Source organism: Pseudomonas sp. NFX1, from assembly GCF_051123555.1.
GTDB classification, from domain to species: domain Bacteria; phylum Pseudomonadota; class Gammaproteobacteria; order Pseudomonadales; family Pseudomonadaceae; genus Aquipseudomonas; species Aquipseudomonas capeferrum.
The window spans coordinates 1,195,930-1,252,023 of record NZ_CP169366.1; the positions used below are offsets into that span (position 1 = coordinate 1,195,930).

The window sequence follows — 56,094 nt, forward strand, 5'->3', positions numbered from 1 at the left end:
GCGTATTCACTTGAGCCCTGATCAGCTCAAGGACCATCCACTGCGTATCGGCCTGTCCACGGTGGTCGAGGTCGACTTGCACGACCAGAGCGGCCCGACCCTGGCCCAGCAGCCCCCGCAACAGGCCAGCTACACCACCCAGGTGTATGACCGTCAACTGGTCGAAGCCGACCACCTGATTGCGCGGCTGATTCACGACAACAGCGCAGCCGGCAAGACGGCGCAGCGATGAGCAACCAGGCCGCCGCCCAGTTCACCCCGCCGAGCCTGTTGCTGACCACCATCGGCCTGTCGTTGGCGACGTTCATGCAAGTGCTCGACACCACCATCGCCAACGTGGCCTTGCCGACCATTTCCGGCAACCTGGGGGTGAGCTACGAGCAGGGCACCTGGGTAATCACCTCGTTCGCGGTGAGCAACGCGATCGCCTTGCCGCTGACGGGCTGGCTGAGCCGGCGCTTTGGTGAGGTGAAGCTGTTCATCTGGGCCACGTTGCTGTTCGTGCTGGCATCGTTCCTGTGCGGGATCGCCCAGTCGATGCCGGAGCTGGTGGGCTTTCGTGTGCTGCAAGGGGTGGTGGCGGGGCCGTTGTACCCGATGACCCAGACCTTGCTGATTGCCGTGTACCCTCCGGCCAAGCGGGGCATGGCCCTGGCGCTGCTGGCGATGGTCACGGTGGTGGCGCCGATTGCCGGGCCGATACTGGGCGGCTGGATCACCGACAGTTACAGCTGGCCATGGATCTTCTTCATCAACGTCCCCATCGGCCTGTTCGCCGCCGCCGTGGTACGCCAACAGATGCGCACGCGGCCGGTGGTGACCAGCCGTCAGCCGATGGACTACATCGGCCTGCTGACGCTGATCGTCGGTGTCGGTGCGTTGCAGGTGGTGCTCGACAAGGGCAATGACCTGGACTGGTTCGAGTCGTCGTTCATCATCATCGGCAGCCTGATCTCGGTGGTGTTCCTGGCGGTGTTCGTGATCTGGGAACTGACCGACCGGCACCCGGTGGTGAACCTGCGGTTGTTCGTGCACCGCAACTTCCGGGTCGGCACCATCGTCTTGGTCGGGGGGTATGCGGGGTTCTTCGGTATCAACCTGATCCTGCCGCAGTGGCTGCAGACGCAGATGGGCTATACGGCTACCTGGGCGGGGCTGGCGGTGGCGCCCATCGGGCTGTTGCCGGTGATCATGTCGCCCTTTGTCGGCAAGTACGCGCACCGGTTCGACTTGCGTCTGTTGGCGGGGCTGGCGTTTCTGGCCATTGGCACCAGCTGCTTCATGCGTGCCGGGTTTACCAGTGAGGTGGACTTCCAGCATGTGGCGTTGGTGCAGCTGTTCATGGGGATTGGCGTTGCGTTGTTCTTCATGCCGACGTTGAGCATTCTGCTTTCGGACCTTCCGCCGCATCAGATTGCCGATGGCTCGGGGCTGGCGACGTTCCTGCGTACGCTGGGGGGGAGTTTTGCGGCGTCGTTGACGACCTGGATCTGGATTCGCCGGGCTGATCAGCATCATGCCTACTTGAGCGAGAACATCAGCCAGTTTGACCCGGCGACTCGGCATGCGCTTGAGCAGCTTGGGGGGGCTAGCTCGCAGAATTATGCGCAGTTGGAGCAGATTCTGAATGCGCAGGCTTACATGATGTCGACGGTGGACTACTTCATGATGATGACGTGGGTGTTTGCTGGGTTGATCTTGTTGGTGTGGTTTGCGCGGCCGCCGTTTACGGCCAAGGCTGGGCCGGCTTCGGCTGGGCATTGATGGTCTTTGTCTGTTGGTATTGATATCTGGCGGAGTCCATTTGCGAGGGTGACGCTTAGTCACCTTTCCGCTCTTACAGCGGGTCACTTTTTGGCAAACGCCCCAAAAAGTAACCAAAAAGGGCTGCGCTCCATCATACGGCCCCTACGCTGCGCTTCGGGGTCCCCTCGCTCCTGAGTCGCTGAAGATCAAGATCAAGAGCTGGATCAAGAGCGGGGGGGTTAGCACGCTTTGCAGGGTTGATGTCATTCCCTTGAGTTGGCATTTCCCCTATTGTCGAAGCCCCACTTTCGAACACATTGGCAGACCCATGGAGAATGTCATCGTCATCACTGGCGCCAGTCGAGGTATCGGCGCCGCCACCGCGCTGCTGGCAGCACAGCAGGGTTATCGCATCTGCATCAACTATCACGCCGACGACCAGGCTGCCGAGCATATCCTCAGCCAGGTGCGGGCATTGGGCGCCGAGGCGATTGCCGTGCGCGCCGATGCCAGCGTCGAGGATGAGGTCATCCAGCTGTTTCAGCGCGTCGACCAGGAGCTGGGTCCCGTCACTGCGCTGGTCAACAATGCTGGCACCATCGGCCAGCAAAGCCGCGTCGAGGAGATGTCCGAATTTCGCCTGCTCAAGGTGATGAAGACCAATGTCGTCGGCCCCATGCTCTGCGCCAAACATGCCCTGCTGCGCATGGCACGCCGGCATGGCGGGCAGGGCGGGGCTATCGTCAACGTCTCTTCGGTGGCCGCCCGCCTGGGCTCGCCCAACGAGTATGTCGACTACGCCGCCTCCAAGGGCGCACTGGACACCTTCACCCTCGGCTTGGCCAAGGAAGTGGCGGGGGACGGTGTGCGTGTCAATGGCGTGCGCCCAGGCTACATACACACCGGCTTCCATGCGCTTTCCGGCGACCCCGACCGCGTCGCCAAACTCGAACCCGGTTTGCCCATGGGCCGTGGTGGCCGGCCTGAAGAAGTCGCCGAGGCGATCATCTGGTTGCTCTCGGACAAAGCGTCCTACTCCACTGGCAGCTTCGTCGACCTGGGGGGCGGGCGCTGAGGGCTATCAGCCTTCCAGCAACTGGCCGACCTGCTCGGCAAGCGCCTCAAGGGTAAAGGGCTTGGTCAGCACACGCATGTCCGTATCGAGGTCGCCTTGGCCAAGCGCCGTGCTCTCGTCGTAACCTGTGACGAACAGCACCTTGAGGCCGACGTAGCGTAGGCGCAGCCGGTCGGCCAACTGGCGCCCGTTGATGCCGCCCGGCAAGCCCACGTCACTGACCAGCAGGTCGGGTGGCGGCTGGTTTTCCAGGCCGGCAATCGCCATGGGGCCATCCTCGTACATCTGCACCTCATGGCCCAGGTCATGCAGCACTTCTGCAATGACCAGGCGCATCGCGCTTACATCCTCGACCACGACGATCCGCTTTGCGGCGCCGCTGCTCGGGCGCGCTGCCGGCGCCTGGGGCTTGAGCGCGGCAGGGGCAGGTTGCGCGTGGTACCTCGGCAGGTACAGCAGCACCTGTGTGCCGTGCCCAAGCGTCGATGTGATTTTCAACTGCCCGCCGGATTGCCGCACAAATCCGTAGGTCATCGACAAGCCCAGGCCTGTGCCGCGGCCAAGTGGCTTTGTGGTGAAGAAAGGGTCCACCGCGCGGCTGAGCGTGTCATCCGTCATGCCGCCACCCGTGTCTTCGACACTCAGGCACAGATAGTCGTCAGGCGCCAGTTCCAGCTCGCTGGCGTGTTCAAGCGTCAGCGAGGTATTGCACAGCGCGATATGGACCCGGCCGCCATTGGGCATGGCATCGCGGGCATTGATGCACAGGTTGAGCAGGGCACTCTCAAGCTGAGGAGGGTCGATACGTACCGCCCAGAGGGCGTCTTTGCACTGGTAGTCGATTGCGATGTGGGGGCCGGTGCTGCGGCTGATCAGGTCCAGCATGCCACTGACCAACTCGGCGACATCCGTCGGGCGAGGTTGCAAGGTTTGCTGCCTGGAGAACGCCAGTAGCCGATGCACAAGCGCTGCAGCACGTTGCGCAGCGCCGTGGGCGCTGTCGAGCAGCGGGCTGATCGTTGCTTTGCGCTGGTCGGCTGCAAGCCTGTCTCTGGCCAGTTCCAGAGCGCCGAGGATGCCGCCAAGCAGGTTGTTGAAGTCGTGCGCGATGCCCCCCGTCAACTGGCCCACGGCTTCGACCTTTTGCGCCTGGCGCAACGCTTCCTCGGCCTTCTGGCTCTGCGCCACGGCCAGTTCTACGCGCTGTTCGAGCTCTGCGTTGAGGTGTTGCAGGGCGCTTTCAGCGCGCTTGCGTGCCGTCACGTCACGAAAGATCACCGCAACCTGATGATTGTGAGCAGGCTCAATACGGATTGCCGCAAGGCCCAGGCAGCGCTCGGTGGCCAGCAGCTCGTGCTCGAAATACAGGGGTTTGCCGGTGCGCTCCACCGTACCGAAATAGTCGAGCCAGACCTCGGCCTCGTCGGGGATCACTTCACGCAGGGTGCGGCCCACCACATCGGGCAGCCCGGCATGGCGGCAGTAAGCGGGGTTGGCCATCAAGTGCACGTAATCGCTCAATGGCCCCAGAGGGCCGTCGATGAACTGGATGATGCAGAAGCCTTCTTCCATGTTCTCGAACAGGAATCGGTAACCTTCCGCCTCCTGGGTGCGCTCATGCAACCGCGATAATTCGCTGCTCAACTCGGTATTGCGCCGTTCGAGTTGATCGACCCGTTGGCGTAGAAAATTCAATTCATCGGTAGTGCTCAAGCGAGAGTCACTGGGCATCCTTTGCGCTCCATCCCTATCCAGTGGCCGTTAGTTAATCAGCAGCTGTGCGACTCTATCCGACAGTGCAGCCAGGTCGAAAGGTTTGGTCAGCACGCTGGAAGCCTCCAATGGCTGACCGTTGCTGAGTACGGCGCTTTCATCGTAACCCGTAATGAACAGCACTTTGATATGCGGGTGAAGCACGCGGCATTGCTCGGCGACTTGACGGCCATTGAGCCCGCCGGGCAGGCCGATATCCGTGATCAGCAACTGCGGGGGTTGGCAGTTGCCCAGATAGGCCAGCGCGCTGGGGCCGTTGGCGAATGTCCGCACCTCGTGGCCGAGTTCCTCCAGCACTTCACTGATGATCAGGCTCAGGGGTTGCTGATCTTCCACCAGCACGATGTGCCCGGCGCTCATGCTCTTGGGTTTTGTCGGCAGGGCAGTCGGGGAATCGTTGCTGTTCGTCGTGTGTCTATCAAGGTGGTGCGGCAGGTACAGCACGACCTGCGTACCTTCATCGAGCTTGGAAACGATGCGCAGCTGGCCGCCCGACTGGCGCACGAAACCGTAGACCATGGAAAGCCCAAGGCCAGTGCCCTGGCCCATCGGCTTGGTGGTGAAGAACGGGTCGACTGCGCGTGCCGCCACCTCCGCTGACATGCCTCGGCCATTGTCCTTGACCCGAAGGCGCAGGTAATTGCCCGCAGGCAGGTCGAGTTCTTTGGCAAGCGGCAGGTCAAGCGTCACGTTTTCGCCGTCCAGGGTGATTGCGCCCCCGGCAGGCAGCGCGTCACGGGCGTTGATGCACAAGTTGAGCAGAGCGTTTTCCAGCTGTGGCGGATCGATGAACGTTGGCCACAGGTTCGCGGGGAGGTGGCTGTGCAGCAGGATGGACGGGCCGATGCTGCCGCGAATCAGCTGTTCCATGGCGTTTACCAGATGGGTCACATCGGTGGGCTGCGGTTGCAGGGTCTGCTGGCGCGAAAATGCCAACAGGCGGTGGACCACCGCGGATGCTCGCTGCGCCGCGCCCTGGCCTGCCTCCAGCAGGCTGCCAAGCTGATCGTAACGCGCCTGCTTCAGGCGTTTTTGCATCAGCTCCTGGGCACCAAGGATGCTGCCAAGCAAGTTGTTGAAGTCATGGGCAATGCCGCCACTCAAGTGCCCCACGGCTTCCATCTTCTGGGCATGGCGCAACGCCTCCTCAGCTTTGAGCAGACGCTGTTGGGCTTCGACCCGTTCGCTGATGTCATAAGCGAACAGGTAGGCGCCCTGGATGGCGCCATCAGAGTCACGCAGGCAATTGAAGCGCAGCTCGTAATGCCGCTGTGCAGCCCCTTTGCCGAAACGCTGGGTCAAGGTGAACTGCTCGCCCGACAGCGCGCGTTGCCACAAAGGCATGACCAGGTTCAGGTCGGTGTCATCATCGCCCATCAGCGCGGGCAGGTAGTCGCCCACCTCAGGGGTGGCGCCATACAGGTAATGAAATTCGCGCTTGGCCTGCCGGTTGATCGCCAGCCAGCGCAAATTGCTGTCGATCATGTGCACGTTGGCAAGGCTGTGTTCGACCACCTCGGCTAATAGCCGGCGCTCCGCCAGCGCGGCGCTGACCCGCTGTTCGAGCTCTTCATTCAGGCGCTGAAGGGCAAGCTCCGCACGTCGGCGTTCGGTGACATCCTTGAACAGGACTGCGACCTGGCGTTTTTCGGCGGGCTCGACGCGAAAGGTGGTGACGGAAAGCACATGGCCCGTGGCAACCAGCTCCTGCTCGAAGTGCAGTGGCTCGCCGGTGCGCAGTACTGCGCCATAGCGGGCAACCCAGTCATCCGCTTCGTCGGGTACCATCTCGCGCAGCTTTTGCCCGACCACGTTGGCGATGCCGGCATGTTTCGCGTAAGCCGCATTGGCCACGACATGGACATAGTCGCTCAGTGGGCCATGCGGGCCATCGAAGAACTCGATGATGCAGAAGCCTTCGTCCATGCTGTCGAACAACGACCGGTAGAGGTTCTGATCGTTTTCCAGGTGGCACGCCAGCTGCGACTCCAGCAGAGCGTTACGTTGCTGCAGCTGTTCGATTTGCTGGCGCAGGGAATGCAGGTCGCGGGAAGGCATGCCGACGTCCGACGAAATATGAGGCCCAGACTTTAACGCGTTCACGGCGAGGGCGAAAAGCCGCTCAACGCAAATGCGCGGTAACGCCCAGCAGGCGATCGATGCGCTGCGCAAGTGCCTTGAGCTCGAACGGCTTGCAAAGCACCTCGGTGGGGCCTGCGGGCAAACTTTTGGCCATGCTGCTGGTGATGTCATAACCGGTGATCAGTATCACCGGCGCCTCACTGGCAAGGCTTCGGTAGGCCCCGGCGAGTTGCTGCCCATCGATGCCTCCGGGCAGGCCGACATCGGTGATCAGCAAGTCCGGCAACGGCCCCTCCCGCAATGCACTGAAGGCGCTAAGGCCGTCCTCGCAAACCTGGACCTCGTGCCCCAGTTCTTGCAGCACTTCGCTGAGCACCAGGCGCATGGTCGCCTGATCTTCAACCAGCATGATTCGATAAGGCCTGTGCTGCGGCTTTTCGAGCGTGTCTTCGGGCGCAGCACAGGGGGCCGGGGGCGTGATGCTTTCTTCACGAGGCAGATACAGGTGAACGGTGGTGCCTTGGCCCGGCGTGCTGTCGATGCGTAACTGGCCGCCCGACTGGCGCACAAAGCCGTAGACCATCGACAATCCAAGGCCAGTACCCTGGCCCATGGGCTTGGTGGTGAAGAAGGGATCAAGCGCACGCTGCACAATGTCCTTGCTCATGCCTATGCCGGTGTCGTCCACGCGAATGTGCAAGAACTGCCCCGGCGGCAGGTCCAGGCGGCTCGCCTGGTCCTTGTCGAGTTCGGTGTTTTCACAGCCAATGCACAATGTGCCGCCCAGGGGCATGGCGTCGCGGGCGTTGATGCACAGGTTGAGCAGGGCATTTTCCAACTGCTGAGGGTCGATGCAGATCGACCACAGTCCTGCCTGGGTCAGGTCCTGAAAGTCGATGTGCGAATCGATCGAGCTACGGATCAGGTCGTTCATGTCAGCCACCAGCAGCTGCACATCGATCGGGTGCGCCAGCAATGTCTGCTGGCGCGAAAATGGCGCTGCACCAGCGAGGCCGCGCGCAATGCGTTGTGCTTGCCGACTTCGAGCATCCTGGCCGTATCGAAGTAGCGCTGTTGGCTCAGTCGTTGTTCGGCCAGCTCCAGTGCACCAAGAATGCTTCCCAGCAGGTTGTTGAAATCATGGGCAATGCCGCCGGTCAACTGGCCGACTGCTTCCATTTTCTGCGATTGGCGCAATGCCTCTTCGGTCTGGCGCAGGCGTTCCTGTTCGGCAATCCGTTCGGTAATGTCATAGGCGAACATGTAACCGCCCTGAATGCGCTGCTGCGCATCGCGCAGCGGGGTGTAGCGGATTTCGTAATGGCGAAGGGCATCAGGTGGCCCCAGGGCAATCGTATCGATGAACGCTTCGCCCGCCAGCAGGCGTGGCCATACCGGGGCCAACCGGCCCATGATGTCGGGCTGGTTGGCAAGGAACTGCGGCACATAATCGCCGATTTTTGGCACATAGCCGCGCCAACGCTCGAAGGTTTCGCGGGCAGTGCGGTTGATGGCCAGCAGGCGCATCTTTCGGTCAGCTGCAAACACGTTGGCCAGACTGCTGTCGACCAGTTCACCGAGCAGTTTGTTGTTGGCCTGCGCGATGTCCTCGCGCTCGGTCAGCAAGGCTTCCAGTTCCGCGACGCGTGCCTGCAGCTGGTCGTAGGTGGGTTGAGTGACTGGCTGCATGCTGTCGATCCGTTGAACGGGTCGCACAACTATAGTCGCGCCACAATCCCCCAGCCATCAAAATGAACGAATGATGCGCCCCAAGGTCTCCATCGCCCGTTCGGCACCGTCATGCCAGGGGCTGCCGTAATTCAGGCGGATGCAATTGCCGAAGCGTCGAGTTGGCGAGAAGATCGGCCCCGGCGCAACGCTGATGCCTTGGGCCAAGGCCATGTGAAACAGCTTCAGTGCGTCCATCTGCTCTGGCAGTTCGAGCCACAGGAAGTAGCCGCCGGAAGGCTGGCTGACCCGCGTCTGTGCCGGAAAGTACCGGGAAATGGCTGCGAGCATGTTGGCTTGCTGGCCTTCCAGGGCGTAACGCAGCTTGCGCAGGTGGCGGTCATAGCCACCGTGCTGCAGGTAGTCGGCGATGGCTGCCTGGGCGGGCATCGAGGCGCACAGCGAGGTCATCAGCTTGAGCCGTTCGATCTTCTGGGCAAAGCGCCCGGCGGCCACCCAACCGATCCGGTAACCGGGCGCCAGGCTCTTGGCGAACGAACCGCAGTGCATCACCAGGCCCTGCTTATCGAAGGCCTTGGCTGGCTTGGGCGCCTGTTGCGCGTAATACAGTTCGGCATAGACGTCGTCTTCAATCAGCGGCACCTGGTGGCGTGCCAGCAGCTCGACCAGCGCCTGCTTCTTGGCCTCCGGCATGCTCGCACCCACCGGGTTCTGGAAGTTGGTCATGCACCATACGGCCTTGACCGGGTGCTTCTCCAGGGTCTGCGCCAGCACGCTCAGGTCCATGCCCTCGCGCGGGTGAACGGGGATTTCCACCGCTTTGAGTTTCAGCCGTTCCAGCACCTGCAGGCAGGCATAGAAGGCCGGTGCTTCGATCGCCACCAGGTCGCCGGGTTCGGTCACGGCCTGCAGGCACAGGTTGAGGGCTTCGAGTGCGCCATTGGTGATCAACAGCTCTTCCATCGGCAGCATCAGCCCGCCGACCATGTAGCGCAGGGCGATCTGCCGGCGCAACTGGGGGTTGCCGGGGGACAGGTCGGTGACCACCATGCGCGGGTCCATCGCGCGGCTGGCGCTGGCCAGCGAGCGGGACAAGCGCTGCAGCGGGAACAGTTCGGGGCTTGGGAACGCCGAGCCGAACGGCACGGTGTTGGGGTCCTTGATCGAGTCGAGGATGGAGAAGACCAACGCGCTGACGTCGACATCGGTGGACTCGCTGACCGGCTGCAACGCCTGCGGCTCACTGAACTGGCGCGGTGCATGGGCGTTGACGAAATACCCCGAGCGCGGCCGTGCGCGGATCAGCCCGCGCCGCTCAAGCAGGTAGTAGGCCTGGAACACCGTGGACGGGCTGACCCCGTGGGTCTGGCTGGCATAGCGTACCGAGGGTACGCGCTGGCCGGGGCCCAGCACACCCGAGCGGATCAGTTCGGCAATGTCGTCGGCGAATCGTTCGTAGCGTTTCATTCTGGCCTTCTGTCGAAGCCTGGCAGGCAAGGTGGACAAACAGTTTAAGGGATCAGCGGTTCATCGGCGCGACGAAGCGGCTTTGGGCAACACTGCGTACAGCAGGTTCGTCGCTGTCCTGCACCTCGAAACTCAAGGTCTGCGAGCTGCTGGTGGGTCGCTCGGCGAGCATCGCCACCGAGACAGGCAGTTCGCTCATTTCGCCGGCCGGGATGATGAACTCGGTCTTGCCCTGCAGGGTGAAGCCGTCGGCGTCCAGCAACCGCAGGTGATAGCGCTGGGTACTTTCGGTCTTGTTGATGACTTTGAGCAGGTAGATGTTCTCGATCTGGCCCAGGGCGTTTTCGCGGAACAGGCCACGGTCCTTGATCACGTCCAGCGACACCATCGGGCGCCACTGCAAGGCAAGTACCAGTGCGCCGACCATCACCACCAGCGCGGCGGCATAGCCCAGCAGGCGCGGCCGCAGCCAGTGGGTGGTGCCGCCCTGCAGGCTGTGTTCGGACTTGTAACCGATCAGGCCGCGGGCGTAACCCATCTTGTCCATGACCCCGTCGCAGGCATCGATGCAGGCCGCGCAACCGATACAGGCCATTTGCAGGCCGTCGCGGATATCGATGCCGGTGGGGCAGACTTGCACGCACATCGTGCAGTCGATGCAGTCGCCCAGGCCTTGGGCTTGGGCGTTGCTGCTTTTCTTGCGCGGGCCACGGCTTTCGCCCCGACGCGGGTCGTAGGCCACCGCCAGGGTGTCTTTGTCGAACATCACGCTCTGAAAACGGGCATACGGGCACATGTGCAGGCAGACCGCTTCGCGCAGCAGGCCGGCATTGATGTAGGTGGCAGCGGTGAAGAACAGCACCCAGAACAGCGCGACGCCGCCCAGTTGCAGGGTGAACAGCTCCGCCGCCAGGGGCTTGATCGGGGTGAAGTAGCCGACGAAGGTCAGGCCGGTGAGCAGGCCGATGGCCAGCCACAACCCGTGCTTCAGCGCGCGGCGGGCCAGCTTTTCGAGGCCCCAGGGCGCTGCGGCGAGCTTGATGCGTTGGTTGCGGTCGCCTTCGCTGGCCTTTTCACACCACATGAACAGCCAGGTCCAGGTGCTTTGCGGGCAACTGTAACCGCACCACACACGGCCGGCGTAGACAGTGATGGCGAACAGGCCGAAGGCGCAGATGATCAACAGCGCCGACAGCAGGATGAAGTCCTGCGGCCAGAAGGTGGCGCCAAAGATATGGAACTTGCTGCTGCTCAAGTCCCACAGCACGGCCTGGCGGCCGTTCCAGTCGAGCCAGACGGTGCCGAAAAACAGGAGAAACAACAGCCCGGCGAAGCCGATGCGCAGGTTGCGGTACAGCCCGGTGAAACTGCGGGTGTGAATGCCGCTGTCGACAGGGCGTTTGGCGGCGGTGACTACGGGCGCGGCAATCTCGGTAAATTGAATTCTATCGTTCATGGCTCGGTGCTCATCAGGCCTCGATCAGGCATGAGCACTATGGCCCCCGAGCTGTTATCAGCACAGGCTCAGGTTTTGCGATAAAAACCGTATCAGATGCGCAGCTAAAGGCCGCCAGGCCTCATATTACCGAGCCTGGCACGCTGGTCTTCAGATGCCTGCGGCTATCCACCGCACCCGCCACGGTCAGCGCATCGGCCTCCGCCTCGGTGATTGGTACGCGTTGCCCGGCGAGCAGCGCCACCGACATGCGCAGTTGTTCGTCGGTGATGATTTCAATGGCTGGGCCATCGCCTTCCAGATGCACATCGTCGCCGATCAGGGTGCAGCGGCGGGTGCTTTCGTCGATTTCAACCGGCATGGGAATATCCTCCTGGTGGCGGTTACAGGTTGTGACCGCAGTACACGGCAGGTTGCTGCATCGTTCCGCCGGGCGGGCGGCATCGCACTTGTCAGCGCGCAGTGGGTCAACCCTCAGAAGGGCCGCACGCCAGGCCCGTTCGAGGAGCATCACTATGAACCCCTGGTGGCACCCCATCTGGCAGGCCATACAAGCCGAGTTCGCCGACATCACCGACGAGCGCGAAGTGACCCAGGTCCTCGTGCGCCTGCTGATGGCCGCGCTGCTCGGTGCGGTACTGGGTTTCGAGCGCGAGCACAAAGGCAAGTCAGCCGGCGTGCGCACGCACATGCTGGTCTCGCTTGGCGCTGCACTGTTTGTGTTGTCACCGAGCATGGCCGGCGCTGACGAGCAGGCGCTTAGCCGGGTGATCCAGGGCATTGTCGCCGGTATCGGCTTTCTGGGCGCGGGGACCATTCTCAAGGGTAACGGCCAGGACACCAGCCACGTGAAAGGGCTGACTACCGCTGCCGGGTTGTGGATGACCGCCGCCATCGGCACGGCTGCCGGCATGGGGCGTGAGGCCACGGCATTGATCAGCACGGTGCTGGCCCTGCTGGTGCTGGGCACGATGCCTTTGCTGGTGGAGAAGGTCGAGAAAGTGGATGAGGCGAAGCAGGAGGAAGAGGAGGAGGGCAGGAAGCACTGAGGGGAGCCTAAGCTCCCCTCAAAGTGATGTTGCCTGCTCTTTTTTATTATTGAAGACTGGCCTTTTGTTGTTTTTGTAAGCCTGTCTTTGTGTTGCGAGCGACCCCCATGCGGGGTCAAGAGCAAACGTATTTTTTTGAGCGCTGACCTGCTTTCACCATGACTGGTCCGGTGCTGACTGCTGCTACCTTGAGGTAGTTTTATTGTTCTGTGTCAGACCGCGGGGCGTACCCCTGAAAAGCGTGCCTACTCCAAAAAAATCTGCTTGCTACGCCTCTGCCGTGTTGTTCTTGTTATGTCAGAGCCGTTACCTGTTGTTTTTATTGGGTGTGTCGTTTTTCTTGTTCTTGTACCAAAGATATAGCAGGGCTCGTGCCAACTTTTGCAAACCCTTTAAAATCAATCACTTAAGCGTTTATGGCAAAAACGCCGGACCTGAAATTTTGTCGATTTGTTTCCCTGTTACCCGATTTTTTGCTGTGAAACGTGGGGGAGGTAACACTCCACCCACATTCATGTGACACCCGTATGACTTACTGTGCGCTACGTGCCCGCGCCACCCGCGAGCCGTTGGTCCGGCCAAGCACCTGGCTGATGCGTTGCCCCGCAGCAATCAGGCGGTCCAGGTCGATGCCGGTCTCGATGCCCAGCCCCTGGAGCAGGTACAGCACGTCTTCGGTGGCGATATTACCGGTGGCGCCTTTGGCATAGGGGCACCCCCCCAAGCCCGCTACCGAGCTGTCGAACACGCTGATGCCTTCAAGCAGGCTGGCATACACATTGGCCAAGGCCTGGCCGTAGGTGTCGTGGAAGTGCCCGGCCAGCTGCTGGCGGGGCACCTGGGCCGAGACGATGTCGAACAGCCGACGGGTATCACCGGCGGTACCGGTACCGATGGTGTCACCCAGCGACACCTCATAGCAGCCCATTTCATGCAGGGCTCGGGCGACCGGGGCAACCTGTTCGGCGCTGACCGTGCCTTCATAGGGGCAGCCCAGCACGCAGGAGACATAGCCACGCACGCGCACGCCGTGGTTGCGCGCGGCTTCCATGATCGGCTCGAAGCGTTTGAGGCTGTCGCTGATCGAACAGTTGATGTTGCGCTGCGAGAAGGCCTCGGACGCTGCGGCGAACACCGCCACCTCCTTTACCCCTGCCGCCAAGGCATCTTCGAAACCCCGCAGGTTGGGGGCCAGGGCTGCGTAGGTGACACCGGGCTTTTGCTGGATTGCGGCGAAGACTTCGGCGGAGCCGGCCATCTGCGGTACCCACTTGGGCGAGACAAAGCTGCCGACTTCGATGTAGGCCAGGCCCGCCTCGGTGAGGTCGTCCACCAGGCGTACCTTGTCGGCGACGCTGATGGGCTGGGCTTCGTTTTGCAGGCCGTCGCGGGGGCCGACTTCGATCAGACGGACTTCTTTGGGCAAGGGCATGGCGGGTTTCCTGTGGCGGGTCAACGGTTGTCTTTATTGTTCAAGGTTGCGGCAAGGGCTTGTTCACAGCGTTCCTGGGCGGTGTCGAGTTCGAGCTGCATCTGGTGGATGTCGAGCATCTGCTGTTCCAGCTGGGCGCGTCGTTCGGCGATTTTCACCAGCATACTGTTGAGCTGCTTGAGATTGCCGCTGGTGGGGTCGTACAGCTCGATCAGCTCGCGGCATTCGGCGAGGGAGAAGCCGATGCGCTTGCCGCGCAGGATGAGTTTCAGGCTGACCTTGTCACGTGCCGAATAGATGCGTTCCAGGCCGCGCCGCTCTGGGCTCAGCAAGCCCTGTTCCTCGTAGAAGCGGATGGCGCGGGTGGTGATGTCCAGCTCGCGGGACAGGTCGGAGATGCTGTAGGTCTGAAGGCTCATGCTGGGGCTCGGCGTGGAGTATGCAGGTATCCTGAATGCAGGTTGACGTATACGTCAAGCAGGGCTTGAAGGCGTGTGAGGGTTTCTAATCTGGCACGCCTGTGCGCCGATACTGATTGGGTGTCTGCCCACTTAGTCGCTTGAAAAACCGCGCAAAGTAAGTCGGGTCGGTAAACCCCAGGGTATCCGACAACTGCCCGATGCTCATGCGGGTATAGAGGAGGTTGCGGCGCGCCTCCAGCAGCAGGCGCTGATGCACCACCTGCAAGGCGGTCTGCCCGCTCAAAGCGCGGCACAGCTGGTTCAGCTGCAGGCTCGAGACGTTCAGTCGCGCAGCAAAATCCTCCACGGACAGGTGCTCGCGGTAATGGGCCTCGACCAGGCGCAGGTATTGCCCGAGCAATTGCCGGTCACGTTCGTCACGGTTGCGTGGCGTCTGCCCCAGTTGCTGCTGGCGGCTGATCCACACCATCAATGCTGTGACCAGCGCCTGCAGCATCGTTGCCCGGGCCGGGGCATTGCCCTGGTACTCCTGCTGCAAGGTGTCGATCAGGCTGCGCAAACGCTGGCGGTCCTTGCCCAGCGCATAGCACGCCGGCGCGGCAAGCATGCCCAGCGGCGCGCCCAGTTGCTGCTCAAGGCCCGCCACCAGCGCGGTGCCGAAGGTCAGCACATGCCCTTGGATGTCGGCACTGAAGCGAAAGCCGTGCACGGTCAATGGCGGTACTACTTGGATCGAGGCTTGGCTGATCGCGCGGCGAACACCTTCGATCTCCACCTCGGCCTGGCCACGTTGCACATACAACAGCTGGAACAGCTCGGCGTGCTGGTGCGGTTTGATTTCCCAGTGGTGCAGGCGGCTGCGTGCCGGGATCGACTCGCAGTGCAGCAGGTCGGTGCCGGGCCACGCCTGGTTTTCGCCATACAGCTGGAACAACGGAATGCCGGGGAGGGTGGATTTCATGCGGGGATGCCTGTCCGTTAATCGAACGTTTTTTGTGAAAGTGCAGGTTTTGCATGGAATAGCACACTTAAACGGCTGCCGTTGCCCGTAAAAATGCAGATGCAAACCCTAACAGCAGATGCCCGGCCACTGCCAGTCCAGGCCGGCATCGCCCGACTAGAGACAACAACAATGAAAACTCAGGTTGCAATTATCGGTGCAGGTCCGTCTGGCCTGCTGCTCGGCCAATTGCTGCACAATGCCGGTATCGAGACCGTCATCGTCGAACGCCAGACCCCTGAATACGTGCTTGGGCGCATCCGTGCCGGGGTGCTTGAGCAAGGCACCGTCGACCTGTTGCGTGAGGCCGGTGTGGCGGCGCGCATGGACCGTGAAGGCCTGGTGCATGAAGGGGTCGAGCTGCTGGTCGGCGGGCGTCGCCAGCGGCTGGACCTCAAGGCCCTGACCGGCGGCAAGACAGTGATGGTCTACGGCCAGACCGAGGTCACCCGTGACCTGATGCAGGCGCGTGAAGCCAGTGGGGCACCGATCATCTACGCGGCGAACAATGTGCAGCCGCATGAGCTCAAAGGCGAGCGACCGTACCTGACGTTCGAGAAGGACGGCCAGGCCCACCGCCTGGAATGTGACTACATCGCCGGTTGCGATGGTTTCCACGGGGTTTCCCGGCAGAGCATTCCCGAGGGCGTGCTCAAGCAGTACGAGCGGGTCTATCCGTTTGGCTGGCTTGGCTTGCTGTCCGATACGCCCCCGGTCAATCACGAACTGATCTATGCCCACCACGAGCGGGGTTTCGCGCTGTGCAGCCAACGCTCGCAGACGCGCAGCCGCTATTACCTGCAAGTGCCGCTGGACGATAAGGTCGAAGCCTGGTCCGACGAGCGTTTCTGGGACGAACTCAAGGCCCGTTTGCCCGCCGAGGTGGCGGCTGACCTGGTCACTGGCCCAGCCCTGGAAAAAAGCATCGCGCCGCTGCGTAGCCTGGTGGTCGAACCGATGCAGTACGGCCACCTGTTCCTGGTAGGTGACGCTGCGCACATCGTCCCACCCACCGGCGCCAAAGGTTTGAACCTGGCAGCTTCGGACGTCAACTACCTCTACCGCATCCTGGTCAAGGTGTACGGCGAAGGGCGTACCGACCTGCTTCAGCAATATTCGCCGCTGGCCCTGCGTCGGGTATGGAAGGGCGAGCGTTTCAGCTGGTTCATGACCCAGCTGCTGCATGACTTCGGCAGCCACAAGGATGCCTGGGACCAGAAGATGCAGGAGGCAGACCGCGAGTACTTCCTGAACTCCCCGGCGGGGCTGTTGAACATTGCCGAGAACTATGTGGGGCTGCCGTACGAAGCAGTAGTCTGACCGGCCATTGCCCAAACGAATTGTGCCTGCCTCGAAATTAGCGGGTCAGTAGCGCCTCCATCTCCCGGTATCCCCGCTGGCGCGCATGCTCCAGCGCGGTAACCCCGTCCTTGTCGGCAATCTGCCGATCCGCCCCCGCAGCCAGCAGCCGGCGCACAATCTCCACATGCCGCGGCCCGCCATCCCCCAGGATCACTGCCTCCATAAGCGCGGTCCAGTGCAGCCGGTTCAGGTGGTTCACGTCCACCCCGGCGTCTATCAGCATCTGCACGGTCTCGACGTGCCCACGCTCCGCCGCAGGGATCAACGCAGTTCCCCCGTATCGGTTGGTGCTCCGGAGGTCGGCACCGTGGCTCAGGGTCAGCCGCAGGATGCCGTTCAGGCCCCGGGCGCCGGCATACAGATAAGGGCTGTCATCAATATTGTCTTTGGCGTTCACGTCGGCACCGGCCTCGATCAGCGCTTGGGCCGCCGCAACCTGGTTGCCGTGAGTGGCCACCAGCAGGGCAGTGCGCCCTTGCTCATCACGGCTTTCCAGTCGGGCACCTTGTGTCAGCAACTGTTGCAAGGTGCGCACGTCATCGTGACTGGCAGCGTTGTGCAGGCGTTTGTCCATGGTGGTGTTCTCGGCGTGGGCGGCAAGGCTGGTGAACAGGGCGAACAGCATGGTCGCGAGTGGTATACGCATGGGATGGGCTCCTTGGTGACCTGTCTGCATCCTAGAAAAATCACACCAGGTCTTGAAGTTAAGTTTGCGCATGACCGACAGTGGTCTGCTGAATAGACAAGGCAGGAAACAAAACGATGAAGTTCTCCACACCGCTGATGAGCGCGCTGTGCCTGGCGGTCGCGAGTGGGTGGGCCTGTGCCGACCAGGTGATGCCCGCACCACCCGAGCTGGCGTCCGGCTATCGCACTGGCCTGCAGCCGGTGCACGCCAACCGGCATATGGCCGCCGCCGCCAACCCGCTGGCCACCGAAGCGGGGCGGGCGATGCTGCGTGCCGGCGGCAGCGCCATCGACGCGGCCATCGCCATGCAAATGGTGCTGACCCTGGTCGAGCCGCAATCCAGCGGCATCGGTGGTGGGGCTTTTATCCTGTACTGGGACGGCAAGCGCGTGCAGGCTTTCGACGGCCGGGAGACTGCCCCGGCGCAGGTAACGGAAAAACTGTTCTTGCAAGCCGATGGTTCACCGATGCCGTTCAAGTCGGCGCAGATCGGCGGGCGCTCAGTGGGTGTGCCCGGGGTACTGCGCGCGCTGAAACTGGCTCACGAGCAGCACGGCAAGCTGCCTTGGCAGCAACTCTTTGCACCGGCCATTGCGCTGGCACGTAACGGTTTCCCGGTTTCCGAACGCCTTCACACCCTGGTGGCGGGCGACCCGTATATTGCCCGTTCACCCTCCATGGCCCGCTACTTCCTGGATGAAAAGGGCAAGCCGCTGCCGGTGGGCACGACGCTGCGCAACCCCGAGCTTGCGCAAACCTTCGAGCAGATTGCCGCGCACGGTCCCCGGGCGTTCTATACCGGTGAAATCGCCGGGGCCATCGTGGCCAAGGTGCGCAGCCATGCCAATGCCGGTTACCTGTCGTTGCAGGATCTTGAGCAGTACCGCGCCAAGGAGCGCGAGCCGGTGTGCGGCCCCTACAAGGCCTGGCGTATCTGCGGCATGCCGCCGCCATCGTCGGGTGGGGTGACGGTGTTGCAGACGCTGGGCGTGCTTGAAGCCGTGCAGCGCGCCACGCCACAACGCGACCTGGCAGCATTGCGGCCGCTGGCGAACGCGTCCCCGGCAGGCCTGGAGGCATCGCCGCTGGCCGTGCACCTGATCGCCGAGGCCGAGCGCCTGGCCTATGCCGACCGCGCTCAGTACCTGGCCGACAGCGATTACGTGCCGGTCCCGGTCAGGGGCCTGATCGACGCCACCTATCTGGCCAGCCGAGCAGCGCTGATCGGCGAGTACAGCATGAAGCGCGCGCGCCCAGGCACCCCGCAGGGCGCGGACCTGGCCATGGCCCCTGACCGTTCGCCGCTGCGCATTTCCACCTCGCATCTTTCTGCGGTGGACGACAGTGGGCAGGCCTTGGCGATGACCACGTCGGTGGAGGCCGCGTTCGGCGCGCACCTGATGGTCAAGGGCTTCCTGTTGAACAACCACCTGACCGACTTTTCCTTCCTGCCGCAGGAGCATGGCAAGCCGGTGGCGAACAGGGTCGAACCGGGCAAGCGGCCCTTGTCGGCCATGGCGCCGACCCTGGTGTTTTCACGTACCTCGGGGGAGCTGGTGGCCAGCCTCGGTTCGCCCGGTGGGTCGCAAATCATTGGCTACGTGAACAAGGCCCTGGTCGGCTTGCTGGACTGGCAGCTCGACCCACAGCAGGCCAGCAGCCTGCCCAACTTCGGCAGCCGCAATGCCGCTACCGAGGTGGAAGCACAGTTGACCAGCCCGGCGCTGATCCGCCAACTGGCGGCCTGGGGGCACGAGGTCACGCCCATGACCATGACCAGTGGCATGCAGATTATCCAGCGCGACACCAACGGTTGGTCAGGCGGCGCCGACCCGCGGCGCGAAGGCGTGGCGCTCGGCGATTGACGGCGTGCGTTGCGGGGCATCAGGTAGCGTGGTAGAAGTCACTCTTGTTATTTAGAAGTTGAATATCAAGATGTCTATCAGCGTGAAATCGAATAGAGCCCTGTTCGACCTCGACCTGCTGCGCGCCATTGTCGTGGTGGCAGATTGCGGCAGTTTCACCACCGCCGCCGCGCGGCTGCATTCGACCCAATCCACCATCAGCCAGAAGGTGCGGCGCCTCGAAGAAATGGTCGGCCACCGTCTGCTGGTACGCGGCAACCGTGATGTGCTGCCGACCGACGCCGGGCAGACCTTGCTCGGCTATGCCCGCCATATGCTGGCCTTGAACGACCAGATGCTCGAAGCGTTGGCCGGGGCGATGGTGGGTGTCACGGTGCGCCTGGGCGTGCCCGAGGACTTCGTCGGTGGGCGCACCACCAATGCCTTGTCGGCGTTCAGCCGCCTGCACCCCCAGGTCAAACTGGAGGTTACCAGCGGGCTGTGCCGCGACCTCAGCCAGGCCTATGACAATGGCGAGCTTGACCTGGTGCTGCTCAAACAGCGGCGTAACAGCCGCGAAGGGGTGGCGTGCTGGCCAGAGCGCCTGCAGTGGATAGACAGTGCACGCATGCCGTCTTTCGAGCTCGACCCGATTCCGTTGGTGACCTTTCCGCCGCGCGGTTTGTACCGCGACGACATGATCACCGCCATCGAAGGCATGGGCCGGCGCTGGCGAATCAGCTTTACCAGTTCCAGCCTCAGCGGCATCCAGGCTGCGGTAGCCGATGGCATGGGTATCAGCCTGCTGCCACCTCGGGCGGCAACGCGTGAACACCAGGTACTGGGGGGCGAACAAGGTCTGCCCGAGGTCGACAGTTACGAGATCGTCATCGTGCACCGGCCCACGGCGGACGTGATGGTCAAGGCATTGGCCGAGGTCATGACGCAGTTGCTGGCTGGCGGCGGGATCTAGAGCCCGGTGCAGGCTCGTGCAGGTAAAGTGTTTCAGGCTATGGCCGAATGGAATGCTTGAGGGGCTGTGCAGTCCCACTTGTTATCCGGGTACGACACCCATCATCCCACGCCATGGAGAAACAACATGAAAGCAGCGCTTTTCGTTGCATTGCTGGCCAGCGCAGGCCTCGCCCAGGCCGCCGAGAAGGTGGAGCTCAAGCTGGCAGGCCCCGACGGCCCAGGCAAGTCGATAGGCACCATCAGCATCGAACAGAACAAGTACGGCGCGCTATTGACCCCTGATCTCAAGGACCTGCCGCCTGGCGTGCATGGCTTCCACTTGCATCAGAATGCGTCGTGCGCACCCACCGAGGAAAACGGCAAACCTGTGCCTGCAGGTGGCGCGGGCGGCCACTGGGACCCGGATTCGACCCAGGCGCACAAGGGCCCGTTCGATGACAGCGGCCACCGTGGCGACCTGCCGGCGTTGTACGTCGGTGCCGACGGCAAGGCCACCTACCCCGTACTTGCGCCCCGCCTCAAGGCCGAGGACTTCAAAGGCCATGCGCTGATGGTGCATGCCGGTGGCGACAACCACAGCGACCACCCCGAAAAACTGGGTGGTGGCGGTGCACGCGTGGCGTGTGGGGTTGTGCAGTAACAGGTGTTCGCCACAGCATTTTCAGCGCCTGTGAGATCGAGCGCCGCCCGCGCGGCGCATCGCGAGCAAGCTCGCTCCTACATCCGTTTCGGGCCAGTGAGTCCTGTTATATAGGCGCGCGGCCCCTTGGTGCCCGTCACAATATCGCGTCGGACAAACAAGGCGGTCGCGTGCGCTGGTACAGGTGTTACTGGCCCGAAACGGATGTAGGAGCGAGCTTGCTCGCGAAGCGCCGCGCGGGCGGCGCTCGATATCCGCCCCCCTAAAGAAACCAAGACAGGCACCGCTATCCCCAACACCCTCCCAGACGATGCTCAAAACTCAGCAATACACCCCAGCTCAGTCAACCGCCCCCCACGCGCGCCCCTCGGTGACAGGTGAATCCCGGCGATCATGCAGCGCACCGAGCCGCCGGCCATTTCAATGGTCGGTACATCCAGCGGCACCAGCCGCGCCGAACGCTCGATGCGTTGACGCTGTTCACCGGTAAGGCTGTCGAACGCTTTGCGCGAGAGCGCCAAAATCCGACCATCCCTGCCCGACAGCTCGATGGCGTTACCTGCAAACTGGCTGATCTGCTGGTTGCTCAGGTCGATGACATCCCGGCCCGACTCGATCAGCCGCATGCGCACCTCTTGTGCGCGGGCGCGGTTGGTGAACGTGCCAAACCCGACCAGTGCAAACTCGGTGGCCACGCACATCAGCACGTTGGTGTGATAGATCGGCGTGCCTTGCTCGTCTGCCGTGTCGAACACCATGGGCTCGAAGTTGAAGTGGGTGCTGAAACGCTCGAGGGCGATCGGGTCGGCGCGGTTGGAGCGTGCGGTATAGGCAACCCTGGACAGATGGTCGAACACCATCGCCCCGGTACCCTCCAGAAAAAGCTCGTCCTGCTCCAGGCCGGAATAGTCGATCACATCCTGTACGCGGTACTCATGCTTGAGCATTTCGATGACGTCCGCGCGCCGCTCGCGCCTACGGTTGCGCGAGTACATCGAATAGATCGCGACATGGCCGCCCGGGTGGGTAGAGAACCAGTTGTTGGGGAACACCGAGTCCGGCGTGTTCTGCTCGCCGAAGTCATCGAACAGGTGCACCCGTACACCTTCTGCTTCGAGTATGCCTGCTGCCTGGGTAACCTCGTCGCGCGCCACATCGGCCAAGGCCTGGGCGGCGATGTCGGGGTGGGTGCTCTGGAACGAATTGTCTGCTGCTGTTTCCGGGTTGGGGGTGAAGGCGTGCGGCCTGACCATGACCACGGCCGCAGGTGCTTGAATGGAACGCGTTGGAAATGCCATCTGGAATACCGAGAGTAGGAGAGTTATGCAACGCGTCGGATACGGCTTTTTGCAGCGCGGCCGCGGGTGTGGCTGAACAGGTCTTTAGGGTCTTCGTCCACCCAAGGTACCAGGTCTATCTTCGAACCCATGCCGCGCTTCTCGGCTTGCTGTAGTACGTACCGTAGTACGGTGTAATCTTCCAGCGCGAAGCCCACCGAGTCGAACACCGTCACCTGGCTGTCGCTTTGCCGGCCTTCGGTTTCACCGCGTAGTACACGCCACAGGTCCACGACCGGGAAGTCGGCGGGCAGCTGCTGGATGTCACCTTCGATACGGGTCTGCGGTTCGTACTCGACGAACACGCGCGCGTTGCGCAGTACGTCGGCATGCAGTTCGGTCTTGCCTGGGCAGTCGCCGCCTACCGCATTCAAGTGCATACCAGGTTCGAGCATGTCGGGGGTGATGATGGTTGCGTAGGCCTTGTCGGCGGTCACGGTGGTGATGATGTCGGCACCTTTGACCGCTTCTGCCACCGAGCCGGCTTTGCGAATGGTCAGGCCCGTGTATTCCTTGAGGTTGGCAATCAGTTTGGCGGTGGCCAGCGGGTCGGTGTCGTAGGCGACGATTTCTTCGATCCCCAGGTGCTTGTGGAAGGCCAGCGCCTGGAATTCGCTTTGCGCGCCATTGCCGATCAGCGCCATTTTTTTCGAGTTCGGCCGGGCCAGTGCCTGTGCGGCCATCAGCGAGGTTGCGGCGGTGCGCAGGGCAGTGGCGATGGTCAGTTCCGACAGCAACACCGGGTACCCCGTCGCCACATCGGCCAGCACGCCAAATGCCATGACCGTATGCAGGTCTTTGGCAGTGTTGGCCGGGTGCCCGTTGACGTATTTGAAGGCATATCGATGTGTGTCCGCGACTGGCATCAATTCGATAACGCCGACGTCCGAATGGCTGGCAACGCGTGCGGACTTATCAAAGTCCTGCCAGCGTTTAAAGTCTTCGCGCAGGGCCGCGGCCAATTCACCCATGAACGGCGCTACGCCAATGTCATGCACCAAGTCGGACATGGTTGGAACATCAATGAAATACGTCATGCTCTTGCACCTTATGTGTGCGTTCTCACCTCAGTTGCTGCAGGGTGAACGCTTACGATTGTTGAGGGGTTGCCAGCACGACAATTTTGATGAAAGGTTGCGTCAAATTGAAGAGAGCAGGTTGCCAGTTTCGTCAACTTTCTAGACAATCTGCCACCCCAGAATAACAATCTGATTACTTGGCAGGCACCATGGACACTGTAGATCGGGAACTGATCGCGCTACTGCGTGATAATGCGCGCACGCCCATCCTGACCCTGGCGAAGAAGCTCAAGGTCGCCCGGGCAACGGTGCAGAACCGCATCACCAAGCTTGAAGACCAAGGGGTGATCATCGGTTACACGATACGCCTGAGGTCTGATGCCCTGGACCAGGGCGTGCGGGCGATTACCAGCATCGGCATCAGTGGCCATCACGCGGCGGAGGTCAAACACGCGCTGCGCGGGCATCCCAATGTCGTGGCCATTCACACCACCAATGGCCGCTGGGACCTGATGGCCGAGCTGCGGGCCGACACCCTCGAAGCCTTCGACCGGGCGCTGAACACCATTCGCTCGATACCGCACATCGAAAACACCGAGACCAGCATTTTGCTCTCCACCTACAAGATGTGATCAGGTCGATAACCCGATTGGGCAGGGGCGTAGAGCAAACTGTCACCCGGGCTTTTCACTGTGCAACATATCCCATTTCGTGTGCGCACTCTGTAGCGTTCCGATTGACCTTGTCGGCTGGCAAAATGAAACAGCTTCAGCGCCATGTGTTTCATGTTTAACACTGTCTTGCCAGGCATCTCCCCGAACAATGGGCGTGCACTTGTGGTGGGCTTTCACTCTCTATCAGGCCTGATGAAAAGTTCATCGGGGCGTGCTTATCCATCTGCATTAATACCCCTACCTCCTGACGCTTGTTATCACAAGGCGTTTGCACTTTCGTGCCAACTAACGGCCGCAGTGACGAGGGCGAGGGTTTTACAGAAAAAGAATAAGAGGTCAACTATGCATCCAACGTGCAACTCCCAAGACGCGACTCCGGAGGCTGGCCGCACACTGAAGCGACGGCTGGAAAACAGGCATATTCAGCTCATTTCGATCAGTGGCGCGATCGGTACCGGGCTGTTCATGGGGGCGGGCAAGATCATCGCGCTATCAGGCACCTCGATCATTCTGGTGTACGCCATCATCGGCTTTTTCGTGTTCTGCATCATGCGTGCGATGGGTGAGATGCTGCTCGCCAACCTGCACATGGAGTCGTTCGCAGACCTGGTGCACAACTACCTGGGGCCGCGTGCCGGTTACATCCTCAGTTGGTCATACTGGCTCAGCTGGGTGGTGGCGGCGGTGGGCGATGTGGTGGTGGTGGCAGGTTTCGTCCAGTACTGGTACCCCGGCGTGCCCACCTGGCTACCGGCCTTTACCACGATGTTCCTGCTGCTGGGCCTGAACATGCTTGCCGTGAAGGCCTTCGGCGAAGTCGAGTTCTGGTTCGGGCTGATCAAGATCGTCGCGATCGTGTTGCTGGTGGTGACGGGGCTGGTGATGGTCGCCACGTCGTACACCTCCCCAGGCGGCGTCACGGCCTCCTTCAGCCACCTGGTGGCGCCCGGTGTGGTCATGCCCCACGGCATTCTCGGCTTCCTTGCAGGGTTCCAGATCGCGATCTTCTCGTTTGTCGGCACCGAACTGATCGGTACGGCGGCAGCCGAGGCCAAGGACCCGGAAAGGACCCTGCCCAAAGCGATCAACACTATTCCGGTGCGTATCCTGCTGTTCTACATCTGTTCGCTGGTGTGCATCATCAGTGTGGTCTCGTGGGCCAACGTGCCTGCCAATCGCAGCCCGTTCGTCGAGCTGTTCCTGCTCGGCGGCCTGCCGGCTGCTGCCGGGATCATCAACTTTGTCGTGTTGACTTCTGCGGCCTCGTCCGCCAACAGCGGTGTGTACTCGGGGTCGCGGATGCTCTATGGCCTGGCGCATCAACAGCAGGCACCGACGGCGTTCGGGCGCCTGTCCGGGTCGGGTACGCCGGTCAGGGCGTTGATGTTCTCGGGGGTGTGCATGGCGATTGCGCTGACGCTGCTGTTCGTGATCCCCGAGGTCATGACCGTGTTCACCCTGGTGTCGACCATTTCTGCGGTGATGATCATCGTCACCTGGTCGTTGATCCTGATGTCCTACTTCGCCTACCGCCGTCAGAACCCCAAGGCACATGAACAGTCCCGATTCAAGCTGCCGGGTGGCAAGGCGACGGCGGCCATGGCGCAGCTGTTTCTGATCTTCGTGTTGTGCCTGCTGGCCCTGGAGCCTGATACGCGTATGGCGCTGTATGTCATGCCGCTGTGGTACATCGGCTTGCTGCTGGCCTACCGGCGCCGGGTCAAGGTGTGTGCCCGGCAGATGGCTGCCACGGTGTCCTGAAGCCCAAGGCAGAGGCGAGCGGGCGTCAGTGTTGGCGCTCGGCCACCGCCCGCAGGGTGCGCAGGGTCACCACCGGCGCATCCACCACGAAGCGGTTGGCCAGCCAGCCGGGCACATCCCCGGCGGGGTCTGCCTTGAGCTGGTAGGTGACCTCGGTTTGCCGTTCACCCAGCGGTTTCATCACCCATTCGCCCGTGAGGCGCTGCACGCGGATCAGCCCGGCTACCTCGGGGACCTTGCCGGGGTCGGCGCGCAGGTGGCGCAACAGGGTGCCATCGTCGCGCAGTTCGGTGGTGACCTTGAGCACGATATCCCGCGGCATCGTCGGCCACGGCAGGTCGGTGGTCAGGTACACCCAGGTACTGTCGCCGTCGACCTCCAGCAGGCGCATTTCGGCACAGGCGTACAGCCATTTGCACGCCACCCGCAGGTTTTCCTGCAGGTCGGTGAGCGTGCGTACGCTGGCCTTCATGGTGCTGACACCGCGAAATTGCTGGTAAGGGGAGCCGGCAGCGGCACTGAGGTAGACGCGGATGCCTTCTCTGTCGTAGGCCAGGTTCCAGTCGTCGGCTGCCTGAGCAGCGCCGGACAGCGCCAGCAACAGGGCGGCAAGCAGGCGATAGCGGTTCATGATGAGCACCGCGCAGGGCAGGGGTGTTCAGTATGAGCGGCAAACAGAAAGCCCGCCAGGTGGCGGGCTTCGGACCGTCAGCCTGGGCTCAACGCTGTGGGTTGAGGGTCAGGTGCACGTGGCGGTTGACGTCCTTGTACAGCAGGTAGCTGAAGTTGCCTGGGCCACCGGCGTAGCAGGCTTGCGGGCAGAAGGCGCGCAGCCACATGAAGTCGCCGGCTTCGACTTCGACCCAGTCCTGGTTCAGGCGGTACACCGCCTTGCCTTCCAGCACATACAGGCCGTGTTCCATGACGTGGGTTTCAGCGAACGGAATGACGCCGCCTGGCTGGAAGGTCACGATGTTGACGTGCATGTCGTGGCGCATGTCGGCCATGTCGACGAAGCGGGTGGTGATCCAGCGGCCTTCGGTGCCCGGCATTTCAATGACAGTGGCATTGTCGCGGTGGGTGACGAAGGACTCTGGCAGGTCCAGGCCTTCAACCTTCTGGTAGTGCTTGCGCAGCCAGTGGAAGGTGACGTTGGCCTTGCTGTGGTTGCGCAGGCTCCACTCGGCGCCTGGGGCGATGAAGGCGTAGCCGCCCTGGGTCAGGGTGTGGTGCTTGCCTTCCAGGGTGATGTCGAGCTCACCCTCGACCACGAACACCACGGCTTCGGCGTTGGGGTCCAGTTCCGGGCGCTCGCTACCTCCTTCCGGGGCAACTTCGACGATGTACTGCGAGAAGGTCTCGGCAAAGCCGGTCAGTGGGCGGGCGATGACCCACATGCGCATCTTGTCCCAGAACGGCAGGTGGCTGGTGACGATGTCACGCATCACGCCCTTGGGGATGACGGCATAGGCTTCGGTGAACATGGCACGGTCAGTCAGCAGCTCGGTTTGAGCCGGGTGCCCACCGTGGGGGGCGAAGTAGGAATGATTCGACATGGACGATCTCGACTTGTTGTTCTCTCCCCGTGCCGTGAACCGCACCGGCCGGTGCGGCGCAGGGGATGTGCCGACAGAATAGGGTCGAGCGCGTGCCATCTACAAATTAAATGTTGGAATACCCGGTATTTGCCGGCTGAATGCTAACCTGGCGCCCTGCATGTTGCTCCGGCAGGCGGCTACCCCGGCCGAACAGCTTGTGGCGCAAGGTGCCGTCCTGGTAGTGCAGGGGGTAGCGGCCGCGACGTTGCAGCTCGGGTACCAGCAGCTCGACCACGTTGGCCAGGTCATCAGGTTGCACGGCGTAGGTGAGGTTGAACCCGTCGATGCCGGTCTCGTCCAGCCAGCTTTCCAACTGATCGGCAATATCACGGGCAGTGCCCACCAGCACCGGGCCGCGGCCCCCCAGGCCAACGAACTCGGCGGCCTCGCGCACGGTCCAGCGGCGGTTGGGGTCGGCCGCGGTGAAGGCGGCCAGGGCCGCGCGGCCGGCATCGTTCTCGACATATTCGATGGGGGCATCCGGGTCGAGGCCGGCGAAGTCGATGCCGGTCCAGCCCGACAGCAGGGCCAGGGCGGCGTCCAGGTCAACGTAGCCACGGTACTCGGCGAAGCGCGCTTCGGCTTCTTCACGGGTGGGGGCGACGATCAGCAGGGCCTGGGCGTAGATCAGCACCTCGTTGCGGCCACGCCCGGCAGCCTCGCTGGCCTGGCGGATGCCGTCGGCATAGCGGCGCAGCACCGTGGCCGTCGGCCCGCTGATGAACACGCACTCGGCATGTTGCGCGGCGAACTGCTGGCCGCGTGCCGAGGCGCCCGCCTGGAACAGCACCGGCGTGCGCTGCGGCGAGGGCTGGCACAGGTGCATGCCAGGCACCTGGAAGTGCTCGCCGGCATGGCCGATGGGGTGTACCCGGGCAGGGTCGATGTAGCGGCCGCTGTCACGCTCAAGCACCACCGCATCGTCGTCCCAGCTTTTTTCCCACAGTTTGTACAGCACCTGCAGGTACTCCTCGGCCAGGTCGTAACGCTGGTCGTGGCCAAGCTGGCGAGCCAGGCCCAGGTTGCGCGCGGCGCTGTCCAGGTAGCCGGTGACGATGTTCCAGCCGACCCGGCCATTGCTCAGGTGGTCGAGCGTGGACATGCGCCGGGCAAAGGGGTAGGGGTGCTCGTAGGTCAGTGAGAAAGTCACGCCAAAGCCCAGGTGCTCGGTGACCCCGGCCATGGCCGGAACCAGCAGCAGCGGGTCGTTGACCGGCACCTGCACGCCGCCGCGCAAGGCCGCTTCGGGGCCTCCCTGATAGACGTCGTAGATGCCCAGCACATCGGCGATGAACAGCGCATCGAACAGGCCGCGCTCCAGCAGGCGGGCCAGGTCGGTCCAGTAGTCCAGGCGGTTGAAGGCCACGCTGGTGTTACGCGGGTGGCGCCACAGGCCAGGGGACTGGTGGCTGGCAGCGTTCATGCTGAAGGCGTTGAAGCGGATCGGGCGGGGCATGGCGGTCAGTCTCCAGTCACGGCAGCACGGAAGCCGGGTAGACCGCATCGGCTACCTGCAACTTGCGCGGAATCAGGCCAAGGCCCTGGAAGGTGTCGGCCAGCTTCTGCTGTTCGGCGACGATCTGCGGGGTAATGGCGACGGCGTTGTAGTTACGGCGTTCGCTGGCCACTTGCAGCACATCGGCCTTGATCCCCAACTGCGGCGCCAGCAGCGCGGCGACTTGCGCAGGCTCGGCGTTGGCCCATTGGCTGACCTTGCCCAGTTCGGCGAAGAAGGCCTTGAGCAGCGGGCGGTGCTGGTCGGCGAACGCAGCAGTGGAAAGGTAGAACGTGCGGTTGTTGGTCAGGCCGCTGCCGTCGCGCAGGTTCTTGAGCCCTGGCTGGCTTTCTGCCGCCGCGAGGAACGGGTCCCACAGGGTCACGGCCTGGACGCTGCCCGATTGCAGGGCCGCCACTGCGTCGGCGGCATTATTGACGTAGGCGGGGGTGATGTCCTGGTAGCTCAGGCCGGCTTGTTCCAGCGCGACGGCCAGCAGGTACTGGGCGTTCCAGCCGCGGCCGGTGGCTACCCGCTTGCCTTTGAGGTCCTGCACGCTGGTGAGGTGGTCCTGCTCGCGTACCACCAGGCCGATACCGCGTGGGTAGGGTTGTTCGGCGGCCAGGTAGACCACCGGTTTACCGGCGGCCTGGGCAAATACTGAAGGGGCGTCGGCGGCGTGGCCGAGGTCGATGGCGCCGGTGCTCAGGGCTTCGAGCAATTGCGGGCCTGCGGCGAACTCGTGCCAGCTGACGGTCACGCCCTGCGGGGCGAGGGCCTTTTCCAGGGCGCCGCTGCCTTTGAGAATATTGATGCTGTTGAACTTCTGGTAACCGATACGCAGGGTCTTGGCGTCTTCGGCCAGGGCATTGGACCAGGGCAACAGGGCGCTGGCGACACTGGCCAGCAGGCCGCCGATTAGCAGGCGACGCAGGGGCGAGAAGGCACGGACGGGCATGAGGCGTATTCCTTGAATGGGGTGGCAATCGATGCGCCCAGACTAAGGAGGTGGCGTTTGGCTTTCAATTTGTTTATTCCATTTAGTTAGAATGTTTAGTTATTTTTATATCCTTTTTGTAATACACCATTCAGCACCCGTTACACGCCAAATAGCAGTGTGCCATGACCTTTTTTTCACATCTTCTTGCTAGGATCCCCGCACTCTCAAGGAGCCCTTTTTCATGCCGCACATCCTGCGCAAACGCAGTACCCGCATCACCCTGACCGCCACCGCCAGCCTGCTCGCTGCCACGCTGGGCTTCTTCGCCTGGCAGAGTTTTTACCCCGTCCAGGCTGCCAGCGGTTGGGATGTCGAGGTGTTGCACCGCGACGTGACCAAGGCCGCGTCGTTGTTGCCGCAGGCCGACGGCAGCCTGCTGGTCAGCCGCGAGCTGGACGACGGCCGTGGCAGCATCCTCAAGATTACTGCCCAGGGTGACCGCGTGGTGGTGATCGACAACCTGTCCAAGCCCGACGGCATGGTCGCGGCCGAGGGCGGCTGGGTCTTCAGCCAGGAGGGTGGCCTTGCGCCGGTCAGCCTGTCTCGCGACGGCCAGGTCATCCACCTGTTCGACGGCGAGAGCGTGCAAGGGTTGTGGAACGATGGTGATCACCTCTATGCCATCGAAGACCGTAAGGGCAATGGGCGGTTGATGCGCTATGACTGGCGCAGCGGCCAGCTGGATGTGCTGCGCTCAGGGCTCACCGAAACCGAAGGCCTGACCCGCTGCAACGATGGGCGCCTGCTGTATACCGAGAAAGCCAACGGCAAGGTTCGCGCATTGTCCGAGGACGGTCAGGACCCGGTGGTGGTCGATGGCCTGCGCAACCCGACCTTCCTGTTCTGCGACCAGCGCGGCTTGTGGATCAGCGAAGACAACACGCACCGCGCCCGCCTGCTGCGCATCGACGCCGAGGGCACGCGCCAGACGGTGCTGTCGTTCCTCAAGGCGCCCCAGGCAATCGTTGCGGATGGCAAAGGCGGTTACCTGCTGGCCGAAGGCGGGCGTAACCGCGTACTGCACCTGTCCCCTCCGGTAGAGCGCAATACGGCGCAGCGCGACTGAAGTTCAGTTGGGCAGGCGTGGTTTACGCCCGGGCAGCAGGCCCAGCACCAGCAGGCAGCCGACCAGCACCACCGCGCCGCCCGCCAGTTGCAGCAGGCTCAAGGCTTCGTCGAGGAACACCGCGCCCACCAGTACCGCGACCAACGTCACCACGAACTCGACACTGAGGGCACGGGTGGCGCCGATGCGCGCCACCAGGCCGAAATACAGCACGTACGTGGTGGCGCTCATGACCGCGCCGCTGATCATCAAGTACAGCCAGTCGCTGGCTTGCGGCACGCTGGGCACCGGCACCACCCACAGCAGGGGCAGGGTCAGCAGGCCGCCGGCCAGGAAGGCGCCGCCGGTGACGGTCCACGGGTCCTGGCCACGCAGGTGCAGGCTGGCGTAGTTGCTGCCGAACGCGGCGCTCAAGGCACCGAACAGCGAAGCGATACAGCCGTGGATGAACACGTCGCTGACCGGCTGGGCCGGAAACCCTACCAGCATGGCGATACCGACGAAGCCCAGAAGCAGGCCCGCCAGACCCTGCAAGGTGATTTTCTCCAGCCCCCAGACACGGCCGATGATCATCGAGAACAGTGGGATGGTGGCCACGAAGATCGCCGCCATGGCCGTACCGATCCGCGGGGTGGCATAGGACATGCCGATCAACTGCCCGGCCACGGTGGTAGCGCCGATCACCAGCAGCGGTTTCAACAGCGGGCGCAGGCGCAGGGTGCGGCCGAGCAAGGCGGCCAGAATCGCCAGGGTACTGCCGGCAATCAGCGCCCGCAGGCTGACCGCGCCGACCCAGCCGAAGGCGTGCACCACCTTGAGCAGGACCAGAAAGGAAAACCCCCAGGCAATGGCCAGAAACAGGTAGGCGGCAAAGTCACGCGGTTGCATGGGGCAGGGTCCGTCCAGGGCAGAGGGACGCAGGCTAGCGGGTTGCGGGGCGTGACTTCAAGCGCCGTCGGCGGTTTGCCTGTAACGCCGTTTCGTGGCTACCCGACCAACAGCGTGCTTCCCTGCATGGCCGCGCTCACGGATAATCACCGTATTCCAATAAACAGCCTGTGAGTGGGTATGAGTGATTCCGTAGTCAGCCTCGGCCAGCCTGAGATCGAAGGGGTGCGCAAGTCGCGCAAGAACAACCCCGAGAAAACGCGCGAGGATATCCTTCAGGCCGCCATCAACGAGTTCGTCCAGCAGGGCCTGGCCGGCGCGCGCGTCGATGCCATCGCCGAGCGCACCGCCACCTCCAAACGCATGATCTACTACTACTTCGGCAGCAAGGAGCAGTTGTACGTCGAGTGCCTGGTCAAGCTCTACGGTGATATCCGCAAGACCGAGCAAAGCCTGGACCTGGAGTCGCTGCCGGCCGAGCAGGCGATCCGCCGCCTGGTGGAGTTCACATTCGATCACCACGACCGCAATGTCGATTTCGTGCGCATCATCTGCACCGAGAACATTCACTACGGCGAGTACGTCAAACAGTCGCCGGTCATTCGCGAGATGAGCAGCCTGGTGCTCGAAGCCCTTGGCAGTACCCTGCGTCGGGGCGAGCAGGAAGGCGTGTTCCGTGCCGGTATCGAGGTCATCGACCTGCACATGCTGATGAGCTCGTTCTGTTTCTACCGGGTGTCGAACCGCCACACCTTCGGCGAGATCTTCCAGATAGACCTCGCCGACGAAGCCATCAAGCAGCGCCACAAGACCATGATCGGTGACGCGGTCATTCGCTACATCCGCGCCTGAGCGGTGTCATTCGCCCAGCCGTTGCTCGCGTGACGGCGGGTAGCCGAAGTATGCGGCGTAGCACTTGCTGAAGTGCGACACCGAAACGAACCCGCAGGCCACTGCCACGTCCATCACCGACAGGTCGGAGTACTGCAGCAGGCGGCGGCTCTTGGTGATGCGCAATTCCATGTAGTAGCGCCGCGGCGAGGTGCCCAGCTGGGCCTGGAACAAGCGGTCGATCTGGCGCCGCGAGCGCCCGCTGTAGGCGGCCAGCTGATCGAGGCTGAGGGTTTCTTCGAGGTTGTTCTCCATCAGCTCGACGATGGTACGCATGTGCAGGCTCATGGACTTTTTCGCCCCCGGGCCGACCTGGCGATAGCGCGCGCCCGAGAACGACAGGATTTCTTCGACGCCTTCGGCCAGGCCGTCGCCATAGAGCCTGCGGACCAGGCCGAGCATCAGCTCCATGGCGCCATTGGGGCTGGCGGCGCTGAGGCGGTCACGGTCGAGGGTGAAACTGGCCGGGGTGATGCGGGTTTGCGGGCTGCGCTCCGAGAGGCTGGCGCGTTGCTCGGGGTGGATGCTGCAGCCATAGTCATCCAGCACGCCCGCGCGGCCGAGGAACCAGGCGCCGTTCCACAGGCCGCCCAGGGCCATGCCATGGGCCGCGCAGTCGTGCAGCAGTCGATCGAGTTCAGGGTACTTGAGCGGCGTGCGCAGGCCACCGCAGATGATCAGCAGGTCCAGCTCGCGCAACGCTTCCGCCGACAGATCGCTGGTCACCAGCTCCAGCCCCAGGTCGCTCAGCACCCTGTCACCGTCCAGCGACAGCGGGGTGAACTGGAAGCTGTCGGTGCGCAGCAGGTTGGCGGTGACCAGCACATCCATGGCCACGGTGAAGCTGGCCATGGAGAAGTGTTCCAGCAATACGAAGTCGACCCGATAGGGCGCTTGGGCATTTGCGGTGGTGGACTTGAGCCGCAGCATGTTGCTGGTGCTGGTCTTTTTGCTGAACTGACGTGGGGTGGGCACTCTGGACTCCGCTTCCTGGCTGGCCTGGGGAGTGTGCTCGGTGGCAGGGGGAAAGACAATCTCCGGGGTGGGGGTGTCGTATTTGAGGTCGTGTTCAGGCAATTGGGCGGGGGGCATGGCTTGAATTTTTCAGCGCCTGTGAGATCGAGCGCCGCCCGCGCGGCGCTCGATCTCATAGGCGCCGAAACCCTGACGGCGTACCTTCTAACCAAATTGAACCCTCAGCGCCTGCCGCAACCCAACGCATTACACGCCAATGGGAGAGCGCTCATGGAAATCGGAACGATCTGGATCATCCTCGCAGCCGTCGTGATTCTTCTGGAAATCTGGGCCATCTGGCACATCATCGGCAGTGACCGGCGCGCCGAGCGCAAGATGCTATGGGTCGTATTCGTGGTCTATGCACCGTTGCCAGGCTTGCTGTTCTGGGCTTGGCGCGGGCCGCGCGCAGTGAAGGGCAGGGCGGTATTGCAGGAAAAGTAATAGCCAGAGCATCAGGCGCGGGGGCGCCTGATGCGGCCACCGTCAACGCCTCAGGGCAGAATGCTGAAACGGATGGCCTGGCCCAGGCCATCCACCATCAAGCAGCCGTGAAACCTGACGCGCGACAGCACACGCAAGCTCTTGAGCTCTTCGTGGATGCGGTCGCGTATCTGCTTCTCGGCCTCGTCGATCCGGTCCGCCGTCGTCGCATGGTAGAGGTGAACCACACCCAACAGCGTGGTTTCAATGTGCTCAACGGTATCCCAGCCGATTCTGCGCAGATGCAGGCGTGCGCTCGCGGCTTCGTCCTCATCGCCTTCATGCCGTGGGTTGATGGTGTAGGCGAGTTGAAAATGATGCTTGGTCATTGTCGCTTTCCTTGTTGCAGGCTGGCCTCCGTGCCGGGTCTTGCAATCTAGCGGCTGACAGACCTCGCTGAAAACACACACGTGGTTCAATGCTCCGACATCGCTATCAGAAAAGTCTTACGACGTTCTTGACCTCAAGCTAACGCGAGGTCTGATACTCGGGCCTTTCTTCCCCCGTGCGAGTTGCTGTATATCGCCGGCCAAGATACCGGTACCGCGCTTGGCGCTGGACGGGATGCTCATGGAAATCGAGGCCGTGGCGGCAACGGACTGATCAGCGCCTCAGGCTAGAAGAAACTGCGCTGCGCCTTGAACGTGACCACGCTCTCGCAATACGCATTGATACCGGCATAGGCATCGCAACCGGTACCGCTGAGGTTGGAGTTGCTGTAGATCAAATTGAGGTCGATGCCCAGCCAAGGCCGCGACAGCTCCAGCGACCAGTCGGAAAACGCGCTGACCTGGCTGCCATCGCCAATCGTGAACGGCGTGCCCAGGCGATGATGGGCCAGCTTGACAGTGAAGTCGGCGTCGAGCAGGGGCAGTTGACCGAGGTCGGCGAACAGGGTGCTGGTGCGGTTGTCGGGGTTGTCACGCAACGCGCCACCAAAACGGCTGCCGAATACCGAGATGCCCCCGTAGACGGCGTAGCTGTCAGGGCCTGAGAGGTTGGGTTGGCTGTAGTGGATCAACCCCACTTCATAGCCCAGGGTGCTGTCGAAGTGGTGCTGGTAGCCCATGTAGCTGTCCAGGCGCAGGGTGGAGTCGGGCGACAGGCCCATGCTCGGGGCGTATTGCCCCAAGTACCAGCCGTTGAGGTGGCTGAGGTCGAGGCCGCCATGAAAGGCCCCCACGGCGCTTGGCGAAATAAGCCCCTGGGCCATGCTGCGCGTCGGCGTAGTGCCAAGTTTGAAGTCGAAATCGCCCAATTGGCGCTGTATCTGCTGGGCCTGCAGCGCGGGGCTCAACAGCAGCGCTGCGCTCAGCAACAGAAGGGGCCTGGTCATGGTCACCGTCCTGGAAGGCTTGCTGTAGAGCGCCCAAGGATACCCGTGTTGGCCAAGGGTGCAAACCGTTCGGCGCGCCACCCAGGCGGCAGGGCTAGCGGTGATCGTGCGTTTACGCCCGAGCGTCGCACATTCTCTTCTAGAATTGCCTGAACACTTTCCACTCCAAGGCCCAGGCCATGCGCAGACTGTGGCGGAAATACCTCGACCTGCTGGATGCGGACCTGAGCACCAAGGTTTTTGACAATTTCAAGAACCTGTTGGTCTGCGGCCTGCTGTTTGCCGCCGGTACGGATGCCCTGCACAACAGCGACCCCGTGTTCCTAGGGCTTTGGGTACCGAGCGTGACCGGCTGGGGGTTGATCATCGTGTCGGCATTGCTGCTGCTGTTGAATGTCAGCGATACGCTGCATCGCTTGGCCAAGCTGCCGTATCACACGGCGATGCAGGTTGCGCTGTGTTTGCTGTACCTGGTTCTGGCGTCGCGGGTGGTGGAAATCATCTGGAATTTTCGCGCGCACTGAACGTGGCCGAGCCGAGCCTAGCCTAGCCTTGGCTGGAGGGGGAGCGTTCGGCAACCTCTGTCACCACTTGATCGCTGCCAGCGCGCTGGATGACCAACCGCCGTTGTTCGTATTCGTCCAGGGAAAGGCCCTGGCGTTGCAACGCTTCGAGTTGCAACTGCCGGGTTTCCTCGGCGGTGTAGGCGCGCAGTTCAGGGTGGCTGGCGCAGCCGCTCAACACGGTCATGGCGGTAACAATCAGGGCAGTGAGCAACAGGCGGGCCGAGGTGTTCATCGAGCAGCTCCAGAGTTTGGGGGGCGCGGGGATCGAAGCGATGGAGCAAGGTTATTGGGCATCCTCGATCAGTAGAAATTGCCTTGCTCGATAGTGACTATCGACAGCACCTTCTGGCGGGCAATACGGCTGAGCTTTGCTACCGTTAACCCACGCGGTTCGGCCACATAGGGATAAGTCATGCGCATGCCATTGTTCGGGGTCTTGTCGGCGGTGCTGTGCCTGCAAGGCGTACCGGGGCTGGTCAAGGCCGAGGATGCTGCGGCGCCGCCAACCGCCGCGGTTGCGGCCAAGGAGGCGGTGTTCACCCAGGAGCAACTGGACCAGATGCTGGCGCCCCTTGCCCTTTACCCGGATGCGCTGCTGGCGCAGGTACTGATGGCGGCGACCTACCCCGGGCAAGTGGCCGAGGCGGTGGCCTGGTCCAAGGCCAACCCCAAGGCCACTGGCGACGCTGCGGTCAAGCAAGTGGCCAACCAGGCCTGGGACCCGAGTGTGCAGGCGCTGGTCGCCTTCCCGCAGGTGCTGGCAACCCTCGGCCAGGACCCGGTCTGGGTCCAGCGCCTGGGCGATGCCTTCCTCGCGCAACCCGACGATGTCATGAATGGCGTGCAGCGCCTGCGCCACCAGGCCCAGGCTGCCGGTAACCTGCAGAGCAACCAGTACCAGCAGGTGACTGTGCAGGCGGCGCCGGCGCCCAAGGCCAGTGCCCCGGCCAGCAGCGCGCCGACCACCATCATCATCGAGCCCGCCGAACCGCAGGTGGTGTACGTGCCCAGCTACAACCCGACCACCGCCTACGGCACCTGGGCCTACCCGGCCTCACCGCCGGTGTATTACCCGCCGCCGCCGATGTATTACGCAGGCTCCGCACTGGTGGCGGGGCTGGCGTTCGGTACCGGCGTTGCGATCGTCAGTTCGTTGTGGGGCAACTGCGACTGGGGCCACAACGACATCGATATCGACGTCAATCGCTACAACAACATCAACGTCAACAACCGCATCAGCAACAATCAGAACAAGTGGCAGCACAATGCGGTAAATCGCGAAGGCGTGCCGTACCGCGATGCGCGCAGCCGTCAGCAATATGGCCGGCAACTGGACGGCGCCGCGCAGCGCACCGCCTTCCGGGGTGACGACGCCCAGCGTGCCCAGGCACGGGACAAGGCGCGCGCCTCGATGGACAGGGCAGGCATCGAACGGCCTGCCACCAGCAACCGCGAGGCGCGCGACCGGGTGCGCGAAGCGCAGGCGAACAACCCACGGCCTGCCGAGCGCCGAGCGCAGGCGGGCAGTAGCCGTGACAACCTGCAGGCCAGGCAGCACGTAGCGCAAGCGCGGCCGGCCAACAGCGCTGGCCGTGCCCGCAATAACGCCTTCGATGGCGTGCGCTCGCCATCGAGCACCCGCGCGCAGGCCGACCGAGGTCGCATCAGTCAGTCGTTTGCCCAGCGGCCGCACACTGCGCGAGCCGCCGGGCATCAGATCTCCAGGCCCAGTGCGCCCATGCGCCGTGGTGGAGGGGGCCGTCGATGAACCGTCGATCAGGGTTGGGTGCCTGCGCCCGTGGCTGGTTGCTGGCTGCGGGGATGGCGGGTTCGTGCCTGGTGGCGGCGCAGGAGGCCTTCCCGACGCCTGAAAAGGCCGCTGAAGCCTTTGTCGCAGCGCTGGGCAAGGAGCACGCCGACGAGGCACGCCTGGCGCAGTTGCTGGGGGATGACTGGCGAACCTATATCCCCAGCGGCGGGGTACAGCGCAGCGACGTCGATGCGTTCCTGCAGCAGTACCGCGAAGCGCACCGCGTTGAAAGGCCCCATGAGCACCAGGCCATCCTGGCGGTGGGGCACGAACGATGGACGCTGCCCATTCCCATCATTCAAGGCAGCCGCGGTTGGCGTTTCGACCTCAAGGCCGGCAGCGCCGAAATCCGCGCCAGGCGCATCGGCCGCAACGAGCTGGCGGCGTTGCAGTCGGTGCTGGCCTACCACGACGCGCAGCTCGATTACGCCGCGCAAGACCGCAATGGCAATGGTGCGCTCGAGTATGCACAGAAGATCCTCAGCACACCCGGCAAGCACGACGGCCTGTACTGGGAAGATGCCGGCGATGGCCAGGTCAGCCCATTGGGGCCACTGTTCGGCCGGGATGTGGTCGGTGATGATTGGTACGGCTACCGTTTCCGCATCCTCGATGCACAAGGCCCGTCAGCGCCCGGGGGCGCCTACAGCTACCTGATCGGCAACCAGATGAGCCGTGGTTTCGCCCTGGTTGCCTGGCCTGCCAAGTATGACGACAGCGGAGTGATGAGTTTCATGATCAGCCACGACGGGCAGGTCTTCGAAAAGGACCTGGGGCCAGAAGGGGAGAAGCTCGCCAAGGCCATGAAGCGCTTCGACCCCGACGACAGCTGGAAGCTGGTCGATACCCCTGTTGGCGGCTGAAGCCGGCGCATCCTTGCGCCGCTGCATTCAGTGCGTGCGCGCCGCGCGCACCTCGCGTGCAGTACAACCATAGCGCTGGCGAAAGGCGCGTGTGAACTGGGCCTGGTCGGTGAAGCCCCAGCGAAACGCCAGCTCGCCGATAGCCAGGTGGCAGTGCGGGTCGCGCAGTTGCTGGTGCACGGCGTCCAGGCGCTGTTGGCGCACCCATTCGCCGAGGGTGTAGGGCGTGATCGAGAATAGCTTGTGCAGATAGCGCAGTGACAGGCCGCAGGCATTGGCGATGGCTTGCGGTGACAGGTCGGGGTCGCCGAGGTTTTGCAGTACATAGCGCTCGACCCGGGTCAGGTGCAGCGTGCTGAGGTTGGAACCTTCGCTGCCCAGCACGCGCTCGTCCTGTTGCAGGGCCAGCAGCAGAGTCGCACTTGCTTGCTCCAGCAGCAGGTGGCGTGCCGCTGCGGGGCTTGCGTCGAAGTGGCGCGCGCAGAGGTCCAGCTGTTCGACGAAGATGCGCCCCAAACCTTGGCTGGCGTCGAAGCAGTGGCGGGTGTAGCGCCTGTGCCCGAGCAGGTTCGCCTTCAGCGCACGCTCCGGCAGCTTCAGTACCCACAGGTCATTGTCCGCGCGGTAGTGGAAGCGGTAAGGGGCGTCGCCGCGCTCGACGATAAAACCGCCAGGGCGGCAGCTCAGTTGGTGGCCATCCTGCTCGAAATGCACCTCGCCGCGGCTGGGGACGGTAACCAGGTAGAACGCGTCAGAGTCTTGGCCGATGTGCGCCTTGTTGCGTGAATAGCCGAGCTGGCTGGAGCGCAGGCGTGACAGGCTGAGCGGGGTGGTGGGCGTGCTCCAGCGCTGCAAGTGGCCGTCGAATGGCTGTTCGGTGGCAAATTCCAGGCTCAACGGGAAGTACGTATCACTGATCGCTTCGGCCCAGCGAGCCTGGCGTTCGGGCTGCGCCCAGCCGTGGGTCGAGAGTTCTGTGGGCATGGTGGGTCCTTTTTCAAAGAGGGCAGCATTGAAAAAAGGAACTGCAGGCAAGCTACTCAAGCAGCTCTTGTTATTGTGCAAAAAAGCCCGGCTGCGCAAAGCGGCCGGGCAGGTATCACGCCCATGATCGGCGCGTGCCGACCTTCAGATCAAGCGCCGCGTGTCACCCGGTAGGTGGCAGACGGCTCCAGGCAGGCTTGCCAGCCTGGCGGCACGACGATGTTGGTGGTGTCCTCCTCGATCACACACGGGCCCTGCACGGTCTGCCCAGGCAGCAGGCGGTTACCGTTGAACACCGGCGTGCGTTGCCACTCACCATCGGCACTGAACAGCATCGGGCGCTCGCTGTCCGGGGTTGCCGCCGGTGGCTGCGCCGGCCCTTGCAGCGTTGGCTGTGGCGGGCGGGGCAGGTGACCGATCACCGAGCACTCCAGGTTGACCAGCTCCACTGGGCTCTCAGGCTCGCTGTACGAATAGAGCGTCTGGTGGCGCACGTGGAAGGCCTCGATCAGCGCTGCCAGCCCGGTGCTGTCCAGGGCGTGGCGTTCCAGCTGCACGCTGCATTCATGGATCTGCCCCCGGTAGCGCATTTCCAGGGTGTAGTGGCAACTGCTGGCCTGGTCGCCGAAGCCGTCTTCGCGCAAGTTCGCCAGGCCTTGCTGGCGCAGCTTGGCGAGGGCATGGTTGAGCTGTGCCAGGTCAGCGTGCTGCGCGTCCAGGCGCATCGACAGGCTGGTCAGCTGGTCATAACGCATATCCGAGAGAATCTGGCCGAAGGCGCACAGCCCTGAGGCCACCTTGGGGATCAGCACGGTGTGCATACCGATTTCTTCGGCCAGGCGCACCACGTGCATGCCCGCCGCGCCGCCCGCACCGATCAGGGCGAAGTCGCGAGGGTCGTGGCCGCGTTCGATGGACACCCGGCGGATGCCGTTGACCATGTTCAGGTTGACCAGGGTGGTAATGCCAAACGCGGCGCGTTCCACGCTGATGCCCAGCGGTTCGGCGACCTTGAAGCCGATGGCGTCCAGCGCCGCCTGGCGGTTCAGGCGAATGCTGCCACCGAGTAATGCGCCGTCAGGCAGGTAACCCAGGGCCAGGTTGGCATCGGTGACGGTGGGTTCAGTGCCGCCCTTGCCATAGCACACCGGGCCGGGCGTGGCGCCAGCGCTGCGTGGGCCGACCTGGAGCATGCCGAATTCGTCGAGATGGGCGATGGAGCCACCGCCGGCGCCCAGCGTTTCCACCTGGATCATCGGCACGCCGATACGCTGGCGTAGAAAGTCCACATCCTTGCTGAAATTGGTGCGCCCGGCGTTGGTCAGGGTAATGTCGAACGAGGTGCCCCCCATGTCCACGGTGATGACGTTATCGATGCCGAACGGGCGCGCTACCGCGAGCCCGGCCTGGGGCGCCGAGGCAGGCCCCGAGTTGATCGCGTTGACCGCACGCTCACGCATCAGGTGGCCGGGTGCCAGGCCGCCGTTGGACTGGAAGTAGCGTACCGGTTGCTGCGCGCCCAGTTCCTCGAACAGGCTGTCGATGCGTGCCACGTAACGCGCCATCACCGGGCTCAGGTAGGCGTTGACCACGGTGGTGGAGGTGCGGGTGTATTCGCGGATTTGCGGGAACACTTCAACGCCTGTGCAGACGAACACCCCGGGCAGCGCCGCCCGTACTAGCTCGGCGGCGCGCTGCTCATGGCTGGGGTTGCGCACCGACCAGAGGAAGGAGATGGCCACCGCCTGCACGCCTTCGGCACGCAAGTAATCGATGGCCTCGTGTACCGCGCGTTCGTCCAGCGGGGTGTGTTCGCGGCCATCACCGAGGATCCGGCCGCCGATGGGGCGGCGCAGGTGACGCGGGGCAAGCATGTGCGCCGGCGGGTAGTGGGCGTCATAGCGGTGGCCCTCTTCCTTGTGGCCGAGGCGGATCTCCAGGCTGTCTTCGTGGCCTTCGGTGCACAGCAGGCCGACCTTGACCCCGGTGCGCTCGATCAGGGCGTTGAGGGCGACCGTGGTGCCGTTGATGCACAGGTCGCAGTTGGCGATGATCTCGGCCGGCGTGCGGCCGGTGGCGTCGGCGATCTGCGCCAGGCCGGCGCGAATGGCCAGGGTGCCATCCTGCGGCGTGGATGGGGCTTTGAACAGCTGCACGCCACCGTCGCGGTCAGCCAGGATGAAGTCGGTAAAGGTGCCGCCGGCGTCGATGCCCAGGCGATATTGATTGCGCATGATGGGTCTCCGGTCAGTGCAGGTCGCGGGCAAGGCGGGTGGCGGTTTCGTCGAGCTGGCCGTCGGCATCGACGATCACTGCGTAGTCCAGGGCTGCGCCCTGTGGCGACACCAGGCCGTTGCGCAGGTCTTGCAGCACGGCAGCTACCGGGCGGCGCAACGGGTCGCCGTAGCCACCACCGCCAGGGTTGATGTTGATGATCCGCTCGCCGGGCTGCAGGGTGAGCATGGGGTTCTGGGTGTAGTGGTCTTGCGTGCCATCCGCGTGCTGGTGGATCAACCGGCCGAGCTTGGGTGCGAGCAGGCCATTGCGTGCTCCGGCTGCTCCGGCCGTGGGCAGTTGGCGGCCTTCGCCGAAGCCGACCACGGTCATCGCGTGTTGCAGCGGTTCGATCTCCAGGCGGGTGCCGGAACCGCCGCGAAACTCACCGGCACCGCCACTGTCGGCCATCAGGCTGTAGCGGTGGATAAGCACCGGGTAGGCGTGCTCGAGCAACTCGATGTCGCCGCTCATCAGCGCGCCAAAGCAGCACAACGGCCCGCATGCGTGCCAGCCATCCATGACCTTGTTGGCGCCGGCGCCGGCAATGATTGAGGCCAGTACCATGGTGACGTACTCGCTGTTGTCGTTGCGCGGGTCGTGGCCGGCGATGTTGATGCCGCTGGTATGGCCCCATGAGGCGGTGACCCGCTGCGGCGAGGCTTGCTCCAGCGCCGTGCGCACGGCATCGGCCAGGGTTTCCATCGGGGTGGTGGTGCAGTTGACGTGCGGTGCCGGCTCCTGGGCGTTGCACAGGGTGCCCTTGGCGCCGACATCGACCGTGACGCAGCGATACAGGCCCTCGTTGTAGGGCGGTGCGACCTGGGCGAACATCATCAGCCCAAGGTACACGCCGGAAACCGAGTTGCCCTCGTAGGAGTTGATGAAGTAAGGCACCTGCGGTGGGCTTTCGATACGCACGTGGGCTTGGTCGCCACGGATTTTGACATGGGCGGTGATGGCCAGCTCGCCCAGGCCGTGGCCGGAGTCTTCGAGCACGGCGGTGCCGCTGTACTGGCCGTCCGGCACGTCGCGCAGCAGGGCGCGCATGTGGCGGTCGGCCATGTTCTTCAGCTCGGCGATGCAGGCGCGTACTTGCTCGACGCCGTACTTGTCGAGCAAGTCGAGCAAGTGCCGTTCACCGACTTTGCAGGCCCCGTACTGGGCATTGAGGTCGCCTTCCTGGTACGGGCGGGCGCGCATGTTGGTGAGCATGAAGTTGATCACGTCCTCTCGGCGCTTGCCTTTTTCCCACAGCTTGACGGGCGGGATGCGCAGGCCCTCGGCGTAGATCTCTTTGGCGTCCGGGTTGTAGCCAGCGGGTACCGGCCCACCGATGTCGGTCAGGTGGCCCTTGCACACGGTCCAGAACACCAGCTCGCCCTGGTAATACACCGGCTTGTACATGCAGCAGTCGAGGATGTGGCTGCCCTTGTACGCCGGGTCGTTGTGGTAGATCACGTCACCTTCGGCAATGTCGTCACCGAAGAATTCGGCCACGCACTTCATCGCGGGGATCAGCGAACCCAGGTGGATGGGGATGTCCTGGCCTTGCAGGATCATTTCGGGGAGGTGGTCGAACAGCGAGTTCGAGTAGTCGTGGGCCAGGTTGAACACACTGGAGCGGCCAGTCTTTTCCAGGGTCAAGGTCATTTCCCGCTGCGCTGTCTCCAGCGCACCCCGGACAACCGCAAGGGTGATCGGATCTACTGTTTTCATGGGTCACCAACGTTTCTTGTTGTGCTTTGGGTGCGTGCCGCAGAGCTCGGCGCGTGGTGACAGGCTACGGGGGGAGAGGGGCGGCTGACTTGTCGGTGGGTGTACTGCTTGTTGCGCGTGGGTGCACGGGTGCGGGCAATTATTCCGCTGGGGTTCTGTGACGGCGGCCTATTGGCCCAGCAACTGCTGCACCAGCCACTGCCCGGCCGGGCCGAGGGCGCGGCGGCGTGACCAGGCGATATCCATGTCGACCCGCCGCGGGTAACCGGCCACCTGCAATTGCACCAGGCCGCTGCCAAAGCGGGTGACCAGCGCTTTGGGCAGTTCTGCCCAGCCAAAACCACGGTCGGCGAACTCCAGCAAGGTCAGGTAGTCCGGTGCCGACCAGGCTTGGCCGCGGTCGTGATGCAAGCTGGGGGCGTAGGTCTTGATGTACAGCTGGCGCACGCTCTCCAGCTGCTGGCGCTGCACCGTGCGCAGGGCCGCCAGCGGGTGGTCGGCGCTGACATACACGCAAAACTCCGCCTGTTCAGGCAGGCGCGCCACGGCGACGTCGGCAGGGTAGTGGGGCTGTGCGGCCAGTATGCCGATCTGGGCCATGTCCAGTTGCACCAGCTCGATCACATCAGCGTCTTCAGACGGGCCGCAGCGCAGTTCGGTGTGCGGGTAGCGTTCGGCAAAACCAGCCATGACTGCGCTTTGGAACGTGACGCTGTAGCTGTCCGACATCACCACCGAGACCAGCGCTTCGACATGCTCGGCCAACCTGAGCGCCAGGGCGTCGAGCCCGGCGCTGGCATCGAGGATCGCTTCGACGTGCGGCATCACCTGTCGGCCTGCGGCATTGAGCGTGGGGTGGCGGCCTCCTCGGTCGAACAGAGTGCAGCCGATATCGGCCTCGAAATTGGCAATGGCGATGCTGACGGTGGACTGGCTTTTCTTGAGTTTGCGCGCCGCCGCAGAAAACGAGCCGAGTGAGGCAGCTTCGACAAAGGCAAGCAAGGCTTCCGGTGAGTAGCGCATAGGTATTGATAAAATCGATGGGTGCTATGTCGCGAGTATCTGTTCTATCAAAGAAAATAGAAAGCACGTCTTAAGCAATCGATGGAATTAGTAATGAAAAAGGTCTCTTTCACCGAGCGTATGGTCCATGCGGTGGGTTATGAAGTGTTCGCCGTGCTGCTGTGCGCACCGCTGTTGTCCTGGGTGCTGGGTAAGTCTTTGGCCACCGCAGGCACACTGGCGGTCACCCTGTCGGTAATCGCCATGGTGTGGAACATGGTCTACAACGCAGTGGTCGACCGCTTCGTGCAGACCGAGCGGGTTGACTGGAAAGCCCGGGCGCGCGTGGTGCATGGCTTGGGCTTCGAGGCGGGGTTGGTGGTGTGGTGCCTACCTGTGGCGGCCTGGATGCTGGATATTTCGCTGCTGCAGGCGTTCATGGTCGAGCTGGGCTTCTTTGTGATCATCCTGCCCTACACCGTGGTGTACAACTGGGTGTTCGACAAGCTCCGGCACCATGTGGCCCAGCGCCAGGCAGCGGCCTGAAGGCCGCCGCTACGACCGCCCGATGCCCTCGGTGTGCATGATTTGCGCAATGATCGGCACCGGGGTCATCAGGTGCGAGTGCATCATGGCGCTGGCGCGTTTGGCATCGCGGGCCAGGATCGCCTCGACCAGCGCCGAATGCTCCTGGCGCTTGAGCTCAAGCGCCTGCTCGGAAAACACCGTCTGCGTCAGCCACAAATGGCGGTAACGCTCAGCCTGGTCGAACAGGTAGGTGCGGGCCTGCAGCAGGTGCTTGGAGCCGCACCCCGAGGCGATGGCGGTGTGAAACGCCTTGTGCCGTTCATCCCACACATCCAGCCGTTGCTCGCGGGTTTTCACCTCCACCACTTTGGCCAGGGTATGCGAACAGGCCAGCACCGACGCTTCCCAAGCGTCGTCGCCGCGTTCGATGGCCAGGCTGATGATCATGGCTTCCAGGTTGGCGCGGGCATCGTAGATGTCGTTCATCTCCGCCAGTGACATGGGCGCGACACGGTAGCCTTTCTGGCTGATGACAATCACCAGGTGCTCGGCCACCAACTGCGAAAGCGCTTCGCGCAGCGGCCCCACTCCCAGTTCGTAGCGGTCCTTGAGGGTGCTCATCAAGAGCTTCTCCCCAGGCTTGAACACGCCGCGGATGATGTCCTTCTTGAGCCTCTCATACCCGCTGAATGCTGAGTTTTGTCGGGGAGCGAGCGCTTCCAAAGTCCTGTTCCTCAAAACGTTTTGCCGATCATACCGAAACCGCTGGCGGACGAAAAACAATGGACATACAGGCTGTTTATCTTCGTTTTATAAAAATGTAGACATTTTTAGCGAGTGGCGATATTTTTGCTTCGCCCGCACTGATCCAGATCACGACTGGACCTTGCCATCTCCTTTTTCTGCCAGGACCTAGCCATGAACGCTTTTACGCAGATCAACGAACCTGTGCTGCCACTGCCGCTCGAACCGCGTGGTTACACCATCGCCCCGTCGAAGCAGTCGCCTCGTCTGCTTGAACTGACCTTTGCCCGCGAGACCGTGCAGGCGTTCGTCGAGGCTGTGGCCCAGTGGCCGGTGCAGGCGCTGGAATACAAGTCGTTTCTGCGTTTTCGGGTGGGCGAGATCCTCGACGAGCTGTGCCAGGGCACGCTGCGCCCGGTACTGCTCAACACCATCCTCGACCGCGCCAGCGGCGGGATGCTGATCACCCCGCTGGGGCTGGATGACGTGAGCCAGGCCGAGGACATGGTCAAGTTCACCACCGCCTGTGCGCACCTGATCGGTCGCTCCAACTACGATGCCATGAGCGGCCAGTACTACGCCCGCTTCGTGGTGGTGAACAGCGACAACTCCGACAGCTACCTGCGTCAGCCGCACCGCGTCATGGAGCTGCACAACGACGGCACCTTCGTGAACCAGATCACCGACTACGTGCTGATGCTGAAAATCGACGAAAGGAACATGGAAGGCGGCAACTCGCTGCTGCTGCACCTGGACGACTGGGAGCAGTGCGAGGCGTTCTTCCGCCACCCGCTGGCGCGCCGCGAGATGCGCTGGACCGCGCCGCCCAGCAAGAACGTGGCCCAGGACGTGTTCCATTCGGTATTCGACAACGACGCTGAAGGCCGGCCCACCATGCGCTACATCGACCAGTTCGTGCAGCCGGAAAACTTCGAGGAAGGCGTCTGGCTGAACGCCTTGTCCGAATCGCTGGAGGGCAGCGATAAGAAACTGTCCGTGCCGGTGGCGGTGGGCAGCTTCGTCTTGATCAATAATCTGTTCTGGCTCCACGGCCGCGACCGCTTCACACCGCACGACGGCCTGCGCCGCGAGCTGATGCGCCAACGCGGCTACGTCGCCTTCCCCAAGCCGCTGTACCAGCGCGGCCAGTAAACACGGCGCGGGAGGTAACACTGTGTACGATTTCATCATCATCGGCGGTGGCATTGTGGGCATGTCCACCGCCATGCACCTGATCAAGGTGTACCCGGACGCCAAGATTCTCCTGCTGGAGAAGGAGTCCGGCCCGGCGCGCCACCAGACCGGGCACAACAGCGGGGTGATCCATGCCGGGGTGTACTACACCCCCGGCAGCCTCAAGGCGCGCTTCTGCCTGGAAGGCAACAAGGCAACCAAGGCCTTCTGCACCCAGCACGGCATCGCTTTCGATGAATGCGGCAAGCTGCTGGTGGCCACCAACGACTTGGAAATGCAACGCATGAAGGCGTTGTGGGAACGCACCGCGGCCAATGGCCTGGAGCGCCAGTGGTTGTCGGCCGACGAGCTGCATGAGCGCGAGCCCAATATCGTCGGCCTGGGCGGGATCTTCGTGCCCTCCAGCGGCATCGTCAATTACGCCGAGGTGACGGCGGCCATGGGCCGTGAGTTCCAGCGTGCCGGTGGCGAGATCCGCTACAGCGCCGAAGTGGTCGGCCTCGAGGAGCGCGCCAGCGAAGTGGTCGTGCGTACCCGCAGCGACGAGGTGCACAGCCGCTTCCTGGTCACCTGCTCGGGGCTGATGGCCGACCGCGTGGTGAGCATGCTTGGCATCCGCACCCACTTCGTGATCTGCCCGTTCCGCGGCGAGTACTACTTGCTGCCCAAGCAGCACAACCAGATCGTCAACCACCTGATCTACCCGATTCCGGACCCGTCCATGCCGTTTCTGGGCGTGCACCTGACGCGCATGATCGACGGCACCGTGACCGTGGGCCCCAACGCGGTGCTGGCGATGAAGCGCGAAGGCTACCGCAAGGCCGACGTCAGCGTGGCGGACATGTTCCAGACCCTGACCACTCCCGGCATCCTCAAGGTGTTGGCCAAGAACCTGCGCCCGGGCCTGATCGAGATGAAGAATTCGCTGTTCAAGGGCGGCTACCTCAAGCAGGTGCAGAAGTACTGCCCGAGCATCACCAAGGATGACCTCACGCCTTACCCGGCGGGTGTCCGGGCACAGGCGGTGTCACGCGATGGCAAGCTCATCGACGACTTCCTCTTCGTCAATTCGGCGCGCAGCGTGAACGTCTGCAATGCGCCATCGCCTGCCGCCACCTCGGCCATCCCGATCGGCGCCTACATCGTCGAGAAGGTCTGCGCACAAGTCGCCCTGCAGGGGGGCGGCTTGCCCAAGCCAGACCTGGCTGGCAAGCAGCGCGCTGCCGGCTGAGCAGGCCGGCAACCCCAGCGGATCTGCGTTTCGTTTTACTCAACCCGCCTGGCCCTACTCACCATTTAGGGCCGGGTGGGCTTTTTCGCGCCCGTGTTCGCTAGCCGTGCGTGCTGACGGCCAAGCGCGGGCATGACAAGAACAAGAAGGTAAGGCCATGCAAACAGACAAGAACAATTTGAGTCATGGGTTGAAATCGCGGCACGTCACCATGTTGTCCATCGCCGGGGTGATTGGCGCCGGCCTGTTCGTCGGCTCCGGTCGGGCCATCGCCGAGGCCGGGCCCGCCACCATCCTCGCGTATATCCTGGCCGGTGGGCTGGTGGTGCTGGTCATGCGCATGCTGGCCGAAATGGCGGTCGCCTCACCGGATACCGGCTCGTTTTCCACCTATGCCGACCTCGCCATCGGCAAGTGGGCCGGCTATACCATCGGTTGGCTGTACTGGTGGTTCTGGGTGCTGATCATCCCCATCGAGGCCAACATTGCCGCCACCATCATCAACACCTATGTGCCGCAGATGGAGATCTGGGTGCTGTCGTTGGTGATCACGCTGCTGCTGACGGCCACCAACCTGTTCAGCGTGAAGAACTACGGCGAGTTCGAGTTCTGGCTGGCGCTGGTCAAGGTCATTGCCATCGTCGCCTTCATCATTCTGGGCGCCTGCGCCATTTTCGGCCTGCTGCCCAGCGCCGGCGTCAGCGGTGTTTCGCGCCTGTGGGACACCGGCGGGTTCATGCCCAACGGCTTCGGCGCGGTACTCAGTGCCATGCTGATCACCATGTTCTCGTTCCTTGGGGCCGAGGTGGTGACCATTGCCGCCGCCGAGTCGGACGAGGCGGGCAAGCATATCTCCAAGGCCACTAACTCGGTGATCTGGCGGATCACGCTGTTCTACATCCTGTCGATCTTCATCGTCATCGCGCTGGTGCCCTGGACCGACCCGCGGTTGGCTACCGAGGGCTCCTACGTCACGGTGCTGGATACGCTTGGTGTGCCGCATGCCAAGGCCATCATCGACTTCGTCGTGCTGACCTCGGTCACCAGTTGCCTGAACTCGTCGCTGTACACCGCGTCGCGCATGGTCTATTCGCTGAGCCGTCGTGGTGATGCGCCGGCCTGTGCCCAAGTGACCAGCCGCAGCGGTACGCCGATTGTCGCGGTGCTGCTGTCCACCGGTGCGGCGTTTCTGGCGGTGATCGCCAATTACCTGGTGCCGGCCAAGGTGTTTGGCTTCCTGATGGCAAGCTCCGGCGCCATCGCCTTGCTGGTGTACCTGGTGATTGCCATTTCCCAGCTGCGCCTGCGCAAGCGCCTGACGGCGCAAGGCAAGACACTGAGCTACCGCATGTGGCTGTTCCCATGGCTGACCTGGGCGGTGATCCTGTTCATCAGCAGTGTGCTGGTGGTGATGTTGCTGCGCCCGGACCATCGCCTTGAGGTGGTTTCCACCCTGGTGCTGGCGGTGTTCGTGGTGTGCTCGGGGTTGCTGATCACGCGCCGACGGGCGCGGGTGGCGCCAGGCAGCGCCGTGGGGCAGGGCGCCTAGGCGGCCGGTAACAGACGAACGTTGCATCTCAGACGAGCAAGATCCATCAGGCTGTGAGAGGATGGCCGCCACCTCCACGGCTCGGCCACAGGACCCCAGAACTCAAGCCTGATGAAGACTCCAAAAAGAATCGAACCCCTGATCGAAGACGGCCTGGTCGACGAAGTACTGCGACCTCTGATGAGCGGCAAGGAAGCTGCGGTCTACGTGGTGCGCTGCGGTACCCAGGTGCGCTGCGCCAAGGTCTACAAAGAGGCCAACAAGCGTAGTTTCCGCCAGGCCGCCGAGTACCAGGAAGGCCGCAAGGTCCGTAACAGCCGCCAGGCCCGGGCCATGGCCAAAGGCTCCAAGTACGGCCGTAAAGAGGCCGAAGATGCTTGGCAGAACGCCGAAGTGGCGGCCCTGTTCCGCCTGGCCAGCGCCGGTGTGCGGGTGCCCAAGCCTTACGATTTCCAGGATGGCGTACTGTTGATGGAGCTGGTGACGGACGCCGACGGCGACGCCGCCCCGCGCCTCAACGATGTGCACCTGGAAGCCGAAGAAGCCCGCGAATTCCACACATTCGTCATCCGCCAGATCGTCCTGATGCTCTGCGCAGGGCTGGTGCACGGCGACCTCTCCGAGTTCAACGTGCTGCTCGGCCCTGACGGCCCGGTGATCATCGACTTGCCACAAGCGGTGGATGCAGCCGGCAACAACCATGCCTTCAGCATGCTGCAACGTGATGTGTCGAACATGGCCCATTACTTCGGCCGCTTCGCCCCGGAGCTCAAGGACACCCGCTATGCCCAGGAAATGTGGGCGTTGTTCGAAGCGGGCGAACTGAAAGCGGACAGCCCGTTGACCGGCGTGTTCGCTGACGACGACGAGGAAGCCGACGTGGATGGCGTGCTGCGTGAAATCGAAGCCGCGCGGTTCGATGACGCCCGCCGCCGCGCCGCCTTGGCGGACGCCGAGCGTGGCCCGGTCAAGGGTGAAGAACCCCCTCCGCCCTGGATGCAGTAGTCCATTGGGGCCGCCTGGCGGCCCAACCCTGTGGCGCTGGCGAGGTTCAGTTCGCTGGCGGCACAAACCCGTTGCGCTGGTAGAACCGCTCCAGTTCATGGGCCTCAGGCTCAACCCCGGTGAAAATCCGCAGGTACTCTGGAATGAAGCGCATCCGCAGCGCCAGCGGTTCGTAGGTCTTCATGCTGATGTAGCCGATCTGCGCCAGGTAGATCGAGCGGGCGCGCGTGGCGGCGGCATCCTCGCTGAAGCCGAAGCGGTCGAACATCTGCTTCAGGGCCTCCATGCGCAGGGCGTCGGCCTCGACGATCTCGGCGGCTACCTGTTCCGATTGCAGGGCCCAACTGCGCATGGCGAATTCGAACTGCGAATCGAACAGTTCGCTGTTCAGCCAGCAATCGAACACATTGAGTATCGCCTCGCTGATCGACGCCGCATACGCCTGTGAATGGCTCACCAGGTTGCGGGTGTTCTTGCGCTTCCACTGCTCGATCAGCGCTGCCAGCAACGCCTCGCGGTCCTCGAAGTACCAATAGAAACTGGTGCGGGCAAGATTGAGTTTTTTCGCCAGCGGCAATACCCGCACAGCATCCACCCCCGATTCCTTGAGGGTTTCGTAAGCGGCGTTCAGCCAGCTTTCGAGCGAGCCGCGGGCGGCGAGTTCTGGGGTCTTTGAAGTCATGTTCATGGGCGCATTCTTCCGTATCCATGGCAGGCTGGCAAGCGTAATGTACACCTGTGTCTAATTAATTGACACCTGTGTACATGGGGGCTAATGTCGTTTTTGCCTGATGCCCTGAACGCGAGAACAATCATGTCAAATGACCCGTTGCTTCAGCCGTACCAACTCAAGCACCTCACCTTGCGCAACCGCATCATCACTACCTCCCACGAACCCGCCTACCCCGAAGACGGCATGCCCAAGCAGCTGTACCGTGCCTACCATGTCGAGCGCGCCAAGGCCGGCGTGGCAATGACCATGACCGCCGGCTCCGCCGCCATTTCCCGAGACAGCCCGCCAGTGTTCAACAACGTGCTGGCCTACAAGGACGAGGTGGTCGGCTGGATGAAAGACCTCACCGACGAGTGCCACGAGCATGGCGCGGCGGTGATGATCCAGCTCACCCACCTGGGCCGGCGTACCCGCTGGGACAAAGGCGACTGGTTGCCGGTGGTGTCTTCGTCACACAACCAGGAGCCGGCGCACCGGGCCTTCCCCAAGCGCCTGGAGATCTGGGACATCGAGCGCATCATCAAGGACTACGCCGACGCTGCCGAACGCATGCAGGCCGCCGGGCTCGACGGCATCGAGCTGCAGGCCTACGGCCACCTGATGGACCAGTTCTGGTCACCGCTGACCAACGAGTTGCAGAATGTCTACGGCGGCTCCCTGGAAAACCGCCTGCGCTTCACCTTCGAAGTGCTCGCCGCGATTCGGCAGCGGGTAGGCGACGCGTTCATCGTCGGTATCCGCTACACCGGCGATGAAGTGCTGGCCGGCGGCTTGACCCGGCAGGAAGGCCTGCAGATTTCGCAGTTGCTCAAAAACAGCGGGATGATCGACTTTCTCAACGTGATACGCGGCAACATCGCCACCGACGCAGGCCTTACCGACATCATCCCGATCCAGGGCATGCGCAACGCCCCGCACCTGGACTTCGCCGGCGAGATCCGTTCGCTGACCGGCTTCCCGACCTTCCATGCGGCGAAGATCCCGGACGTGGCCACGGCCCGCCATGCCATCGCCGCAGGCCTGGTGGACATGGTCGGCATGACCCGCGCGCACATGACCGACCCGCACATCGTGCGCAAGATCATCGAAGGCCGCGAAGACCAGATCCGCCCTTGTGTCGGCGCCAACTATTGCCTGGACCGCATCTACCACGGTGGTGCCGCCTACTGCATTCACAACGCCGCCACCGGGCGCGAAACCAGCATGCCGCACGACATCGCCAAGGCGCCGGTGAGGCGCAAGGTGGTCATCGTCGGTGCCGGCCCGGCAGGGCTGGAGGCGGCGCGGGTGGCGGGCGAGCGTGGCCATGAAGTGGTGGTGTACGAGGTGGCCGACAAGGCCGGCGGGCAAATCCGCCTGACCGCGCAGTCCGAGCGGCGCAAGGAAATGATCAGCATCGTCGACTGGCGCCTGGCCCAGTGCGAGCGCCTGGGCGTGACCTTCCACTACAACGTGTGGGCCGACAGCCAGATCATCCTCGACGAGGCCGCCGATGTGGTCATCGTCGCGACCGGCGGGCTTCCCCATACCGAAGTGCTGGAGCACGGCAACGACCTGGTGGTGTCGAGCTGGGACATCATCTCCGGCGACGTGAAGCCTGGGCGCAACGTGCTGGTGTATGACGATGCCGGGGACCATGCCGCCCTGCAGGCCGCCGAGTTCATTGCGCAAAGCGGCGCACGCACCGAGATCATGACCCCCGACCGAACCTTCTCGCCAGAAGTCATGGGCATGAACCTGGTGCCCTACATGCGCACCCTGCAGCAACTGGACACGACCTTCACCGTCACCTGGCGGCTGAAGGCGGTACACAAGGGCGAAGGCGGCCTGCTGGCCAGCATCGGCACCGACTACAGCGAGCTGCGCCAGACTCGGCAGGTCGACCAGGTGGTGGTCAACCATGGCACCCGCCCGCTGGACGAGTTGTATTTCCAGCTGTGCCCGTTGTCCAGCAATGAAGGGGCGGTGGAGTACATGGACCTCATTGCCGGCCGCCCGCAAACCGTGGCCCGGCGCAACGACGGGCGCTTCCAACTGTTTCGCATCGGCGACGCGGTGGCCTCGCGCAATACCCACGCGGCCATCTATGACGCGCTGCGCCTGGTGAAAGACCTCTGATCGGTACGCTGCACCTTAAAACAATAAACCCAGCACCACCCGCTGTTACTGCCCTGGCTCCAACAACGACAACGATATCCAGTGGAGAGTGTAACCATGCACATCGGTACCCAACCGACCGAGCGGCCCTGCCTGCTCGCCCCGTCATCCCTGCAGTTTCGCACCGACGCCAGCGTCACCGGCCATGCCCTGGCGCCGGTAGACAGCGGCCTGCTCGCGGCCCAGGCTGCCATCGACCGCAAGGCCCTGCGCGAATACCGCCTGCAGCGTATTCGCCAGCAACTGCGTGCGCACGACTATGGCGGCATCCTGCTCGCCGACCCGATCAACATCCGCTATGCCACCGACACCAACAACCTTGGCCTGTGGGTGATGCACTCGCCCAGCCGTTATGTGTTCGTGCCCACGGAAGGGCCGGTGGTGCTGTTCGAGTTCACCAGCAGCCGGCACAACAGCGAGCACGTCGAGACCATCGACGAGATCCGCCCGGCGCTGCCCTGGTTGTACTTTCTGGCCGGCCCCAGGGTCGATGAGAAGGCGGCCTTGTGGGCGGCGGAAGTGGCCGAGCTGATGCTGCGCCACAGTGGCGGCAATTGCCGTCTGGCGGTTGACCGTTGCGACCCGTGGGGGGCCGAGAAGCTCAAGGCCAAAGGCATCGCACTGTTCGACGCCCAGCCGTTGATGGAGCAGGCGCGGCTGATCAAGTCCGCCGAGGAAATCGCCAGCCATCGGGTGTCCATGGCCGTGTGCGACCTGGCCATCGCCCGCATGCGGGCCAGCCTGGTGCCGGGTATTACCGAAAACCAGCTGTGGAGCATCCTCCACGGCACCAACGTGGCCCAGGGTGGCGAGTGGGCCGAGAGCCGCCTGCTCAGCTCTGGCCCGCGCACCAACCCGTGGTTCCAGGACGCCACCGACAAAGTCATCGAGGCGGGCGAGATGGTCTGCTTCGACACCGACATGGTCGGCCCCGGCGGTTACCTGTCGGACATCTCGCGCAGCTTCGTCTGCCCTGGCAAACCAGTGACCGGGGCCCAGCGCGCGCTGCTCGACATTGCCTCGCAGCAGGTCAGCCATAACCTCCAGCTGCTGCGCCCGGGGCTTTCATTCCGCGAGTTCGCCGAGCACTGCTGGCCGGTGCCGCAGCGGTTCGAGCACAACCGCTACATGATGATGCTGCACGGGGTGGGCCTGGTCGACGAGTACCCCAGCGTGGCCTACGCCGTGGACTTTGCCGAATGGGGCTACGACGGCCTGTTCGAGGAGAACATGGTGGTCTCGGTCGAGAGCTACATCGGCGAGCAAGGCGGGCGCGAGGGCGTCAAGCTTGAAGAGCAGGTGCTGATCACCGCCCAGGGTGCGGTCAAGCTGTCGAGCACGCCGCTGGTCGACGACGACCGCTATTGAGGGGAGGGCCTGCACATGAACCCGATGAGTATCCCCCTGCGTCAGGTGCCGCCAGTGCCTGCAGTGAAGCCTGCGTTTCTGCGCCTGGAATCGCTTTACAAACAGTTTGGCAAATACGAGGTGCTGCACGACGTCAACTTCGAGATGAGCAAGGGCGAGGTCGTGGCCATCATTGGCCCCAGCGGCTCGGGCAAGAGCACCTTGTTGCGCTGCATCAATCAGCTTGAGCCGCCGACGCGTGGGCGTATCCGCCTCGATGAGCTGGACATCGACGCCACCACGCCGATGGCGCGGGCGGACCTTTTGAAACTGCGCCGGCGTATCGGCATGGTGTTCCAGTCGTTCAACCTGTTCCCGCACCTGACGGTGCTACGCAATGTCAGCCTGGCGCAGGTCCGTACCCTGGGGCGCAGTGAGCGCGAGGCCGATGCGCGCTCGATGCAGTTGCTGGAGCGCGTGGGCCTGGCGGACAAAGCCGGGCATTATCCGGCGCGCTGTTCGGGCGGGCAGCAGCAACGCATCGCCATCGCCCGCGCCCTGGCGCTGGAGCCGCAGTTGATGCTGTTCGATGAACCGACATCGGCACTGGACCCGGAGCTCGGCCTGGAGGTGCTGGCGGTGATGAAGGAGCTGGCCGGGGAGGGCATGTCGATGATCGTCGTGACCCACGAAATGCACTTTGCCGAGACCGTCTCCGACCGCGTGGTGGTCATGGCCGAGGGCCGCATCATCGAACAGGGCCCGAGCGCCCAGGTGATGCGCCAGCCGCGCCATGAACGGGTGAGCAAGTTCCTTCAGGCCGTGAGGAACCGCTGATGAACGATATCCTCATGATGCTGCTGACGGGCGTGCCGTGGACCGTGGGTGTGACCGTGTGTGCCTTTGCCGTCGGTGTGGTGCTGGGGTTCCCGCTGTGTGCGCTGCGCATGTCACAGGTGCCATTGCTGCGAGTACTGGGCGCGGCACTGGTGCTGACCTTGCGTTCGATCCCGCCGATCGTCTGGCTGTTCTTCATCTTTTTCGGCATTGGCGGCGGCTATGTCACGTTGTCGCCCTTTGTCGCGGCGGTGGTCGGCCTTGGCCTGATTACCGCCGCGCAGATGGC

General features: G+C 63.2%; 51 protein-coding genes and 1 pseudogene (2 of these 52 cut by a window edge). 25 read left to right on the plus strand and 27 right to left on the minus strand.

From position 1 onward, the window contains the following. The 3 genes from DJ563_RS05285 to DJ563_RS05295 form a co-directional block, all read left to right on the plus strand. Positions 1 to 232, plus strand: the end of a protein-coding gene (locus tag DJ563_RS05285; protein ID WP_274099414.1) for an HlyD family efflux transporter periplasmic adaptor subunit. Its footprint begins 962 nt before the window's first position; the window shows 232 of its 1,194 coding nt (coding positions 963-1,194); its start codon lies off the left edge, out of view; the stop codon is at positions 230 to 232. Further along, complete coding sequence (locus tag DJ563_RS05290; RefSeq protein ID WP_434518963.1) at positions 229 to 1,764, plus strand: DHA2 family efflux MFS transporter permease subunit; 1,536 nt, start codon at positions 229 to 231, stop codon at positions 1,762 to 1,764. The genes DJ563_RS05285 and DJ563_RS05290 overlap by 4 nt, the downstream gene beginning before the upstream one ends. 310 nt (positions 1,765 to 2,074) lie before the next feature. Then, on the plus strand, positions 2,075 to 2,821 hold the full coding sequence (locus tag DJ563_RS05295; RefSeq protein ID WP_186663583.1) for an SDR family oxidoreductase: 747 nt from the start codon (positions 2,075 to 2,077) through the stop codon (positions 2,819 to 2,821). A gap of 6 nt (positions 2,822 to 2,827) precedes the next feature. Here DJ563_RS05295 and DJ563_RS05300 read toward each other — a convergent pair whose 3' ends face one another. From DJ563_RS05300 to DJ563_RS05325, 6 genes and pseudogenes are all read right to left on the minus strand, one after another. Beyond that, entirely contained in the window at positions 2,828 to 4,552 is a 1,725-nt protein-coding gene (locus DJ563_RS05300; protein WP_434518964.1) for an ATP-binding protein, read from the minus strand. Positions 4,553 to 4,582: 30 nt separating this feature from the next. Continuing rightward, entirely contained in the window at positions 4,583 to 6,652 is a 2,070-nt protein-coding gene (locus tag DJ563_RS05305) for a PAS domain-containing protein (protein ID WP_434518965.1), read from the minus strand. Positions 6,653 to 6,716: 64 nt separating this feature from the next. Then, a pseudogene (locus DJ563_RS05310) lies at positions 6,717 to 8,365 on the minus strand (ATP-binding protein). A 57-nt stretch (positions 8,366 to 8,422) separates the two neighbouring features. Continuing rightward, on the minus strand, positions 8,423 to 9,832 hold the full coding sequence (mapR, locus tag DJ563_RS05315; protein ID WP_274099419.1) for a GntR family transcriptional regulator MpaR: 1,410 nt from the start codon (positions 9,830 to 9,832) through the stop codon (positions 8,423 to 8,425). Positions 9,833 to 9,884: 52 nt separating this feature from the next. After that, positions 9,885 to 11,288 carry a cytochrome c oxidase accessory protein CcoG gene (ccoG, locus tag DJ563_RS05320; protein WP_434518966.1) on the minus strand — a complete coding sequence of 468 codons (1,404 nt, stop codon included), beginning with the start codon at positions 11,286 to 11,288 and terminating at the stop codon, positions 9,885 to 9,887. Positions 11,289 to 11,409: 121 nt separating this feature from the next. Further along, the gene (locus DJ563_RS05325) at positions 11,410 to 11,649 is read right to left on the minus strand and encodes a DUF3203 family protein (protein ID WP_033697462.1); all 240 of its coding nucleotides are present in this window, start codon (positions 11,647 to 11,649) and stop codon (positions 11,410 to 11,412) included. Positions 11,650 to 11,803: 154 nt separating this feature from the next. On the opposite strand from DJ563_RS05325, the gene DJ563_RS05330 reads away from it, so the two are divergent. Beyond that, positions 11,804 to 12,337, plus strand: a complete 534-nt coding sequence (locus DJ563_RS05330; protein ID WP_047583760.1) for an MgtC/SapB family protein — start codon at positions 11,804 to 11,806, stop codon at positions 12,335 to 12,337. A gap of 532 nt (positions 12,338 to 12,869) precedes the next feature. Here the strand turns inward: DJ563_RS05330 and DJ563_RS05335 are convergent. The 3 genes from DJ563_RS05335 to DJ563_RS05345 all read right to left on the minus strand — a co-directional run bounded on the left by DJ563_RS05335 (position 12,870) and on the right by DJ563_RS05345 (position 15,152). After that, complete coding sequence (locus DJ563_RS05335) at positions 12,870 to 13,769, minus strand: hydroxymethylglutaryl-CoA lyase (RefSeq protein ID WP_434518967.1); 900 nt, start codon at positions 13,767 to 13,769, stop codon at positions 12,870 to 12,872. 20 nt (positions 13,770 to 13,789) lie between these two features. Then, positions 13,790 to 14,188: a MerR family transcriptional regulator gene (locus DJ563_RS05340; RefSeq protein ID WP_027593543.1), complete on the minus strand. Its 399-nt coding sequence runs from the start codon at positions 14,186 to 14,188 to the stop codon at positions 13,790 to 13,792. An 85-nt stretch (positions 14,189 to 14,273) separates the two neighbouring features. Further along, on the minus strand, positions 14,274 to 15,152 hold the full coding sequence (locus DJ563_RS05345) for a helix-turn-helix domain-containing protein (RefSeq protein WP_095065137.1): 879 nt from the start codon (positions 15,150 to 15,152) through the stop codon (positions 14,274 to 14,276). A 171-nt stretch (positions 15,153 to 15,323) separates the two neighbouring features. Between DJ563_RS05345 and pobA the strand changes: the two genes are divergently transcribed. Then, positions 15,324 to 16,511, plus strand: a complete 1,188-nt coding sequence (gene pobA, locus DJ563_RS05350) for a 4-hydroxybenzoate 3-monooxygenase (protein WP_274100348.1) — start codon at positions 15,324 to 15,326, stop codon at positions 16,509 to 16,511. 37 nt (positions 16,512 to 16,548) lie between these two features. Here the strand turns inward: pobA and DJ563_RS05355 are convergent, their stop codons facing one another. Next, positions 16,549 to 17,199 (minus strand): ankyrin repeat domain-containing protein, encoded by a 651-nt coding sequence (locus DJ563_RS05355; RefSeq protein ID WP_274100347.1) that lies wholly within the window; start codon positions 17,197 to 17,199, stop codon positions 16,549 to 16,551. Between the two features lie 116 nt (positions 17,200 to 17,315). Here DJ563_RS05355 and ggt point away from each other — a divergent pair, with 116 nt between their 5' ends. The 3 genes from ggt (at position 17,316) to sodC (ending at position 20,700) form a co-directional block, all read left to right on the plus strand. Further along, a complete protein-coding gene (gene ggt, locus DJ563_RS05360; RefSeq protein ID WP_434518968.1) occupies positions 17,316 to 19,106 on the plus strand; it encodes a gamma-glutamyltransferase in 1,791 nt (596 codons plus the stop codon). 70 nt (positions 19,107 to 19,176) lie between these two features. After that, positions 19,177 to 20,058 (plus strand): LysR substrate-binding domain-containing protein, encoded by an 882-nt coding sequence (locus DJ563_RS05365; RefSeq protein ID WP_033697476.1) that lies wholly within the window; start codon positions 19,177 to 19,179, stop codon positions 20,056 to 20,058. Positions 20,059 to 20,184: 126 nt separating this feature from the next. After that, positions 20,185 to 20,700, plus strand: a complete 516-nt coding sequence (gene sodC / locus DJ563_RS05370; RefSeq protein ID WP_274100345.1) for a superoxide dismutase [Cu-Zn] SodC — start codon at positions 20,185 to 20,187, stop codon at positions 20,698 to 20,700. Positions 20,701 to 21,014: 314 nt separating this feature from the next. Here the strand turns inward: sodC and ctlX are convergent, their stop codons facing one another. Next, complete coding sequence (gene ctlX, locus DJ563_RS05375) at positions 21,015 to 21,998, minus strand: citrulline utilization hydrolase CtlX (RefSeq protein ID WP_434518969.1); 984 nt, start codon at positions 21,996 to 21,998, stop codon at positions 21,015 to 21,017. Positions 21,999 to 22,021: 23 nt separating this feature from the next. After that, positions 22,022 to 23,074: an ornithine cyclodeaminase gene (locus DJ563_RS05380; RefSeq protein WP_274100307.1), complete on the minus strand. Its 1,053-nt coding sequence runs from the start codon at positions 23,072 to 23,074 to the stop codon at positions 22,022 to 22,024. A gap of 191 nt (positions 23,075 to 23,265) precedes the next feature. Here DJ563_RS05380 and DJ563_RS05385 point away from each other — a divergent pair, with 191 nt between their 5' ends. Both DJ563_RS05385 and DJ563_RS05390 read left to right on the plus strand, forming a co-directional pair. Further along, entirely contained in the window at positions 23,266 to 23,688 is a 423-nt protein-coding gene (locus DJ563_RS05385) for an Lrp/AsnC family transcriptional regulator (protein WP_274100308.1), read from the plus strand. Between the two features lie 384 nt (positions 23,689 to 24,072). Further along, on the plus strand, positions 24,073 to 25,491 hold the full coding sequence (locus DJ563_RS05390; RefSeq protein ID WP_434518970.1) for an amino acid permease: 1,419 nt from the start codon (positions 24,073 to 24,075) through the stop codon (positions 25,489 to 25,491). A 25-nt stretch (positions 25,492 to 25,516) separates the two neighbouring features. Here DJ563_RS05390 and DJ563_RS05395 read toward each other — a convergent pair whose 3' ends face one another. From DJ563_RS05395 to DJ563_RS05410, 4 genes are all read right to left on the minus strand, one after another. Then, on the minus strand, positions 25,517 to 26,122 hold the full coding sequence (locus tag DJ563_RS05395) for an START domain-containing protein (RefSeq protein ID WP_434518971.1): 606 nt from the start codon (positions 26,120 to 26,122) through the stop codon (positions 25,517 to 25,519). An 88-nt stretch (positions 26,123 to 26,210) separates the two neighbouring features. Next, on the minus strand, positions 26,211 to 27,047 hold the full coding sequence (locus DJ563_RS05400; RefSeq protein ID WP_047583757.1) for a bifunctional allantoicase/(S)-ureidoglycine aminohydrolase: 837 nt from the start codon (positions 27,045 to 27,047) through the stop codon (positions 26,211 to 26,213). 106 nt (positions 27,048 to 27,153) lie between these two features. Next, positions 27,154 to 28,545, minus strand: coding sequence for an LLM class flavin-dependent oxidoreductase (locus DJ563_RS05405; RefSeq protein ID WP_434518972.1), 1,392 nt, complete (start codon positions 28,543 to 28,545; stop codon positions 27,154 to 27,156). Positions 28,546 to 28,561: 16 nt separating this feature from the next. Next, a complete protein-coding gene (locus tag DJ563_RS05410; RefSeq protein ID WP_033697494.1) occupies positions 28,562 to 29,542 on the minus strand; it encodes an aliphatic sulfonate ABC transporter substrate-binding protein in 981 nt (326 codons plus the stop codon). A 223-nt stretch (positions 29,543 to 29,765) separates the two neighbouring features. Between DJ563_RS05410 and DJ563_RS05415 the strand changes: the two genes are divergently transcribed. Next, positions 29,766 to 30,650 carry a hypothetical protein gene (locus DJ563_RS05415; protein WP_434518973.1) on the plus strand — a complete coding sequence of 295 codons (885 nt, stop codon included), beginning with the start codon at positions 29,766 to 29,768 and terminating at the stop codon, positions 30,648 to 30,650. A gap of 3 nt (positions 30,651 to 30,653) precedes the next feature. Here DJ563_RS05415 and DJ563_RS05420 read toward each other — a convergent pair whose 3' ends face one another. Continuing rightward, entirely contained in the window at positions 30,654 to 31,538 is an 885-nt protein-coding gene (locus DJ563_RS05420) for a DMT family transporter (protein WP_434518974.1), read from the minus strand. 180 nt (positions 31,539 to 31,718) lie between these two features. Here DJ563_RS05420 and DJ563_RS05425 point away from each other — a divergent pair, with 180 nt between their 5' ends. Continuing rightward, a complete protein-coding gene (locus DJ563_RS05425) occupies positions 31,719 to 32,390 on the plus strand; it encodes a TetR/AcrR family transcriptional regulator (protein ID WP_095065147.1) in 672 nt (223 codons plus the stop codon). A 6-nt stretch (positions 32,391 to 32,396) separates the two neighbouring features. On the opposite strand, the gene DJ563_RS05430 is transcribed toward DJ563_RS05425, so the two are convergent. Beyond that, positions 32,397 to 33,404 (minus strand): GlxA family transcriptional regulator, encoded by a 1,008-nt coding sequence (locus DJ563_RS05430; protein WP_434519695.1) that lies wholly within the window; start codon positions 33,402 to 33,404, stop codon positions 32,397 to 32,399. Between the two features lie 270 nt (positions 33,405 to 33,674). Between DJ563_RS05430 and DJ563_RS05435 the strand changes: the two genes are divergently transcribed. Then, positions 33,675 to 33,887: a PLDc N-terminal domain-containing protein gene (locus tag DJ563_RS05435; protein ID WP_033697499.1), complete on the plus strand. Its 213-nt coding sequence runs from the start codon at positions 33,675 to 33,677 to the stop codon at positions 33,885 to 33,887. A gap of 50 nt (positions 33,888 to 33,937) precedes the next feature. Here the strand turns inward: DJ563_RS05435 and DJ563_RS05440 are convergent, their stop codons facing one another. Next, the gene (locus DJ563_RS05440; protein WP_434518975.1) at positions 33,938 to 34,255 is read right to left on the minus strand and encodes a hypothetical protein; all 318 of its coding nucleotides are present in this window, start codon (positions 34,253 to 34,255) and stop codon (positions 33,938 to 33,940) included. Between the two features lie 287 nt (positions 34,256 to 34,542). Beyond that, complete coding sequence (locus DJ563_RS05445) at positions 34,543 to 35,262, minus strand: TorF family putative porin (RefSeq protein WP_434518976.1); 720 nt, start codon at positions 35,260 to 35,262, stop codon at positions 34,543 to 34,545. Between the two features lie 179 nt (positions 35,263 to 35,441). On the opposite strand from DJ563_RS05445, the gene DJ563_RS05450 reads away from it, so the two are divergent. Further along, a complete protein-coding gene (locus DJ563_RS05450) occupies positions 35,442 to 35,786 on the plus strand; it encodes a hypothetical protein (RefSeq protein WP_434518977.1) in 345 nt (114 codons plus the stop codon). Positions 35,787 to 35,808: 22 nt separating this feature from the next. Here the strand turns inward: DJ563_RS05450 and DJ563_RS05455 are convergent, their stop codons facing one another. Further along, a complete protein-coding gene (locus tag DJ563_RS05455) occupies positions 35,809 to 36,060 on the minus strand; it encodes a hypothetical protein (RefSeq protein ID WP_274100201.1) in 252 nt (83 codons plus the stop codon). Positions 36,061 to 36,240: 180 nt separating this feature from the next. On the opposite strand from DJ563_RS05455, the gene DJ563_RS05460 reads away from it, so the two are divergent. Both DJ563_RS05460 and DJ563_RS05465 read left to right on the plus strand, forming a co-directional pair. Further along, a complete protein-coding gene (locus tag DJ563_RS05460) occupies positions 36,241 to 37,596 on the plus strand; it encodes a DUF3300 domain-containing protein (RefSeq protein ID WP_434518978.1) in 1,356 nt (451 codons plus the stop codon). Next, the gene (locus DJ563_RS05465; protein ID WP_434518979.1) at positions 37,593 to 38,501 is read left to right on the plus strand and encodes a DUF2950 domain-containing protein; all 909 of its coding nucleotides are present in this window, start codon (positions 37,593 to 37,595) and stop codon (positions 38,499 to 38,501) included. The genes DJ563_RS05460 and DJ563_RS05465 overlap by 4 nt, the downstream gene beginning before the upstream one ends. A gap of 27 nt (positions 38,502 to 38,528) precedes the next feature. On the opposite strand, the gene DJ563_RS05470 is transcribed toward DJ563_RS05465, so the two are convergent. From DJ563_RS05470 to DJ563_RS05485, 4 genes are all read right to left on the minus strand, one after another. After that, complete coding sequence (locus DJ563_RS05470) at positions 38,529 to 39,485, minus strand: helix-turn-helix domain-containing protein (protein ID WP_434518980.1); 957 nt, start codon at positions 39,483 to 39,485, stop codon at positions 38,529 to 38,531. Between the two features lie 149 nt (positions 39,486 to 39,634). After that, positions 39,635 to 41,719, minus strand: coding sequence for a caprolactamase subunit alpha (gene capA, locus DJ563_RS05475; RefSeq protein ID WP_434518981.1), 2,085 nt, complete (start codon positions 41,717 to 41,719; stop codon positions 39,635 to 39,637). Between the two features lie 13 nt (positions 41,720 to 41,732). Then, positions 41,733 to 43,478, minus strand: coding sequence for a caprolactamase subunit beta (gene capB / locus DJ563_RS05480; protein ID WP_434518982.1), 1,746 nt, complete (start codon positions 43,476 to 43,478; stop codon positions 41,733 to 41,735). Positions 43,479 to 43,646: 168 nt separating this feature from the next. Next, on the minus strand, positions 43,647 to 44,501 hold the full coding sequence (locus tag DJ563_RS05485) for a LysR family transcriptional regulator (protein ID WP_434518983.1): 855 nt from the start codon (positions 44,499 to 44,501) through the stop codon (positions 43,647 to 43,649). A gap of 93 nt (positions 44,502 to 44,594) precedes the next feature. Here DJ563_RS05485 and DJ563_RS05490 point away from each other — a divergent pair, with 93 nt between their 5' ends. Further along, complete coding sequence (locus DJ563_RS05490) at positions 44,595 to 45,026, plus strand: multidrug/biocide efflux PACE transporter (protein WP_186660342.1); 432 nt, start codon at positions 44,595 to 44,597, stop codon at positions 45,024 to 45,026. A 9-nt stretch (positions 45,027 to 45,035) separates the two neighbouring features. Here DJ563_RS05490 and csiR read toward each other — a convergent pair whose 3' ends face one another. Further along, entirely contained in the window at positions 45,036 to 45,731 is a 696-nt protein-coding gene (gene csiR / locus DJ563_RS05495; RefSeq protein ID WP_047583363.1) for a DNA-binding transcriptional regulator CsiR, read from the minus strand. Positions 45,732 to 45,926: 195 nt separating this feature from the next. Here csiR and glaH point away from each other — a divergent pair, with 195 nt between their 5' ends. The 4 genes from glaH to DJ563_RS05515 all read left to right on the plus strand — a co-directional run bounded on the left by glaH (position 45,927) and on the right by DJ563_RS05515 (position 50,731). Continuing rightward, the gene (glaH, locus tag DJ563_RS05500; protein WP_434518984.1) at positions 45,927 to 46,904 is read left to right on the plus strand and encodes a glutarate dioxygenase GlaH; all 978 of its coding nucleotides are present in this window, start codon (positions 45,927 to 45,929) and stop codon (positions 46,902 to 46,904) included. A 22-nt stretch (positions 46,905 to 46,926) separates the two neighbouring features. After that, positions 46,927 to 48,177, plus strand: a complete 1,251-nt coding sequence (gene lhgO / locus DJ563_RS05505; RefSeq protein ID WP_047583362.1) for an L-2-hydroxyglutarate oxidase — start codon at positions 46,927 to 46,929, stop codon at positions 48,175 to 48,177. A gap of 157 nt (positions 48,178 to 48,334) precedes the next feature. Beyond that, the gene (gene gabP / locus DJ563_RS05510; protein ID WP_434518985.1) at positions 48,335 to 49,726 is read left to right on the plus strand and encodes a GABA permease; all 1,392 of its coding nucleotides are present in this window, start codon (positions 48,335 to 48,337) and stop codon (positions 49,724 to 49,726) included. A 111-nt stretch (positions 49,727 to 49,837) separates the two neighbouring features. Beyond that, positions 49,838 to 50,731 (plus strand): PA4780 family RIO1-like protein kinase, encoded by an 894-nt coding sequence (locus tag DJ563_RS05515; protein WP_033697531.1) that lies wholly within the window; start codon positions 49,838 to 49,840, stop codon positions 50,729 to 50,731. Between the two features lie 46 nt (positions 50,732 to 50,777). Here DJ563_RS05515 and DJ563_RS05520 read toward each other — a convergent pair whose 3' ends face one another. Then, positions 50,778 to 51,419: a TetR/AcrR family transcriptional regulator gene (locus DJ563_RS05520; protein ID WP_274100191.1), complete on the minus strand. Its 642-nt coding sequence runs from the start codon at positions 51,417 to 51,419 to the stop codon at positions 50,778 to 50,780. 126 nt (positions 51,420 to 51,545) lie between these two features. Here DJ563_RS05520 and DJ563_RS05525 point away from each other — a divergent pair, with 126 nt between their 5' ends. The 4 genes from DJ563_RS05525 to DJ563_RS05540 form a co-directional block, all read left to right on the plus strand. Further along, on the plus strand, positions 51,546 to 53,582 hold the full coding sequence (locus DJ563_RS05525; protein WP_274100192.1) for an NADH:flavin oxidoreductase: 2,037 nt from the start codon (positions 51,546 to 51,548) through the stop codon (positions 53,580 to 53,582). Between the two features lie 96 nt (positions 53,583 to 53,678). Next, positions 53,679 to 54,989 (plus strand): M24 family metallopeptidase, encoded by a 1,311-nt coding sequence (locus DJ563_RS05530; RefSeq protein WP_434518986.1) that lies wholly within the window; start codon positions 53,679 to 53,681, stop codon positions 54,987 to 54,989. Between the two features lie 24 nt (positions 54,990 to 55,013). Beyond that, on the plus strand, positions 55,014 to 55,805 hold the full coding sequence (locus DJ563_RS05535; protein WP_434519696.1) for an amino acid ABC transporter ATP-binding protein: 792 nt from the start codon (positions 55,014 to 55,016) through the stop codon (positions 55,803 to 55,805). Next, positions 55,805 to 56,094 carry the 5' portion of an amino acid ABC transporter permease gene (locus DJ563_RS05540; protein WP_434518987.1) on the plus strand. Its footprint extends 352 nt past the window's final position, so the window shows 290 of its 642 coding nt (coding positions 1-290); the start codon lies at positions 55,805 to 55,807; its stop codon lies beyond the right edge, outside the window. The genes DJ563_RS05535 and DJ563_RS05540 overlap by 1 nt, the downstream gene beginning before the upstream one ends.

Coding starts and splice junctions, on each gene's coding strand:
- gabP (WP_434518985.1), top strand. CDS start 48,335: ATGCAAACAGACAAGAACAATTTGAGTCATGGGTTGAAATCGCGGCAC.
- DJ563_RS05445 (WP_434518976.1), bottom strand. CDS start 35,262: ATGACCAGGCCCCTTCTGTTGCTGAGCGCAGCGCTGCTGTTGAGCCCC.
- DJ563_RS05410 (WP_033697494.1), bottom strand. CDS start 29,542: ATGCCCGTCCGTGCCTTCTCGCCCCTGCGTCGCCTGCTAATCGGCGGC.
- DJ563_RS05455 (WP_274100201.1), bottom strand. CDS start 36,060: ATGAACACCTCGGCCCGCCTGTTGCTCACTGCCCTGATTGTTACCGCC.
- DJ563_RS05425 (WP_095065147.1), top strand. CDS start 31,719: ATGAGTGATTCCGTAGTCAGCCTCGGCCAGCCTGAGATCGAAGGGGTG.
- capA (WP_434518981.1), bottom strand. CDS start 41,719: ATGCGCAATCAATATCGCCTGGGCATCGACGCCGGCGGCACCTTTACC.
- DJ563_RS05420 (WP_434518974.1), bottom strand. CDS start 31,538: ATGCAACCGCGTGACTTTGCCGCCTACCTGTTTCTGGCCATTGCCTGG.
- capB (WP_434518982.1), bottom strand. CDS start 43,478: ATGAAAACAGTAGATCCGATCACCCTTGCGGTTGTCCGGGGTGCGCTG.
- DJ563_RS05405 (WP_434518972.1), bottom strand. CDS start 28,545: ATGCCCCGCCCGATCCGCTTCAACGCCTTCAGCATGAACGCTGCCAGC.
- pobA (WP_274100348.1), top strand. CDS start 15,324: ATGAAAACTCAGGTTGCAATTATCGGTGCAGGTCCGTCTGGCCTGCTG.
- DJ563_RS05415 (WP_434518973.1), top strand. CDS start 29,766: ATGCCGCACATCCTGCGCAAACGCAGTACCCGCATCACCCTGACCGCC.
- DJ563_RS05395 (WP_434518971.1), bottom strand. CDS start 26,122: ATGAACCGCTATCGCCTGCTTGCCGCCCTGTTGCTGGCGCTGTCCGGC.
- DJ563_RS05290 (WP_434518963.1), top strand. CDS start 229: ATGAGCAACCAGGCCGCCGCCCAGTTCACCCCGCCGAGCCTGTTGCTG.
- ccoG (WP_434518966.1), bottom strand. CDS start 11,288: ATGAACGATAGAATTCAATTTACCGAGATTGCCGCGCCCGTAGTCACC.
- DJ563_RS05440 (WP_434518975.1), bottom strand. CDS start 34,255: ATGACCAAGCATCATTTTCAACTCGCCTACACCATCAACCCACGGCAT.
- DJ563_RS05530 (WP_434518986.1), top strand. CDS start 53,679: ATGCACATCGGTACCCAACCGACCGAGCGGCCCTGCCTGCTCGCCCCG.
- DJ563_RS05340 (WP_027593543.1), bottom strand. CDS start 14,188: ATGAGCCTTCAGACCTACAGCATCTCCGACCTGTCCCGCGAGCTGGAC.
- DJ563_RS05335 (WP_434518967.1), bottom strand. CDS start 13,769: ATGCCCTTGCCCAAAGAAGTCCGTCTGATCGAAGTCGGCCCCCGCGAC.
- DJ563_RS05295 (WP_186663583.1), top strand. CDS start 2,075: ATGGAGAATGTCATCGTCATCACTGGCGCCAGTCGAGGTATCGGCGCC.
- DJ563_RS05355 (WP_274100347.1), bottom strand. CDS start 17,199: ATGCGTATACCACTCGCGACCATGCTGTTCGCCCTGTTCACCAGCCTT.
- DJ563_RS05400 (WP_047583757.1), bottom strand. CDS start 27,047: ATGTCGAATCATTCCTACTTCGCCCCCCACGGTGGGCACCCGGCTCAA.
- DJ563_RS05330 (WP_047583760.1), top strand. CDS start 11,804: ATGAACCCCTGGTGGCACCCCATCTGGCAGGCCATACAAGCCGAGTTC.
- DJ563_RS05460 (WP_434518978.1), top strand. CDS start 36,241: ATGCGCATGCCATTGTTCGGGGTCTTGTCGGCGGTGCTGTGCCTGCAA.
- DJ563_RS05525 (WP_274100192.1), top strand. CDS start 51,546: ATGTCAAATGACCCGTTGCTTCAGCCGTACCAACTCAAGCACCTCACC.
- DJ563_RS05465 (WP_434518979.1), top strand. CDS start 37,593: ATGAACCGTCGATCAGGGTTGGGTGCCTGCGCCCGTGGCTGGTTGCTG.
- ggt (WP_434518968.1), top strand. CDS start 17,316: ATGAAGTTCTCCACACCGCTGATGAGCGCGCTGTGCCTGGCGGTCGCG.
- DJ563_RS05470 (WP_434518980.1), bottom strand. CDS start 39,485: ATGCCCACAGAACTCTCGACCCACGGCTGGGCGCAGCCCGAACGCCAG.
- DJ563_RS05485 (WP_434518983.1), bottom strand. CDS start 44,501: ATGCGCTACTCACCGGAAGCCTTGCTTGCCTTTGTCGAAGCTGCCTCA.
- DJ563_RS05535 (WP_434519696.1), top strand. CDS start 55,014: ATGAGTATCCCCCTGCGTCAGGTGCCGCCAGTGCCTGCAGTGAAGCCT.
- DJ563_RS05515 (WP_033697531.1), top strand. CDS start 49,838: ATGAAGACTCCAAAAAGAATCGAACCCCTGATCGAAGACGGCCTGGTC.
- DJ563_RS05345 (WP_095065137.1), bottom strand. CDS start 15,152: ATGAAATCCACCCTCCCCGGCATTCCGTTGTTCCAGCTGTATGGCGAA.
- DJ563_RS05450 (WP_434518977.1), top strand. CDS start 35,442: ATGCGCAGACTGTGGCGGAAATACCTCGACCTGCTGGATGCGGACCTG.
- sodC (WP_274100345.1), top strand. CDS start 20,185: ATGAAAGCAGCGCTTTTCGTTGCATTGCTGGCCAGCGCAGGCCTCGCC.
- DJ563_RS05325 (WP_033697462.1), bottom strand. CDS start 11,649: ATGCCGGTTGAAATCGACGAAAGCACCCGCCGCTGCACCCTGATCGGC.
- DJ563_RS05300 (WP_434518964.1), bottom strand. CDS start 4,552: ATGCCCAGTGACTCTCGCTTGAGCACTACCGATGAATTGAATTTTCTA.
- DJ563_RS05435 (WP_033697499.1), top strand. CDS start 33,675: ATGGAAATCGGAACGATCTGGATCATCCTCGCAGCCGTCGTGATTCTT.
- glaH (WP_434518984.1), top strand. CDS start 45,927: ATGAACGCTTTTACGCAGATCAACGAACCTGTGCTGCCACTGCCGCTC.
- DJ563_RS05520 (WP_274100191.1), bottom strand. CDS start 51,419: ATGAACATGACTTCAAAGACCCCAGAACTCGCCGCCCGCGGCTCGCTC.
- mapR (WP_274099419.1), bottom strand. CDS start 9,832: ATGAAACGCTACGAACGATTCGCCGACGACATTGCCGAACTGATCCGC.
- DJ563_RS05305 (WP_434518965.1), bottom strand. CDS start 6,652: ATGCCTTCCCGCGACCTGCATTCCCTGCGCCAGCAAATCGAACAGCTG.
- ctlX (WP_434518969.1), bottom strand. CDS start 21,998: ATGGCATTTCCAACGCGTTCCATTCAAGCACCTGCGGCCGTGGTCATG.
- DJ563_RS05490 (WP_186660342.1), top strand. CDS start 44,595: ATGAAAAAGGTCTCTTTCACCGAGCGTATGGTCCATGCGGTGGGTTAT.
- DJ563_RS05390 (WP_434518970.1), top strand. CDS start 24,073: ATGCATCCAACGTGCAACTCCCAAGACGCGACTCCGGAGGCTGGCCGC.
- DJ563_RS05385 (WP_274100308.1), top strand. CDS start 23,266: ATGGACACTGTAGATCGGGAACTGATCGCGCTACTGCGTGATAATGCG.
- DJ563_RS05380 (WP_274100307.1), bottom strand. CDS start 23,074: ATGACGTATTTCATTGATGTTCCAACCATGTCCGACTTGGTGCATGAC.
- DJ563_RS05365 (WP_033697476.1), top strand. CDS start 19,177: ATGTCTATCAGCGTGAAATCGAATAGAGCCCTGTTCGACCTCGACCTG.